General features: G+C 64.3%; 53 protein-coding genes. 32 read left to right on the forward strand and 21 right to left on the reverse strand.

What is annotated here, in order from left to right:
- Positions 1 to 424: 424 nt before the first annotated feature.
- Positions 425 to 931 (reverse strand): MarR family winged helix-turn-helix transcriptional regulator, encoded by a 507-nt coding sequence (locus AC0L21_RS33055; protein ID WP_473265855.1) that lies wholly within the window; start codon positions 929 to 931, stop codon positions 425 to 427.
- A gap of 83 nt (positions 932 to 1,014) precedes the next feature.
- Here AC0L21_RS33055 and AC0L21_RS33060 point away from each other — a divergent pair, with 83 nt between their 5' ends.
- Genes AC0L21_RS33060 through AC0L21_RS33070 form a run of 3 tightly spaced genes read left to right on the forward strand, consistent with a single transcriptional unit; the run spans position 1,015 to position 3,839 of the window.
- The gene (locus AC0L21_RS33060; RefSeq protein ID WP_473265856.1) at positions 1,015 to 2,235 is read left to right on the forward strand and encodes a cytochrome P450; all 1,221 of its coding nucleotides are present in this window, start codon (positions 1,015 to 1,017) and stop codon (positions 2,233 to 2,235) included.
- A gap of 11 nt (positions 2,236 to 2,246) precedes the next feature.
- On the forward strand, positions 2,247 to 2,570 hold the full coding sequence (locus AC0L21_RS33065) for a 2Fe-2S iron-sulfur cluster-binding protein (RefSeq protein WP_473265857.1): 324 nt from the start codon (positions 2,247 to 2,249) through the stop codon (positions 2,568 to 2,570).
- 57 nt (positions 2,571 to 2,627) lie between these two features.
- Positions 2,628 to 3,839 (forward strand): ABC transporter substrate-binding protein, encoded by a 1,212-nt coding sequence (locus AC0L21_RS33070; protein ID WP_473265858.1) that lies wholly within the window; start codon positions 2,628 to 2,630, stop codon positions 3,837 to 3,839.
- A 167-nt stretch (positions 3,840 to 4,006) separates the two neighbouring features.
- Here AC0L21_RS33070 and AC0L21_RS33075 read toward each other — a convergent pair whose 3' ends face one another.
- Positions 4,007 to 5,269 (reverse strand): NAD(P)/FAD-dependent oxidoreductase, encoded by a 1,263-nt coding sequence (locus AC0L21_RS33075; RefSeq protein ID WP_473265859.1) that lies wholly within the window; start codon positions 5,267 to 5,269, stop codon positions 4,007 to 4,009.
- 307 nt (positions 5,270 to 5,576) lie between these two features.
- Here AC0L21_RS33075 and AC0L21_RS33080 point away from each other — a divergent pair, with 307 nt between their 5' ends.
- Positions 5,577 to 6,749, forward strand: a complete 1,173-nt coding sequence (locus AC0L21_RS33080) for an ABC transporter substrate-binding protein (protein WP_473265860.1) — start codon at positions 5,577 to 5,579, stop codon at positions 6,747 to 6,749.
- A gap of 199 nt (positions 6,750 to 6,948) precedes the next feature.
- On the opposite strand, the gene AC0L21_RS33085 is transcribed toward AC0L21_RS33080, so the two are convergent.
- The 9 genes from AC0L21_RS33085 to AC0L21_RS33125 form a co-directional block, all read right to left on the reverse strand.
- On the reverse strand, positions 6,949 to 8,820 hold the full coding sequence (locus AC0L21_RS33085) for a bifunctional sugar phosphate isomerase/epimerase/4-hydroxyphenylpyruvate dioxygenase family protein (protein WP_473265861.1): 1,872 nt from the start codon (positions 8,818 to 8,820) through the stop codon (positions 6,949 to 6,951).
- Positions 8,817 to 9,554, reverse strand: coding sequence for an ABC transporter ATP-binding protein (locus AC0L21_RS33090; protein ID WP_473265862.1), 738 nt, complete (start codon positions 9,552 to 9,554; stop codon positions 8,817 to 8,819). The genes AC0L21_RS33085 and AC0L21_RS33090 overlap by 4 nt, the downstream gene beginning before the upstream one ends.
- Before the next feature lie 11 nt (positions 9,555 to 9,565).
- Positions 9,566 to 10,309 carry an ABC transporter ATP-binding protein gene (locus tag AC0L21_RS33095; RefSeq protein ID WP_473265863.1) on the reverse strand — a complete coding sequence of 248 codons (744 nt, stop codon included), beginning with the start codon at positions 10,307 to 10,309 and terminating at the stop codon, positions 9,566 to 9,568.
- Complete coding sequence (locus tag AC0L21_RS33100; protein ID WP_473265864.1) at positions 10,306 to 11,304, reverse strand: branched-chain amino acid ABC transporter permease; 999 nt, start codon at positions 11,302 to 11,304, stop codon at positions 10,306 to 10,308. Before AC0L21_RS33100 ends, AC0L21_RS33095 begins: the two co-directional genes overlap by 4 nt.
- Positions 11,301 to 12,176 (reverse strand): branched-chain amino acid ABC transporter permease, encoded by an 876-nt coding sequence (locus AC0L21_RS33105; protein WP_007615760.1) that lies wholly within the window; start codon positions 12,174 to 12,176, stop codon positions 11,301 to 11,303. The genes AC0L21_RS33100 and AC0L21_RS33105 overlap by 4 nt, the downstream gene beginning before the upstream one ends.
- Positions 12,177 to 12,345: 169 nt before the next feature.
- Positions 12,346 to 13,476, reverse strand: coding sequence for an ABC transporter substrate-binding protein (locus AC0L21_RS33110; protein ID WP_473265865.1), 1,131 nt, complete (start codon positions 13,474 to 13,476; stop codon positions 12,346 to 12,348).
- Between the two features lie 57 nt (positions 13,477 to 13,533).
- Positions 13,534 to 14,412, reverse strand: a complete 879-nt coding sequence (locus AC0L21_RS33115) for a shikimate dehydrogenase (RefSeq protein ID WP_473265866.1) — start codon at positions 14,410 to 14,412, stop codon at positions 13,534 to 13,536.
- 143 nt (positions 14,413 to 14,555) lie between these two features.
- On the reverse strand, positions 14,556 to 15,494 hold the full coding sequence (locus tag AC0L21_RS33120; protein ID WP_473265867.1) for a LysR family transcriptional regulator: 939 nt from the start codon (positions 15,492 to 15,494) through the stop codon (positions 14,556 to 14,558).
- Between the two features lie 325 nt (positions 15,495 to 15,819).
- Positions 15,820 to 15,996 (reverse strand): hypothetical protein, encoded by a 177-nt coding sequence (locus AC0L21_RS33125; RefSeq protein WP_007597932.1) that lies wholly within the window; start codon positions 15,994 to 15,996, stop codon positions 15,820 to 15,822.
- Positions 15,997 to 16,161: 165 nt separating this feature from the next.
- Between AC0L21_RS33125 and AC0L21_RS33130 the strand changes: the two genes are divergently transcribed.
- From AC0L21_RS33130 to AC0L21_RS33160, 7 genes are all read left to right on the forward strand, one after another.
- Complete coding sequence (locus AC0L21_RS33130) at positions 16,162 to 16,890, forward strand: helix-turn-helix transcriptional regulator (protein ID WP_473265868.1); 729 nt, start codon at positions 16,162 to 16,164, stop codon at positions 16,888 to 16,890.
- A gap of 86 nt (positions 16,891 to 16,976) precedes the next feature.
- Positions 16,977 to 17,636: an acyl-homoserine-lactone synthase gene (locus AC0L21_RS33135; protein ID WP_473265869.1), complete on the forward strand. Its 660-nt coding sequence runs from the start codon at positions 16,977 to 16,979 to the stop codon at positions 17,634 to 17,636.
- A gap of 1 nt (position 17,637) precedes the next feature.
- Complete coding sequence (locus AC0L21_RS33140) at positions 17,638 to 17,856, forward strand: hypothetical protein (RefSeq protein ID WP_027514447.1); 219 nt, start codon at positions 17,638 to 17,640, stop codon at positions 17,854 to 17,856.
- A gap of 312 nt (positions 17,857 to 18,168) precedes the next feature.
- Complete coding sequence (locus AC0L21_RS33145) at positions 18,169 to 19,086, forward strand: branched-chain amino acid ABC transporter permease (protein WP_473265870.1); 918 nt, start codon at positions 18,169 to 18,171, stop codon at positions 19,084 to 19,086.
- Complete coding sequence (locus AC0L21_RS33150; protein ID WP_473265871.1) at positions 19,083 to 20,027, forward strand: branched-chain amino acid ABC transporter permease; 945 nt, start codon at positions 19,083 to 19,085, stop codon at positions 20,025 to 20,027. The genes AC0L21_RS33145 and AC0L21_RS33150 overlap by 4 nt, the downstream gene beginning before the upstream one ends.
- Entirely contained in the window at positions 20,020 to 20,787 is a 768-nt protein-coding gene (locus tag AC0L21_RS33155) for an ABC transporter ATP-binding protein (protein WP_473265872.1), read from the forward strand. The genes AC0L21_RS33150 and AC0L21_RS33155 overlap by 8 nt, the downstream gene beginning before the upstream one ends.
- A gap of 7 nt (positions 20,788 to 20,794) precedes the next feature.
- Positions 20,795 to 21,508 carry an ABC transporter ATP-binding protein gene (locus AC0L21_RS33160; RefSeq protein WP_473265873.1) on the forward strand — a complete coding sequence of 238 codons (714 nt, stop codon included), beginning with the start codon at positions 20,795 to 20,797 and terminating at the stop codon, positions 21,506 to 21,508.
- 174 nt (positions 21,509 to 21,682) lie between these two features.
- Here AC0L21_RS33160 and AC0L21_RS33165 read toward each other — a convergent pair whose 3' ends face one another.
- The 4 genes from AC0L21_RS33165 to AC0L21_RS33180 all read right to left on the reverse strand — a co-directional run bounded on the left by AC0L21_RS33165 (position 21,683) and on the right by AC0L21_RS33180 (position 26,404).
- Positions 21,683 to 22,051 (reverse strand): hypothetical protein, encoded by a 369-nt coding sequence (locus AC0L21_RS33165; protein ID WP_473265874.1) that lies wholly within the window; start codon positions 22,049 to 22,051, stop codon positions 21,683 to 21,685.
- Between the two features lie 325 nt (positions 22,052 to 22,376).
- Entirely contained in the window at positions 22,377 to 23,360 is a 984-nt protein-coding gene (locus AC0L21_RS33170) for an FG-GAP repeat domain-containing protein (protein ID WP_473265875.1), read from the reverse strand.
- Positions 23,361 to 23,415: 55 nt separating this feature from the next.
- Positions 23,416 to 24,852, reverse strand: coding sequence for a glutamine synthetase family protein (locus AC0L21_RS33175; protein ID WP_473265876.1), 1,437 nt, complete (start codon positions 24,850 to 24,852; stop codon positions 23,416 to 23,418).
- Between the two features lie 193 nt (positions 24,853 to 25,045).
- Positions 25,046 to 26,404 carry an aromatic ring-hydroxylating dioxygenase subunit alpha gene (locus AC0L21_RS33180; protein WP_473265877.1) on the reverse strand — a complete coding sequence of 453 codons (1,359 nt, stop codon included), beginning with the start codon at positions 26,402 to 26,404 and terminating at the stop codon, positions 25,046 to 25,048.
- Between the two features lie 110 nt (positions 26,405 to 26,514).
- Between AC0L21_RS33180 and AC0L21_RS33185 the strand changes: the two genes are divergently transcribed.
- Positions 26,515 to 27,300, forward strand: coding sequence for an IclR family transcriptional regulator domain-containing protein (locus AC0L21_RS33185; protein WP_473265878.1), 786 nt, complete (start codon positions 26,515 to 26,517; stop codon positions 27,298 to 27,300).
- 89 nt (positions 27,301 to 27,389) lie between these two features.
- On the opposite strand, the gene AC0L21_RS33190 is transcribed toward AC0L21_RS33185, so the two are convergent.
- Both AC0L21_RS33190 and AC0L21_RS33195 read right to left on the reverse strand, forming a co-directional pair.
- Positions 27,390 to 27,782, reverse strand: coding sequence for a group II truncated hemoglobin (locus tag AC0L21_RS33190; protein ID WP_473265879.1), 393 nt, complete (start codon positions 27,780 to 27,782; stop codon positions 27,390 to 27,392).
- Positions 27,783 to 27,794: 12 nt separating this feature from the next.
- On the reverse strand, positions 27,795 to 28,703 hold the full coding sequence (locus AC0L21_RS33195) for a helix-turn-helix transcriptional regulator (RefSeq protein ID WP_473265880.1): 909 nt from the start codon (positions 28,701 to 28,703) through the stop codon (positions 27,795 to 27,797).
- Positions 28,704 to 28,838: 135 nt separating this feature from the next.
- On the opposite strand from AC0L21_RS33195, the gene AC0L21_RS33200 reads away from it, so the two are divergent.
- From AC0L21_RS33200 to boxB, 4 genes are all read left to right on the forward strand, one after another.
- A complete protein-coding gene (locus AC0L21_RS33200) occupies positions 28,839 to 30,380 on the forward strand; it encodes a benzoate-CoA ligase family protein (RefSeq protein ID WP_473265881.1) in 1,542 nt (513 codons plus the stop codon).
- A gap of 114 nt (positions 30,381 to 30,494) precedes the next feature.
- Positions 30,495 to 31,313 (forward strand): alpha/beta fold hydrolase, encoded by an 819-nt coding sequence (locus AC0L21_RS33205; protein WP_473265882.1) that lies wholly within the window; start codon positions 30,495 to 30,497, stop codon positions 31,311 to 31,313.
- Between the two features lie 81 nt (positions 31,314 to 31,394).
- Positions 31,395 to 33,083, forward strand: a complete 1,689-nt coding sequence (gene boxC, locus AC0L21_RS33210) for a 2,3-epoxybenzoyl-CoA dihydrolase (protein WP_473265883.1) — start codon at positions 31,395 to 31,397, stop codon at positions 33,081 to 33,083.
- Positions 33,084 to 33,207: 124 nt separating this feature from the next.
- Entirely contained in the window at positions 33,208 to 34,644 is a 1,437-nt protein-coding gene (boxB, locus tag AC0L21_RS33215; RefSeq protein ID WP_473265895.1) for a benzoyl-CoA 2,3-epoxidase subunit BoxB, read from the forward strand.
- 173 nt (positions 34,645 to 34,817) lie between these two features.
- On the opposite strand, the gene AC0L21_RS33220 is transcribed toward boxB, so the two are convergent.
- Together AC0L21_RS33220 and AC0L21_RS33225 are read right to left on the reverse strand one after the other, a co-directional pair.
- Entirely contained in the window at positions 34,818 to 35,627 is an 810-nt protein-coding gene (locus AC0L21_RS33220) for an SDR family oxidoreductase (RefSeq protein WP_473265884.1), read from the reverse strand.
- A gap of 224 nt (positions 35,628 to 35,851) precedes the next feature.
- On the reverse strand, positions 35,852 to 36,910 hold the full coding sequence (locus AC0L21_RS33225; protein ID WP_473265885.1) for a polysaccharide deacetylase family protein: 1,059 nt from the start codon (positions 36,908 to 36,910) through the stop codon (positions 35,852 to 35,854).
- Positions 36,911 to 37,074: 164 nt separating this feature from the next.
- Here AC0L21_RS33225 and AC0L21_RS33230 point away from each other — a divergent pair, with 164 nt between their 5' ends.
- The 10 genes from AC0L21_RS33230 to phoB all read left to right on the forward strand — a co-directional run bounded on the left by AC0L21_RS33230 (position 37,075) and on the right by phoB (position 46,976).
- The gene (locus AC0L21_RS33230) at positions 37,075 to 38,469 is read left to right on the forward strand and encodes an OmpA family protein (RefSeq protein ID WP_473265886.1); all 1,395 of its coding nucleotides are present in this window, start codon (positions 37,075 to 37,077) and stop codon (positions 38,467 to 38,469) included.
- Positions 38,470 to 38,471: 2 nt separating this feature from the next.
- Positions 38,472 to 38,774 (forward strand): hypothetical protein, encoded by a 303-nt coding sequence (locus AC0L21_RS33235; RefSeq protein ID WP_007615705.1) that lies wholly within the window; start codon positions 38,472 to 38,474, stop codon positions 38,772 to 38,774.
- Between the two features lie 451 nt (positions 38,775 to 39,225).
- Positions 39,226 to 40,281, forward strand: coding sequence for a lysylphosphatidylglycerol synthase domain-containing protein (locus AC0L21_RS33240; RefSeq protein WP_007615704.1), 1,056 nt, complete (start codon positions 39,226 to 39,228; stop codon positions 40,279 to 40,281).
- A 33-nt stretch (positions 40,282 to 40,314) separates the two neighbouring features.
- Complete coding sequence (locus AC0L21_RS33245) at positions 40,315 to 41,613, forward strand: ATP-binding protein (protein ID WP_473265887.1); 1,299 nt, start codon at positions 40,315 to 40,317, stop codon at positions 41,611 to 41,613.
- 143 nt (positions 41,614 to 41,756) lie between these two features.
- Positions 41,757 to 42,770, forward strand: a complete 1,014-nt coding sequence (gene pstS / locus AC0L21_RS33250) for a phosphate ABC transporter substrate-binding protein PstS (protein ID WP_473265888.1) — start codon at positions 41,757 to 41,759, stop codon at positions 42,768 to 42,770.
- Between the two features lie 99 nt (positions 42,771 to 42,869).
- Positions 42,870 to 43,859: a phosphate ABC transporter permease subunit PstC gene (pstC, locus tag AC0L21_RS33255; protein ID WP_007615692.1), complete on the forward strand. Its 990-nt coding sequence runs from the start codon at positions 42,870 to 42,872 to the stop codon at positions 43,857 to 43,859.
- Positions 43,860 to 43,863: 4 nt separating this feature from the next.
- Positions 43,864 to 44,709 carry a phosphate ABC transporter permease PstA gene (gene pstA / locus AC0L21_RS33260; RefSeq protein WP_007615690.1) on the forward strand — a complete coding sequence of 282 codons (846 nt, stop codon included), beginning with the start codon at positions 43,864 to 43,866 and terminating at the stop codon, positions 44,707 to 44,709.
- Entirely contained in the window at positions 44,706 to 45,527 is an 822-nt protein-coding gene (gene pstB, locus AC0L21_RS33265; protein WP_007597875.1) for a phosphate ABC transporter ATP-binding protein PstB, read from the forward strand. The genes pstA and pstB overlap by 4 nt, the downstream gene beginning before the upstream one ends.
- A gap of 10 nt (positions 45,528 to 45,537) precedes the next feature.
- The gene (gene phoU, locus AC0L21_RS33270; protein ID WP_018456067.1) at positions 45,538 to 46,254 is read left to right on the forward strand and encodes a phosphate signaling complex protein PhoU; all 717 of its coding nucleotides are present in this window, start codon (positions 45,538 to 45,540) and stop codon (positions 46,252 to 46,254) included.
- 14 nt (positions 46,255 to 46,268) lie between these two features.
- Positions 46,269 to 46,976, forward strand: coding sequence for a phosphate regulon transcriptional regulator PhoB (phoB, locus tag AC0L21_RS33275; protein WP_007597871.1), 708 nt, complete (start codon positions 46,269 to 46,271; stop codon positions 46,974 to 46,976).
- 228 nt (positions 46,977 to 47,204) lie between these two features.
- Here the strand turns inward: phoB and AC0L21_RS33280 are convergent, their stop codons facing one another.
- The gene (locus AC0L21_RS33280) at positions 47,205 to 47,717 is read right to left on the reverse strand and encodes a GcrA family cell cycle regulator (protein WP_007597869.1); all 513 of its coding nucleotides are present in this window, start codon (positions 47,715 to 47,717) and stop codon (positions 47,205 to 47,207) included.
- Positions 47,718 to 48,172: 455 nt separating this feature from the next.
- Here AC0L21_RS33280 and AC0L21_RS33285 point away from each other — a divergent pair, with 455 nt between their 5' ends.
- The 3 genes from AC0L21_RS33285 (at position 48,173) to AC0L21_RS33295 (ending at position 51,620) form a co-directional block, all read left to right on the forward strand.
- The gene (locus tag AC0L21_RS33285; RefSeq protein WP_473265889.1) at positions 48,173 to 49,375 is read left to right on the forward strand and encodes an acetylornithine transaminase; all 1,203 of its coding nucleotides are present in this window, start codon (positions 48,173 to 48,175) and stop codon (positions 49,373 to 49,375) included.
- Positions 49,375 to 50,322 carry an ornithine carbamoyltransferase gene (gene argF, locus AC0L21_RS33290; protein WP_473265890.1) on the forward strand — a complete coding sequence of 316 codons (948 nt, stop codon included), beginning with the start codon at positions 49,375 to 49,377 and terminating at the stop codon, positions 50,320 to 50,322. Before AC0L21_RS33285 ends, argF begins: the two co-directional genes overlap by 1 nt.
- Before the next feature lie 290 nt (positions 50,323 to 50,612).
- Positions 50,613 to 51,620, forward strand: coding sequence for an Hsp33 family molecular chaperone (locus AC0L21_RS33295; RefSeq protein WP_473265891.1), 1,008 nt, complete (start codon positions 50,613 to 50,615; stop codon positions 51,618 to 51,620).
- Between the two features lie 49 nt (positions 51,621 to 51,669).
- Here the strand turns inward: AC0L21_RS33295 and apaG are convergent, their stop codons facing one another.
- Positions 51,670 to 52,062 carry a Co2+/Mg2+ efflux protein ApaG gene (gene apaG, locus AC0L21_RS33300; RefSeq protein ID WP_027514422.1) on the reverse strand — a complete coding sequence of 131 codons (393 nt, stop codon included), beginning with the start codon at positions 52,060 to 52,062 and terminating at the stop codon, positions 51,670 to 51,672.
- A gap of 205 nt (positions 52,063 to 52,267) precedes the next feature.
- Between apaG and AC0L21_RS33305 the strand changes: the two genes are divergently transcribed.
- The 3 genes from AC0L21_RS33305 to AC0L21_RS33315 are packed head-to-tail and all read left to right on the forward strand — an operon-like array spanning position 52,268 to position 55,317.
- Entirely contained in the window at positions 52,268 to 53,533 is a 1,266-nt protein-coding gene (locus tag AC0L21_RS33305; RefSeq protein WP_473265892.1) for an OpgC domain-containing protein, read from the forward strand.
- Positions 53,533 to 54,312: an SGNH/GDSL hydrolase family protein gene (locus AC0L21_RS33310; RefSeq protein ID WP_473265893.1), complete on the forward strand. Its 780-nt coding sequence runs from the start codon at positions 53,533 to 53,535 to the stop codon at positions 54,310 to 54,312. Before AC0L21_RS33305 ends, AC0L21_RS33310 begins: the two co-directional genes overlap by 1 nt.
- A 12-nt stretch (positions 54,313 to 54,324) precedes the next feature.
- Complete coding sequence (locus AC0L21_RS33315) at positions 54,325 to 55,317, forward strand: SGNH/GDSL hydrolase family protein (protein ID WP_473265894.1); 993 nt, start codon at positions 54,325 to 54,327, stop codon at positions 55,315 to 55,317.
- The last annotated feature ends 97 nt before the right edge of the window (positions 55,318 to 55,414 follow it).

Raw genomic sequence — 55,414 nt, forward strand, 5'->3', positions numbered from 1 at the left:
GGGCGCTGTTCTGGTGCCAGTGCCTCGCGCCCCCGCCCCCCGCCCCCCCCCGCGGGCGGGGGGGGGGGGGGCCCCCCCCCCCGCCCCCCCCCGCCCCGCGGGGCGCCCCCCCCCGGGGGGAGGGGGTACAGGTCTCCCGATCATCTCATCTGCGGAAACAGCCCCTCACCCCACCCTCTCCCCGTGAAGGACGGGGACAGGGAGAGAGACAGCTCGCGATATGCCAGCTGCCCTGCCGCATTATCCTGCATGATTCTTTTGTTGCCTAAGCAACTAATTTGTGCGAACCGTTCCAGACTATGATGACGGCGGGAGGAACCGCCGCGTCGGATCGGAGGGAATAATGCTCGGCAGAGAGGGTGCCGCGGGCGAACGCCGGCGCATGCCTGGACGTGACAGAGGTCGGCGTCCGGTGCGGGGTCCGTCAGGTCTCGGTGCCGCCGGTCACCGCGCCGAGATTCTCGTGCAGGCGGCGCAACAGGTCGATCAGCACCTCGCGCTCGTCCTTGTCCAGGCAGGACAACAGGCGCCGTTCGCGCTCGAATGCCGCGACGATCACCTTGTCATGGATGGCGCGGCCCTTCGCGGTCAGCGCGATCGAATGGGTGCGCCCGTCGTTGGGATCGGTGCGGATCGAGATCAGCGCCCGCTTTTCCAGGCCGGCCAGCGTCCGGCTCACCGGGCCCTTGTCGAAACCGATGACGTGGCAGATGCGCGAGGCGGGGATGCCGGGCTCGATCGCCAGCAACGACATGATCCGCCATTCCGTGACGTTGACGCCGAACTGCCGCTGATAGAACGCGGTGGCGCTGTTGGAGAGCTTGTTGGCGATGAAGGTGATGAACGCCGGGACGTAGCGGTCGAGATCGAGCGTCGGTCCCGTTTCGGCGGGCGCAGGTTTTTGGCGGGCTCTGGTCGAAGACGGCGGCATGTCGGGATTCTGTCTCGCGGCGTGTCTGGAGACCTAAGAGTAAGCGCCGCCCTTTCACAAGTTCAAAATGAGGGAGGACTTCCATGAGCACTTCCAGCTCCCCGGAAATCACCGGTTCGTCGCCTGTCCCGCATCTCGACGTCGATCCTTTCGCAATGGAGTTTTTCGCCGATCCCTATCCCACGCATGAGCTGTTGCGGGAGGCCGGACCTGTCGTCTATCTCGACAAGTGGAGCGTCTATGGCGTGGCGCGCTATGCCGAAGTTCATGCCGTGCTGAATGATCCCGCGACCTTCTGCTCCAGCCGCGGCGTCGGCCTCTCCGACTTCAAGAAGGAGACGCCGTGGCGGCCGCCGAGCCTGATCCTCGAAGCCGATCCGCCCGCGCACACCCGCACCCGCGCGGTGCTGTCGAAAGTGCTGTCGCCGACCGTGATGAAGCAGGTGCGCGACCGCTTTGCGGCGGCGGCGGAGCAACGTGTTGATGCTCTGCTGGAGAAGCGCAGCTTCGATGCGATCACCGATCTCGCCGAGGCCTATCCGCTCTCGATCTTCCCGGATGCGTTGGGCTTGAAGCCCGAAGGCCGCGAGCATCTCATCCCCTATGCGAGCCTCGTCTTCAACGCGTTCGGCCCGCCGAACCAGCTGCGGCAGGACGCGATCGCGCGCTCGGCGCCGCACCAGGCCTATGTCACCGAGCAGTGCCAGCGCGACAATCTCGCGCCCGGCGGCTTCGGCGCCTGCATTCACGCCCGTGTCGACGACGGCGAGATCACGGCGACCGAGGCGCCGCTGCTGGTGCGCTCGCTGCTGTCCGCCGGCCTCGACACCACCGTGAACGGCATCGGCGCCGCCGTCTATTGCCTCGCGCGCTTCCCCGACCAGTGGCAACGCTTGCGCGACGATCTCACGCTGGCGCGCAACGCTTTCGAGGAAGCCGTCCGCTTCGAGAGCCCGGTGCAGACGTTTTTCCGCACCACCACGCGCGAGGTCGACATGTCCGGCGCAACGATCGGCGAGGGCGAGAAGGTGCTGATGTTCCTCGCCGCCGCCAATCGCGATCCGCGGCGCTGGGACAAGCCCGACAGTTACGACATCACGCGTCGCAGCTCCGGCCATGTTGGCTTCGGCTCCGGCATCCACATGTGCGTCGGCCAGCTCGTCGCGCGCCTCGAGGGCGAGGTGATGCTGACCGCACTGGCGAAGCGCATCGCTGCGATCGAAATCACCGGCGAGCCGAAGCGCCGCTTCAACAACACGCTGCGTGGGCTCGACAGCCTGCCTGTGACCATCACTCCGGCCTGACGAGGAGTTCTATGCCCGCCATCACCTTCATTCATCCCGACGGCAAGTCCGAACGTATCGAAATCAGCGTCGGCGAGAGCGCCATGCAGGCTGCCACCCGTCACGGCCTCGACGGCATTCTGGCCGAATGCGGCGGCAACGCCATGTGCGCGACTTGCCACGTCTATGTCGGCGACACCTGGCTCGCGCGTCTGCCGGCAGTGGCCGATGACGAGGACGCGCTGCTCGACGGCACCGCGACCGAGCGGCTGCCGAACAGCCGCCTGTCGTGTCAGATCCACATCACGCCCGCGCTGGACGGGCTCGTGCTGAGACTGCCGGAGCGGCAAGTCTGAGTCTTCAACGTGCCGGCAACGACCGGCGCGGCATCACATCGAACAGGGGAGGGAACCATGAGACATCTGAAGTGGACGCTTGCGTTGGCGGCGAGCCTGATTGGCGGCGCGGCAAATGCCGAGATCTCGGACAACGTCGTGCGCGTCGGCGTGCTCAACGACATCTCCGGCATCTTCCAGGACACCAACGGCATGGGCTCGGTCGAGGCCGCGCGCATGGCCGCTGAGGATTTCAACGGCGGCGGCAAAGGCATCAAGGTCGATATCGTCTATGCCGATCACCAGAACAAGGCCGACGTCGGCAACGCCATCGCGCGCAAATGGCTCGATGTCGAGGGCGTCGACGCCATCGTCGACGTGCCGAACTCGGCCGTTGGCCTCTCCATCAACACGCTGCTGCGCGACAGCCGCATGACGTTTCTCGCATCGTCCACCGCGAGCTCCGATCTCACCGGCAAGGCCTGCTCGCCCAACACCATCCAATGGGTCAACGACACCTGGGCGACCGGCAACACCACGGCGGCCGCCATGGTGTCGCGCGGCGGCAAGGAGTGGTATTTCCTCACGGTCGATTTTGCGCTCGGCAAGGGCATCGAGACGGAAGCCCAGAAATACATCGAGGCGCATGGCGGCAAGGTGATCGGATCCAGCAAGCATCCGCTCGGCACGTCCGACTTCGCGTCGTTCCTGTTGCAGGCGCAGGGCTCGAAGGCGCAGGTGATCGGGCTCGCCAATGCCGGCGGCGACACCATCAACGCGGTGAAGCAAGCGGCCGAGTTCGGGATCCAGCAGGGCGGACAAAAGCTCGTCGCCTTCCTGCTCTTCATCAACGACGTCCACGGCATGGGCATCAAGGTCGCGCAAGGCCTCCAGCTCATGGAGGCCTTCTATTGGGACATGAACGACGACACCCGTGCCTTCGCCAAGCGGTTCGCCGCGCGGCCCGGCATGAACGGCAAGATGCCGAGCGGCAACCAGGCCGGAGTTTATGCCTCCACGCTGGCTTATCTCAACGCGGTCGCCGCAACCGGCAGCGACAATGCCAAGGATGCCGTGCCCGAGATGAAGAAGTTCAAGGGCAAGGACAAGCTGTTCGGCGACACCACGATCCGCCAGGATGGCCGCGTCGTGCATCCGATGTATCTGTTCGAAGTGAAGAAGCCGGAGGAGTCGAAATATCCGTACGACTATTACAAGCTGGTCTCGACGATCTCCGCGGAGCAGGCGTTTCGACCGCTGGCGGAGGGTGGCTGCGGGTTGGTGAAGTGATCGTAGCCAAGAGCGTAGCTGCACCCTCTCCCCTTGCGGGAGAGGGTGGCTTCGCGTGAGCGAAGGCGGGTCAGGGGTTCTATCCTCACGAATGGTCTTGCGACTGGAGAGAACCCCTTATCCGGCGCTTCGCGCCACCTTCTCCCGCAAGGGGAGAAGGAAACAACCTACACCACCTTGCTGCTTCCCTGCGTGATCAGCCGCGCGGCGCGCTGGTCGCGGGCGTAGATCCAAAGCCAGCTCAACGCGACGCTGAGGCGGTGGCGCAAGCCGATCAGGAAGTAGATGTGGGCGATGCCCCAGATCCACCACGCGATGGTGCCGCGCAATTTGATGCGCCCGAAGTCGATCACCGCGAGCCGCTTGCCGATCTGCGCGAGGCTGCCGGAGTGCTTGTAGCGGAACGGGCCGGTCGGCTCCTGGCGCAGCCGCGCCTTGATGGTCTCGGCCACGTGGCGGCCCTGCTGCTTGGCGGCCGGCGCGATGCCGGGCACAGGCTTGCCGTCCCAGGCGTTGATCAAGACGGTATCGCCGATCGCAAAGATTTCGGGATGACCGGGGATGGTAAGATCGTCTTCGACCTGCACGCGCCCGGCACGATCGGCCGGTGCGCCCAGCCACTCGGCCGCGGGCGAGGCGCGCACACCGGCGGCCCAGATTCGTGTCTTGGCTTCGAGCAGCTTGCCGCCGAACACTACGCCCTCGCGATTGATCTCGGTGACGGCCTGTCCGAGCACGACCTCGACACCGATTTTTTCCAGCGAGGCCTGCGCATAGGCCGAGAGATCATCGGGAAAGCCTGCGAGCACGCGCGGGCCGGCCTCGATCAGCACCACCCGCGCCTTGTTGGTGTCGATGTTGCGGAAGTCGGCGGGCAATGTGTGGTGCGCCATTTCGGCGATGGTGCCAGCGAGCTCCACGCCGGTGGGGCCGGCGCCGACGATGACGAAAGTCAGTCGCGCCGCGCGCTTTTCGGGATCGGTCTCGCGCTCGGCGCGCTCGAACGCCACCAGGATGTGACGGCGCAGCGTCGTCGCGTCCTCCAGCGTCTTCAGGCCTGGCGCGAACTGTTCCCATTCGTCGTGGCCGAAATAGGCATGCCGCGCGCCGGTGGCGAGCACCAGCGTGTCGTAAGGCACCTCGCTGCCGTCGTCGATCAGTACGCAGCGCCTGCCGGCGTCGATGCCGCTGACGGTCGCAAACAGCGTCGTCACATCGCGCCGGTCGCGCATCAGGTGCCGGACCGGCCATGCGATCTCGCTGGTGGCGAGCGAGGCGGTGGCGACCTGGTAGAGCAGCGGCTGGAACAAATGATGGTTGCGACGGTCGATCAGCGTGATCTCGACCGGGCTGCCGGCAAGCCGGTAGGTCGTCTCCAGCCCGCCGAAACCGGCTCCGACGATGACGACGCGATGCGGTGTCGTGGTCATGATGCGCCCTCGAATCTCGCTGCTCTATTCTCTCATTTAAGTGCGGATTGGGCGTGGCGGTCCAATAGCCGTCATCAATGGACGGATAGGCTAAGGATATCGAGTGTATCGCTATCCCGCGAAAAAGCGCCGCAGCCTCATCCGAAGTAAGTAGAATTATATTTCTTGCTATCGCCGATCGCGGCGAAATATGGTGCAGGGGCGGGCGCTGAGCCATTGGCGGCGCGACAGATTTTGCGTTCAATAGAGATGACCCGGGGCGGCAATCACCCCGCTTCCGGGCATAATAATATGGAGGGGAGTGGTTATGAGGACGGCATTCTGGCTGGCGGGCGCAGCGGCGCTGGTGCTGGCAGGCCCGGCATTCGCCGGCGACACCATCAAGATCGGGTTCGTTTCGACCTTCAGCGGCCCGACCGCCGTGATCGGCAACGACATGCGCAACTCCTTCGAGCTCGCGCTCGATCACCTCGGCCGCAAGATGGACGGCAAGCCGGTCGAGGTGATCTACGAGGACGACGGGCAGAAGCCCGACGTCGGCAAGCAGAAGACCGAGAAGCTGGTGCAGTCCGACAAGGTCGATTTCATCGTCGGCTACATCTGGTCGAACGTGCTGCTGGCCTCGCTGAAGACCGCGGTGGACTCGCAGACCTTCCTGATCTCGGCCAATGCCGGCCCGTCCCAGCTCGCCGGCGAGCTCTGCTCGCCCTATGTGTTCTCGACCTCCTGGCAGAACGACCAGACGCCGGCGGCCATGGGCCTCTACATGAACGCGAACGGCGTCAAGAGCGTGTTCCTGATCGGCCCGAACTATGCTGCGGGCAAGGACATGCTCTCGGGCGTGAAGAGCACCTTCAAAGGCGAGATCAAGGGCGAGGAGTATACGGTCTGGCCGAGCCAGCTCGACTTCTCCGCCGAACTGGCGAAAGCCCGTGCCTCCGGCGCCGAATCGATCTTCGTGTTCTATCCCGGTGCGGCCGGCGCGCAGTTCCTCAATCAATATGTCCAGGCCGGCCTCAAGAGCACCATGCCGCTCTACACCGCCTTCACTGTCGACGAGACGACGTTGCCGTTGCAGAAGGAGAATGCGTTCGGGGTGTCTGGTGCGCAGGAGTGGGTGAACGACCTCCCGAACGAGCAGAACAAGAAGTTCGTCGCCGACTACCGCAAGAAATATCCGGGCGCCCGGCCGAGCTATTACGGTGCGCAGGCCTATGACGCGGCGCAGCTCATCAATAGCGCGGTGGTCGCCGTCGGCGGCGACACCAGCAAGAAGGATGCGATGAAAGCCGAGATGGAGAAGGCCAACTTCAAGTCGCTGCGCGGCCCTTTCAAATACGGCAACAACCACATCCCAATCCAGAACTTCTATTTGCAGGACGTGGTGAAGGGCGCCGGGGGCGAGCTTACGCTGAAGACCGCCGCCACCATCGTCACGGCCGACCAGGACCGCTTCCACGACAAGTGCCCGATGAAGTGAGCTGATTGCTTCTCCCTCTCCCCGTTCTTAAGGGGAGAGGATAGGGGTGAGGGGCCGTCTCTACGAGCTGCCCAGTCGCCGAACTCTCACGTTCTCACCACGTCATTGCGAGCGCCGCGAAGCAATCCAGAATCTTTCCGCGGAGGAATTCTGGATTGCTTCATCGCAAGGCTCCTCGCAATGACGGCGTGGAGAGATTCTACACCCGCGGCATGCTCACAGGCCGCACCTCTCGGGCCTGCGCCGCAAGCCTGATGCCGGCATTGGCCGCGCCGAATCCCTGATAGTCCCTTCGCTCCACGATCTCGAAAAAGAAGCGCTCGTCGAAGATGTGGGTATAGACCTGGAAGAACTCCCCGTCGCCTTCGCGATCGTAGAGAATGTGGTTGGCGCGCAGCTGGGCCATCAGCTCGGGTGCGAGGTCGTATTTGGCTTCGATGTCGTCGTAGTAATTGTCGGGGATATCCAGGAAATCCGCGCCGCGCTTGCGCATCTCCGCGACCGCCGCAAAGATGTCCCGGCATGTGAACGCGACGTGCTGCACGCCCGAGCCGAAAAACTCCGAGATGAAGCGGGCCGGCAGCGTGCGGTTAGCGGATGAGCCGTTGAGCACGAAGCGCAGGCTTTGGTCGCCGTTGATGACGGCCTGGCTTTGCACGAGGCCCCTGGGATCGGCGATCTCCATCTGCGGCAGCCGCTCGAGGTCGAGGATGCCGGTGTAGAACAGCAGCCACGACAGCATCTCGTCATAGGGCATCGACTGCGCGATGTGATCGACGGCGAGCAGGGCGTCGGCGCCGGCGTCGCTCGGTACCTGTTCGAAATCCGTGTCCCAGTTCTTGCCGGCCTGGTCCAGGAAGTAAAGCAGGCTGCCGCCGACGCCGTGGATCGCGGGGATCTCCAACTCGCCCGGTCCGACCGGCTGGTAGAAGGTGCGCGCTTTCAGTGTCTCGGCGCGCTGCATAACAAGGCCGGCATTGTCGACATCGAGCGCGATGGCGCAGACGCCGGGGCCATGCGTCACGTAGTGCGAATGCGCAAAGCCGTCGGTCTCGGAGTTGACGACGAGCTCGACCTTGCCCTGCGACCAGCGCTCTACCGCCTTGCTGCGATGCTTGCCGGTCTTTCGGAAACCGAGCTGCGAAAGCAGGCGGGCGAGTTCGCCGGCCTTGGTCTCGTTGACGGCAAACTCGATGAATCCCGTGCCTCCACTTTTGGGCTTGGGCGCCAAGGGTTCGCTGATGAGCTTTGGCCAATCCGGTGCAAGCTGGTCCTCCAGCAGGATCAGCGAACGCAGGCCGTCGACCGCGGTCTGCACGGCCGAGCCGGCGCGGAACTGGTCGTTGAAGATCTCCAGCGACAGTGGCCCGGCGTAGCCGGTCGCCGCGATCGCCGCCATGAACTCGCCGACCGGGAGATCGCCCTGGCCGGGGAAGGAGCGGAAGTGCCGGCTCCACGACAAGATGTCGAGCTCGAGCTTCGGCGCATCCGCAAGCTGGACCAGGAAGATCTTGTCACCGGGGATCGAGGCCATCGCGCGGACCGGAAAGCCGGGGGCCAGTGCGTGAAAGCTGTCGAGGATGATTCCGATCGCGGGGTGATCGGCACGGCGCACGATCTCCCAGGCGTCGCGGTAGTCGTTGACGTGGCGTCCCCAGGCCAATGCCTCGTAGCCGACGCGCAAAGATCGTTTGGCCGCGCGCTCGCCGAGCTCGCGAAAATCATCCGCGGCGCGGTCGATGCCGCCGAGCGAGGCCGGCGACACGTTGGAGCAGATCAGCAGCAGGTCGGTGCCGAGCTCCTGCATCAGGTCGAACTTGCGTTCGGCGCGGGCAAAGTTGCGCGACCGCTGCGGCTCCGGCATGCCCTCGAAATCGCGGAACGGCTGAAACGCACAGATCTCGAGATTGAGGCCCCGGCAGAGCTTTGCGATGTCACGCGGGCCGGCGCCGAACGACAGCAGATCGTTCTCGAAAATCTCGACGGCGTCGAAGCCGGCGGCTGCAATGGCGCGGAGCTTCTCGTCGAGGGCGCCGGAGAGAGAGACCGTTGCGATCGAGCGTTTGGTCATGCTGCGTTGTCCTCCATCGCTCCGCCCAGGAACAATTGTCCGATGCGGGGATCATTCAAAATGCGCTTCGCGCCGTCGATCATGCGGGTCTGGCCGAGTTCGAGCACGATGCCGATGTCGGAAATCTCCAGCGCCGAGCGTGCGTTCTGCTCGATCATCAGAATGGTGACGCCGCGGTCGCGCAGGGATTTCAGGATATCGAAAGTCTGCTGCACCATCAGCGGTGACAGGCCGATCGAGGGTTCGTCGATCAGCACGAGCTTCGGCTCGAGCAGCAGCGAGCGGGCGATTTCGAGCTGTTTCTGCTCGCCGCCGGACAGCGTGGAGGCCTGCTGCGTCGATTTCCGCCGCAGCGCCGGGAACAGGTCGAGAGCGGCCTCGATCCGGCTCCGCAGGTCGATGCCCTTGCCCGCCGAAACGCCGCCAAGCTCGATGTTGTGGCGCACCGACAGCTCCGGAAAGATGTTGCGGCCCTGCGGCACGTAGCAGATGCCGGCATTGAGCAGCGCGCGCTGGCTCAAATGGGTGACGTCGCGGCCGGCGAAGTTGATCTTGCCCTCGCGCAGCTTGAGCAGGCCGAAGATCGCCTTGAACACGGTGGATTTGCCGGCGCCGTTCGGGCCGATGATGGTGGTGATGGTGGCCTGCGGCACGGCGAAGGTGGTGCCGTTCAGGATCGTCATCTTGCCGTAACCGCCGACGAGATTGTGAACCGAAAGGATCGGATCGCTCATGATGGCTCTCCCTAGTGTCCGAGATAGGCTTCGATCACGGCAGGGTCCTTGCGGACCTCGTCGGGCCGTCCCATCGCCAGCACCTTGCCTTCCGCCATCACCATCACGCGCGAGCACAGCGACATCACGAATTCCATGTTGTGCTCGATCACGACGAAGGTGGCGTTCTTCTCGCAGTTGATCGCCACCAGCCGCTCCTTCAAATCCGTCAACATCGACGGGTTGACGCCGCCGGCGGGCTCGTCGAGCAGCACCAACCGCGGTCCGCCCATGAAGGCCATGGCGGCGTCGAGCAGTTTTTGCTGGCCATAGGACAAACCGCCGGCCGGCTCGTCGGCGAGATGATCGAGCTTGAAAAAGCCGATCATCTGGTTGGCGGCTTCCGTCAGTCCGGCATCGGAGCGGCCGACCAGCCGCGAGGCCATGCTGCCCTGGTGCTCCTGGCCTGCGAGGATCAGGTTCTCGCGCACCGAGAGTTTTGGGAACACCTGCAGAAGCTGGAAGGTGCGGCTGACCCCGAGCTTGTTGAGCTCGGCGGGGCGCAAGCCCGTGACGACCTTGCCGTCGAGCTTGACCTCGCCGCCGCTCGGCGTGAGCTGGCCGAGGATGCAGTTGAACAGGGTCGACTTGCCGCAGCCGTTCGGTCCGATCAGGCCGAGGATCTCGCCCTCGCGGACGTCGAAAGAGACGCCGCCGACGGCGCTGATGCCGCCAAAATTCTTCTTGATGTCGGTGACTTCGAGGACAGCGCTCATTGCACCGTCTCCAGCCGGGACTTTGCGACGGCGCGCTGAGCCGAGGCCGCTTTGGTTCGGCGCTCGGCGAGATAGCGGTCGAGGATTCCCAAAATGCCGGTCGGTGACCAGATCAGCAGCCCCATCACCGCGATCGCGTAGAGCATCAGATAATAGCCCTCGGTGAAGCGTAGCCATTCCGGCAGCAGCACCGCGATCATCGCGCCGAGGAACGGACCCAGGAAGAATCCGGCGCCGCCGACGATCACCATCATCAGGAGGTCGAGCGAGAGCGACAGGTTGAACGGCACGGGATCGATATATTGCGTCAGCGGCGCGTAGAGCGCGCCGGCGACCCCGCCGAGCGCGGAGCCGATCGCGAACGCCATCAGCGTATAGCGTCGCGTGTCAACGCCTAGCGACTGCGCCCGTAGCGGGTTTTCGCGCAGCGCCATGAAGGCGCGGCCCCAGGGCGAGCGGATCAGCCACCACACTGCGAGCGACACGATCGCGAGCGAGCCGAGACAGACATAGTAGAACGGCAGCGGCTTGTTGGTCGCGATGCCGAAAATATGGGGCCGCGGAATGTTGGAGATGCCGTAGATGCCGCCGGTGAGCCAGCTCTCGTTGCGAAACACCAGGAAGGCCAGCGTAGAGAAGGCGAGCGTGACGAAGGCGAGGTAGTGGTGCTGGACCCGCAGCGCCGGATAGCCGAGCACCCAGCCGACCGCGAAGCTCAAGGCCATCGCGACGACGATCGCCGCCGGCAGCGGCCAGCCATGGGTGGTCATGATCGCCGCGGCGTAAGCGCCGATGCCGACGAAGGCGCCCTGTGCCAGCGACACCTGGCCGGCATAACCGAGCGTGAGGTTGAGGCCCATTGCGGCGATGGCCATCACCGCCCACTGGCTCAGGATGAACAGGCCGTAGCGGTTGAAGTTCATGGGGGCAACGATCAGCGCAGCGATGACGACGAGGCCGAACGCGATCTTGAGAGGTTTGGCGAAGCCGCTCATACGGTGCGTTCCTCGGCGCGGCCGAGCAAGCCCTGCGGCCGGAACAGGATGACGGCGATCAGGAAGATCATCGGCACGGCGGCGCGGTACTGCGTCGAGACATAGGCGGCCGCGAGATTGTCGAGCACGCCGATCAGGAGACCGCCTGCGATCGCGCCGCGTACCTGGTTGAACCCGCCGACGATCGCGGCGATGAAGGCGGCCTGGCCCAGCACCTCGCCGGACGTGAATTTCGCGAGGTAGATCGGCGTGATCAACAGCGAGGCGAGAGCGACCAGGAATGCGTTGATCAGGAAAGTCAGGAGAATCATCCGTTCGACGGGGACGCCGATGATGCGCGCCACCGTCGGGTTCTGCGCCGCCGCCTGCATCTGGTGGCCGAGCGAGGTGCGGTTGAGAAGCGCAGTCAGGCCGAAGACGGCAAGGATGGCGAGGACGAGGACGCCGATGCTTTGCAGCGAGACGGCATGGCCGAGGATGGAGACGTCGCCGGTCGGCACGATCGAGGGGAAGGGTGAGGCTTCGGCGCTGAAGAACTGCTTTACGGCCTCCTTGAGGCCGATCGCGAGCGCCATGGTCGCGATCGCGAGCGGCAGCACGCCGTGGCGCATCATCGGATCCACCAGCAGCATCTTGAAGGCGAGGCCGAGCAAAAGCATCGAGAGCAGGATGCCGAGGATGATCGCGAGCCAGAACGGCGCGCCGGCATGCATCGCCGCCAGCATCAGGAACGCCGGCAGCATCACGAACTCGCCCTGCGCGAAATTGATGGTCTGCGATGTCTGCCACAGCAGCGTGAAGCCGACCGCGACCAGCGCATAGATCGCTCCGGTGGCAAGTCCCGCGACCAGAAGATCGAACAGATTGGACATTTTCCCCTCTCTCTCTCCTGCCTCTCCCCGCTTGCGGGGAGAGGGTCGGGGTGAGGGGGAGCCTCCGCGAGGTCGCTGAGAGTTGGACTCGTGGAGGCTCCCCCTCACCCGGAATTTGCTTGCGCAAATTCCGACCTCTCCCCGCACGCGGGGAGAGGCGAAGAACACCTCACTTCACCTTCGGCAGCACCTGCTTCACGATCTGCTTGCCTTCGACCACCTCGACCAGAAAGCTCTGGCGGTCGATGTCGCCGGTGTCGCTGAAGGTGACGTCCATCAGGATGCCCGGCTCGTCGGCGGCCTTGATAGTCAGGCCGTGCAGGGTGTCGGCGAACGCCTTGGAATCGACCTTGCCCATCTTGTCGGTGGTGGCCTTCACCATGTAGACGGCGAGATAGCCTTTCAGCCCATTATGGTCGGGCACGTAATTGTACTTCTTCGCGAACTTGTCGCGAAACGCCTTGATCAGGTCGACCGGCGCATCGGTGGTGAGACCGACATGGCCGCGCGTGCCGTTGGCGGCATCGCCCGCGAGCTCGATCACCTTCTGCCCGATCAGCGTGGTTTCGCCCATCAGCGGCGCGGTGACGCTCTGGCGCTTCAGCTCCTTGAGGATGCGCGCGCTCTCTTCCTCGTTCAAATAGACGAACACGGCGTCGGGATTGGCGGCCTTGATCTTGCCGACGTCGGCGGCGAAATCGACTTGACCCGCTTCGGTGGAGAGATCGGCGACGACCTTGGAGCCGAGACGGTCGAGCTCCTTGACGACGACATCGCGACCGCCGCGGCCAAAATCATTGTTGACCCAGACCACCGCGACCGACTTCGCCTTCATGTCGTCGTGAATGTATTTGGCGACCTTCGGCATCGACGATTGCTGGCCGAACGAGGTGCGGAACAGGAATTTGTTTCCGCCTTGCGTCAGCTCGGCGGCTTCGCCGCCCATGATCTGCGCGATGCCGGCCTCGGCCGCCAGCGGCGCGGTCACCTTCACGGACCCGGAATAGCCGGGTCCGAGCAGCAGATAGGGCTCGGCGTCGAGCGCCTTCTGCACCTGCGCGCGCGCGACGCCCGGGTTGGATTGCGAATCCGCATGAGTGACTTCCAGCTTGCGGCCGAGCACGCCGCCCTTGGCGTTGATCTCCTCGATCGCGAGATCGATGCCGTTCTTCCAGTTGGTGCCGACGGTAGCGCCGCCGCCGGACAGCTCGGCGACGTCGGCAAGCTTGATCGCCTGGGCGTGGACGCTGGATGCAGTCGCGAAGGCAAGCAGGGCGCCCGCCAGAATGGTCGATTTCATGGTCTCTCCTCCGATTTCTTTTGATGTTACGTGCGGCCTTGTGTCCGGCCGCTTCGGTTACGCTGCGTGATAGGCCGGGCTTCGTGCCGCCATCACCTCGTCGAATGCCTCTCCCATGATCTCGGTGGATGGGGCAAGGCCAGTGAACAGTTCGAAAGCGTCGGCGGCCTGGTAGATCGCAAGCTCCCGGCCGGTCATGATCCGCGCGCCCTTGGCTTGGGCAGCCGCCAGCAGCGGCGTGATCAGCGGCGAATAGACGGCGTCGGCGACCCACAGGTTTTGACGCAACAGCGTCGGCGCGACCGGCGTTTCCCGGTTCGGCAGCATGCCGACCGGCGTGCCGTTGACGAGGCCGGTTGCGCCGTCGAGCGCGTCCTCGACGCTTGCGGCGACCCTGGCGCCACCCTGCTTGACGAGCAGCGCGGCGAGTTTTTCGGCGCGTGCCGGCTCGCTGTCGAAGATGCGGATGTCGGTCACGTCAAGGCTCGCCAGCGCAAAGGCGATTGCCTTGCCGACGCCGCCGGTGCCGATCACGGCGACCGCGTTTCCAGAGGCCGCCAGCAGCGGCGCGACGGCGCGCGCAAAGCCCGTCGTGTCGGTGTTGTGGCCGATCAGCCGGCCGTTGCTGACGACGACGGTGTTGACCGCCCCCATCGCGGCCGCGCCCGGTGCCAGTTCATCGAGCAGCGGGACCACCGCCTCCTTGTACGGAAACGTGACGTTGACGCCGGCAAAGCCGAGGCGCCGCACGCCTTCCAGCATCATGGCGAGCTCGGCCGAGCCGGCGCCGGCCACTTCGATGAGCTGATAATGTCCGCGCAGGCCAAGCCCCTCCGCGGCGCGCTCATGCATGGCGGGGGAGGCGGAATGCGCGATGGGTGCGCCGATCAGGCCGGTCAGGAGCTTTTTGGATGCGGCAGGTCCGCGCTTTGACATGGTTCGCTATCGTCTCGTTGGGAGCGTTTGGTCCCGGCCACTAGCGGGGAAATCCGCTCAATTCCAAGGGGCTTCCCCTGGCAACGATAGCCTTTCCTCGGCCTAACACAATTACCCTTTTGTCCTGCAAACCTAACATAATGTTATCTCTTCCGCCCCCGTGGCGGCGCGGCCCTGCCTTTGCCCCGCGACGGCTCGACCGCGCGCATCTCCGCGCGCAGGGACTCGATGAAATACTCGACATGAAGCGACAGCGGCGCGCCGCGCTTCACCGCGATATAGGTCTCGAATCGCGTCGGCTCGGTGATCTTGATCAGTTCGATGCCGGGATAGCCCCCATGGGCCACCGTGAACTGGTCGATGATGGCGATGCCGAGCCCCGCCTTCACCAGCGCGCAGACCGTGGTGCCGAAGCGGGCGCGGATGGTGATGTTGTACTCGAGGCGGTGGCGCGCGAAGATCTCGGCCATGATCCGCCCGTAGGGATCGTTGGGATCGATGCCGATCAGCGGATAGCGGGTGATCTCGGCGGCGGAGACCTGCTTGCGGCCGGCGAGCTCGTGGCCCGGCGGCACGATGCAATAGAGCTCGCCCGAGGCGAGCGGCATGAAGTCGAGCCCGGAATGCTCCAGGCGGTAGCTCATCGCCACGCACTCGCCGCGGCCGAGCATGAGGTAGTCGATGGCTTCCTCGAGCTTTAGAATGTTGATATCGATGCCCAAATCCGGATAGCGCCGCCGGACCCGCTCGATTGCGCGCGGCACCATGACTTGCGAAATGCTCGGCACCGAGCCGATGCGCAGCTCCGACAATCCGCCGCGTCCGATCTTGGAGATAATCTCGGAGAGGTCGTCGACCTTCTTGTAGACGCCATTGATCTGCTCGAAGATGTTCTCGGCTTCCGGCGTCGGGAAATAGCGGCCGTTCTGGCGCTGGAAGAAGCGGATGCCGAGCGAGCGCTCGGTGTATTTGACGAGGCGGCTGATGCCCGGCGCCGAAACGTTCAGCAGCTTCGCCGCGCCGCCGATAGTGCCCGTCACCATCACGGCACGGATCACTTCAACCTGGCGCAGCGTCATCATTTTCTGGGTATCCGAATGATCATCGTTGGCGGCGCTGCGTTTCCCTCTCCCCTTGTGAGGGAGGGTGGACCGCCGCGATAGGGCGAGACGGGTGAGGGGTTCTCTCCCCGTGCGAGCCTCGCGCATTTGAACGCGTGGAAACAACCCCTCATCCGGCGCCATGGCCGATCCGAAGCATCGGCGTTTTGTTTTAAGAACGGCGGTCGAAGGCCGCCTACGCCACTTCTCCCACAAGGGGAGAAGGAAGGAAACATTCGCGTTCGGTTCAGATCAGAGCAAGGCATGGCACCGAACGGACCGTTCGTGCGCTCACGGCAATTGCGTGCTAGCTCGCCGGTCCGTCCGGCGAGGCGCTCTCGGCCGGCTTGCTGCGCTCGCTTTGCAGCACCCCGCGTGCGAACTCGATGATCTTTTGCTTGTTTGCCGTTTCGCGGACGGCGAAAAATACGCGGTTGAGTTCCAGGCCGAGCACGCTGTTGAGGGCGATGTCCTCGTCTTCCATCGTGGTTTCCCCGCTTCAGACATTGTAGGTGTAACTTGACGTCACTTCTTCCACAAGTAGATTAAGCCTTCGGGGTCAATGAGATACCGGGAAACTACGGAAGCGGTGAATTGAGGCAGTCGCCAGGACGTGCTATACCAATAGCAAGGGTCAGGAAACGCACCGATGTCCGCCGTGGATTATGGCCGGGAAGCGCTCGACTTCATTGAGGGGCTTGGAGCCTATACCAAGGTTCCGGACGTCATGGATGCGCTTGCGACCGCGTTCGGGCGCTATGGCTTCGAGCACATCATCGTAACCGGCTTGCCGAATCCCGATCAGCGTTTTTCCCAGATGGTGCTCGCCAAGAAGTGGCCGGCAGAGTGGTTCAGCCTCTATACCCAAAAAGGCTACGACCGCGTCGATCCCGTGATCCGCAAATGCCGGCAGACGGTGAACCCTTTCGAGTGGTCCGAGGCGCCGTACGATCCAGAGCTGGAGCCGGGCGCGGTAGAGGTGATGCGGCGCGCTGCCGATTTCCGTATGTCGCGCGGCTTCGTCGTGCCGATCCACGGATTGACCGGCTACGAGGCCGGCGTCTCGCTCGGTGGCGTTCACCTCGATCTCAATGCGCGCAGCAAGCCGGCGCTGCACCTGATCGGCATGTACGGCTTCGATCACATTCGCCGCTTGCTCGATCCGGCGCCGCATCGATCGATGCGCCTTACCCCGCGCGAGCGCGAGGTGCTCGCCTGGGCTTCGCAGGGCAAGTCGGCTTGGGAAATCGGTGAGATCCTGCACATCACGCAGCGCACCGCCGAAGAGCATCTCGCAACTGCCGCGCGCAAACTTGGTGCCGTCAACCGGACGCATGCGGTTGCGATCGCAATCCGCCACAGAATCATCACCCCCTGAAATCCGCGCCTACTGGGAAATTTCCCAGTAGTCGCTTTGGCCGCTTTCCGTGAGTGTTCCCCTTATTTCGAACAACGGGGGAATAAATGATTCATGTGATTTCTGCCGCCAACCGGCACCTCTACGAGGACGTTCTCGAGCAACATTTCAGGGTGCGTCACGAGATTTTTGTCGAGGAGCGGAAATGGGAGGCGCTGCGCAAGCCCGATCGCCGCGAGGTCGATACCTACGACAATGAGGACGCGGTTTACCTGCTGGCGCTCGAAAATCGCCGGGTGCTCGGCGGCTCCCGCCTGTATCCTACCACCAAGCCGACGATGATGAGCGAGGTCTTCCCGCATCTCGCTGCAGTGCGCGGTTGCCCCTCGAACCCGTTGGTATGGGAGTGGTCACGTTTCTTCGTTTCGCGCGAGCGCCGCGACGGCGCGTTCAATTGGCAATTGATGGCAGCGGCACAGGAGTTCTGTCTCGATCAGGGCATCGAGCGTCTCTGTCTTGTCATGGAGACCTGGTGGCTGCCGCGCTTCCACGAGATCGGATTCATCGTCACGCCGCTGGGATTGCCGGCGCTGGTCGAGAATTCCTGGACGATGGCGGCCACGATCGAGATCCGTCAAGAGTCGCTGGATGCCGTGTGTGACCGTATCGGGATGACAAACGTCGTGCATCAGGACGGTCCGCGTATCGATTGCATAGCCCTTGCCAACCTCTGCGGCCTCGCTGCCGCGCAACGAAAGAGCGCCTGAGATGTCGAACATGATGCGGGACAGCCAGATCATGGCTCAGATCAAGGACGAAAATCTCGGCTACATGTCCGACATGGCGCTTGAGCTCGCGCAGATGGCGGAAGACACCGGACTGGCGACGCTCGCCTATCTGTTCCGGATGGCGGCGCTGGAGGCCTCGACCGCCAATAGCGTGCTTGCCGAGCCGGATGACCTTCCCCGGCAGATGACGTCGCACTAGGCGTCTCCATCCCATACGTTGCGACGAATTTCACACCCTCTCTCCGGCAACGGAGGGAGGGTGATCCGCTTTGGGTGCGGCAGGTTGACCCATCCTGCGCGGCAGTCTTCTTGCAGGGCAAATTACAGGGCCAGGATCGATCGCATGCATCGGCATGCAACAAAGTGCATGTTGGGTGTCGAATCGCTCTTGCCTCGGAACGATACTGCCATTACCCATTTTTCCGCCTTGTAGAGGCAGGGGGAGCTCTTTCACTGATGGCGACCGTGTTCGAACATCGGCGCGAACCTGCGTGCGCCTGAAAGAGTTTTGATGCTGCTCGTCGTCGAACAGTTCTTGAACGGATTGCAGTTTGGCCTGCTGCTGTTCCTACTCGCCGCCGGCCTGACGCTGGTGTTCGGGATCATGGATCTCGTCAACCTAGCGCACGGCTCGCTCTACATGATGGGCGCCTATTTCGCCGCGACCTTCGCAGCCTGGACCGGCAGCTTCCTGCTCGGCGCGCTGCTGGCGCTCGGCGCGACGCTCGTGCTCGGCATCGTGCTCGAGATGACCGCACTGCGGCATCTCTATGGACGCGACCATCTCGACCATGTGCTCGCGACCTTCGGCCTGATCCTGTTCTTCAATGAAGCCGTGCGGCTGATCTGGGGCCCGGCCGGGCTTGCGCTGGCGCTCCCGGCATGGCTCACCGTGCCGGTGCCGATCCTGCCGGGCATTCACTATCCCGCTTATCGCCTCGCCATCATCGTCGTGGCGCTGCTGGTTGCGCTGCTGCTCTATCTCGGCGTGATGCGCACCCGCATCGGCATGCTGATCCGGGCCGGTGCTTCCAATCGCGAGATGATCGGTGCGCTCGGCATCAACATCAAGCTGCTCTACACCCTGGTCTTCGGCCTCGGTGCCGCGCTCGCCGGTCTTGCCGGATTGATGCAGGCGCCGATCCTCACCGTGCAGATCGGCATGGGCGAGAACATCCTGATCCTCGCCTTCGTCATCATCGTGATCGGCGGCATCGGTTCGATCCGCGGCGCGTTCCTGGCCGCGATCTTCGTCGGCATGATCGACACGCTCGGCCGCGCCTTCCTGCCCAATTTGTTGCGGCAGGTGCTGAGCGGCGCCGCCGCCTCCACCGCCGCGCCCGCGCTGTCGTCCATGCTGATCTATCTGCTGATGGCGATCGTGCTGGTGGTACGTCCGGAGGGGCTGTTTCCGGCCAACCGCCGATGAAGGCTTTCACTGTGAGCAAGGCCGTCACGGCCCTGATGCTGGCGGGCCTCGTGCTGCTCCCGCTCTATTCGCAAGCTTCCGGCAACGTCTTCATCCTGACGCTGTTCACGCGCATCGTCATCCTGGCGCTGGCGGCCGCGAGCCTTAACCTCATCATGGGTTTTGGTGGCATGATGAGTTTTGGCCATGCCGCCTATCTCGGCATCGGCGGTTACGCGGTCGGGATGCTGGCGCAGGAAGGCGTGGGAAGCGGCTTCATCCAGTTTCCCGTCGCGCTCGCGGCGTCCGCGACTTACGCGCTGGTGATCGGCGCGCTCTCGCTTCGCACGCGTGGCGTTTACTTCATCATGATCACGCTCGCCTTCGCGCAGATGGCCTATTACGTCGCCTCGGGGCTGGCGCGTTACGGCGGCGATGACGGCCTCACCGTGTACAAGCGCAGCGACTTCTCCGGGCTGATCAATCTGTCGAACCGCACGCAGTTCTATTATCTCTGCCTCGCCTGCCTGTTCGGCGTGGTCTTCCTGATCTGGCGCATCGCCAATTCGCGCTTCGGTCTCGTCCTGCAGGGCCTGCGCTCCAACGAGCAGCGCATGCAGGCGATCGGCTTTCCCTCGAAACGCTACCAGCTGGTCTGCTTCGTCATCTCGGGCATGATGTGCGGCCTTGCCGGCGCGCTGCTCGCCAACAACACCGATTTCGTCAGCCCGGCCGTGATGTACTGGACGCGTTCCGGCGACCTCATGGTGATGGTGATCCTCGGGGGCATGGGCACGCTGTTCGGTCCGGTCATCGGCGCGGTGGTGTATTTGCTGCTGGAAGAGTTCTTGTCGCAGCTCACCGAATACTGGGCGCTGATCATGGGCCCGCTGCTGCTCCTGATCGTGCTGTTCGGCCGCGGCGGCATCATGGGCCTGCTCGGGAGGCTCAACCGTGGCTGAACCGCTGCTCCGCGTCGACAAGCTGGTGCGCCGCTTCGGCGGCATCATTGCGACCGACAACGTCTCGCTCGACGTCGCGGCGGGTGAGCTGCACGCCATCATCGGCCCGAACGGCGCCGGCAAGACCACGCTGATCAGCCAGCTCACCGGGCATCTGGAGCCGCATTCCGGCAGCGTCTTGCTGGCGGGGCGCGACATCACCTATCTGCCGGCCTATCGCCGCTGCGCGCTGGGCCTGGCACGTTCGTTCCAGATCACCTCCCTGCTGCTCGATTTCACCGCCGCCGACAATGTCGCGCTCGCGGCGCAAGCGCATGCCGGCACCTCGTTCCGCTTCTTCGCCAATGCACGCAAGGAGAAGGGCCTGCGCGATGCCGCGCATGCCGCGCTCGACCGCGTCGGTCTCGCTCATCGTGCCGATGTGCTGGTGTCCAGGCTCAGTCATGGCGAGCGTCGCCAGATCGAGCTGGCGGTTGCGCTGGCAAGCAAGCCGAAGCTTTTGCTGCTCGACGAGCCGATGGCGGGCCTCGGAGTCACCGAATCTCAGCGCATGGTGCAGCTGCTGCAGGAGCTGCGCAAAGAGGTATCGATCGTGCTGGTCGAGCACGACATGCCGGCGGTGTTTGCGCTCGCCGACCGCATCTCGGTGCTGGTCTATGGTCGCGTCATCGCCTCCGGCGATCCGGCCGCGATCCGGGCGAACGAGGATGTCAAGCGCGCCTATCTCGGCGAGGCGCATGTGGTGACGCACCATGTCTGAAAAAGGGATGAGTGACACGCTGCTCGAGGTCGACGGCATCGAGACCTGCTACGGCCTGTCCCAGGTGCTGTTCGGCCTGTCGCTGTCGGTCAAATCAGGCGAGATGGTCTCGCTGATGGGCCGCAACGGCATGGGCAAGACCACAACCATCCGCTCCATCATGGGCCTGACGCCGGCGCGCGCGGGCAGCATCCGCTTTGCGGGCTCCGAAGTGCGGACGCAACCGTCCTACCGGATCGCAAAGCTCGGTGTCGGCCTCGTCCCCGAGGGGCGGCAGATCTTCCCGAACCTCACCGTGCGCGAAAACCTGGTCGCGGCCGCCGCCGATCGTTTCGACAGCAGCAATCCCTGGACGCTGGCGGCGATCTACGTGATGTTTCCACGCCTCGCCGAGCGCGCCTCCAACATGGGCAACCAGCTCTCCGGCGGCGAGCAGCAGATGCTCGCAATCGGCCGCGCACTGATGACCAACCCGAAGCTCCTCATCCTGGATGAAGCGACCGAAGGCCTGGCACCCCTGATCCGCGAAGAGATCTGGAGCTGCCTGTCGCTGCTCAAGAGCCGGGGACAGTCGATCCTGGTCGTTGACAAGAACGTCGACCACCTCGCCCGCATCTGCGACCGCCACACCATCATCGAGCGCGGCAAGACGGTGTGGAGCGGCACCTCGGACGAGCTGTTGGCTGAGCCGGATCTGCAGCACAAATATCTGGGGATTTGAGGCTGGGCGGTGAGGTGAGTTACGCCGTGGCCGCTTCCCTTGGTGTGGTCCTGGCGAAAGCCAGGACCCATACCGCGAGGTCTATTGTGGGCAGTATAAGTACCGAACGGCAGTCTTCGCCAAACGCCTTGTTGGGGTGATGGGTCCTGGCTTTCGCCAGGACGACGTTGGCAATCACCAATAAATCCCGTGCCGATGCAGTTCGCGGATCACGCGTGCCTCGGTGGATGGCTGGCGACGTTTCGGCTTGGCCGTTTCCCTCGCGCTGGCAACCGGCGCGGCACTGGACTGGGTTGCGGCCGGAGCGATCGCGGTGGTCGTCGCAGTCGCTGCCGGGGGCGTTGAAGTTGGGGCTGTGGTCGCCGTCTGGACATTCGTGGGCGCTGCCGCCGGAGCTTGTGGCGGCGTGGCTGCTGTCGTTGCCGGCTGCTCGGCGGTCTGCGGGCTCGCATTTGTCGCCGCAAGGCTAAGGCTTCGTGGTCCGCCGGCATAGGCCTGGCTCGCCAGCAGCGACATTGCCGCGATCAGGATCAGCTTTCGCATGACGCCCTCCGTTACCTGGTCAACCCGTCTTGCCTAATTCGCCGGGCCTCTATCGCGACGAGCGGCCCATCCCGATTTCGATCAGGGTGGCACGGCAGGACAGGCGATAAATCAAGCTGAACAGATGATCCCACATGATCGAACTCCGTTGTTGATCAATCCCGGCATCCTAACCCTCCATCGTTTCCGGCGATCTTCGCGGGGGCGGAAAAATGACTTCGTCGGCAAAGTCAAAGGTTTCGTCGGAAGCACCGGCGCGAAACTGGCTCACGCCGGCGTGAGGGCCTGTCGGAGTGGCGGTCGTTGGCTCGGCGCCCCGGCGATCCTAATCGTGGACCAACATCAGCCGGCCATCCTCGAGGCCGAACACGAGTGCGGGACGATCGCGGTATTTCACGCCGCCGATATTCGTCGCGATCCTTGCCGGAAGCCTGATGCGCGCGATGTCATGCGGGCCTGCGACGAACCCGATGAGCCGCAGCGTTCGCCGTTCGAGGTCCGGTACCGCGAGATCTGGATGGCCGTCGCCATCAAAATCGGCCGTAAAGCTCATGTGCAGCGATCGCGAGCCGATGAAATGGTTCGATACGTCGGAAGTTTCCGCCGATTTTTCCAAACGATCATGCCGCCACGACCACATTTCGAGAATCCCGACCACATGAGGCTGGCGGACAAGCACGATATCCGTGGTGCCATCGCCGTCGAAATCGGCGATGCCGGCCGGGTTGAGCCAAGCATGGGCGTGGCCGATCGGAGGCGTCTCCGCAACGATGGCCGTCGAGACGGGATCGATGACAGCCAGCGCGGAGCCGCGCTTCAGATAGGATTTGACCAACACAATTCTTTCGCGGCCACCGATCGCAGCGACGCGCGGCTCCAAGTCTTCGAACACGGCGTCACCATCCAGGCGTAGCGTGCGTTGTCCGCCCTCGCGCGGCTCGATCACCAGGCTACCGGCCTCGATGGCATGGCCGAGGACGCCGTGGCGATAGCGTTCGGTCGGCTCGGCGAGCCAAGCACGCACGACGGTGTCGCGGCCTGTCGCGATACGCCCATCCGCAAGCGCCCCGGTCGGCGGCGCCGGATGTTCGAGCGCTGCGGCGGGCACCATGCGCATCGCTTTCGCGTCGAACTGGTACCAATTCGTGCCAATTGCAATTCGGACGTCGCTATCCGCCAAATCAATTTCGCTGACGCGGCCGGGGGTGCGTACGGTGCTCGCCTGCCAGTCGGCCAGGGCTGGCGCGGACAAGGCTGGCGCGGACAGGATCAGGGAAAATAGCAGGGCCGCCGGGCGCAACCGCATCATGGTACTCCTGGAAAATCCGGCTGCGTTGCAGGGACCGGCGGCGGTTGGCGGCGGCTCAAAATATCTCGAAATATTCGCGGTGCTCCCAGTCGGTCACCTCGGACAGGAAGCGGTCGATCTCGGCGTTCTTGATGTGGGTGTAATAATCGACGAACTCAGGCCCGAGCTTTTCGCGGAAGAACGGATCGTCCTTCAGGGCGGCGACCGCATCGCGCAGCGACTTCGGCAACAGCGGCGCCTTGGTTTCGTAGGGCGTGTCGGCTGACGGGCCGGGATCGAGCTTGCGGTCGACGCCGTCGAGGCCGGAGAGGATCTGCGAGGCCATGTAGAGATAGGGATTGGCGGCGGGCTCGCCGATGCGGTTTTCCAGGCGCGTGGCGGCGTCGCCGGCCGCGCCGAGCACGCGGATCATCACGCCGCGATTGTCGCGGCCCCAGATCGCGCGGTCCGGCGCCAGCGAATAGGAGCGGTAGCGCTTGTAGCCATTGATGGTCGGGGTAGTGAACACCGTCGACGCGCGGGCGTGGTCGAGCAGGCCGGCAAGCCAGGCGCGGCCGAACGCGCTGAGCGGCTCGCCGCCGTCTTTGGCCATGAACTGATTCTCGCCGCTCGTGCGTGAGACGACCGATTGGTGCAGATGCCAGCCGCTCGCGAACAGGTTCGGCAGCTTCGGCCGGCACATGAAGGTGGCGTGATAGCCGTGGCGATGCGCGATCTGCTTCACGGCGCTCCGAAACAGCACCATGTTGTCCGCGGGCTCCAGCCCTTTCTTCGGCGCGAAGGTGAACTCGCACTGGCTCGGCCCAAACTCGACCTCGACCGAGCGCAAGGGCAATCCGAGCGCGACGATGTCACGCCGCAAAATCTCCAGCACCGGCTCCATCTGATCGAAGCGCTGCTCGGTGAGGTATTGATAGCCGTGGCTGAGCAGGCTCACCGAAGGCGGCGTGCCGGGCTGGCCGGCATCTTCCGGGCGCATATGCGGATCGTCGAGCTTGAAGATGTGGAATTCGACCTCGAGCCCCGCCACGAAATCGTGGCCGCGGCGTCCGAGCTCATCGAGCGCCTTGCGATAGAGCCCGCGCGTCGCGAACGGCACCGGCCGGCCGTCGTTGAAATAGAGGTCGCAGAGAACCCAGCCGGTGGTCGGTGCCCACGGCAAAACGCGAAAACTAGTGGGATCGGCAACCATCAGCGCGTCGGCCGCGCCCTCCATCTCCTTCATGCCGAAGCCGCCGCCTGATGTGAACACCGGAAACACCGTGCGGTGCGAGGTGTCCTTGGCGAGCATGGTGGTGGTGATGGAGCAGCCGCTCTCCAGCGAAGCGATCGCCTCGGCGGCGATGATGGTCTTGCCGCGCAAGATGCCGTGCTGGTCGGGGAAAGCGAGGCGGATGACCTCGAGGTTCTTCTCCTCGACGATACGGCGCATACGCGCCGCCGCGTCCTTCTGCTCATCCGACCACAGCGCATGACGCGCAACGAAAGTCACTTTGGCAGTTCCTTCTTGCTCGGCGAGAGTATAGCGCACACTGTCATCGTCCGCGAAGGCGGACGATCCAGTATTCCAGAGACGTCCGTGTATCCACGAGAGGCCGCGGCGTACTGGATGCCCCGCCTTCGCGGAGCATGACAGCGGAGAATGTGGAGCCGCCGTCTCGCCCCGCCAGCGGCGAACTGCATTATCACTCCGCCGCCGTCAGCCGATGCACGTTGTCCGAGATCTCCTTCGGCACCGGCGCCGTCCACGGCGCGCTGCGGCGGCGCTTGACGTCGACTTCCATCCAGTAGATCTCCCAGCCTCGTGTCGGCCCGATGCCGTCCATGGTCGCCGGGCCCTGGATCGAACGTGCGCTGGCCTCGTCGAGATGCAGCATCGGCTTCTCGCCGCCTGCGACCTTCTCGATCTCCTGCCGCAGCAGGCGGCGGTATTGCACGATTGCCTTGTCGCTCGTGCCGAGGTGCTCCCGGGTGCGGTCCTGGATCGCGCCCATCGACTCCACCGCCCATTGGTCGTGCACGTTGATGTCGGTGCCCATGCCGGTATAGGTCGCCGTCTGCTGCTCGTGCGGATCAAAACCGTAATCGTTGGTCCTGTTCTTGCGAGATTTGTAATCCGGCAGCTCATAGAGCTCGAGCCGCTGGTCGCGCATCTTCTTCTTGTCCACGGGGTTCGAATAGCTGGTGAAGATCGCGTACCAATAGCAGTTCTCGTCGTCGATCGGCACGTGCCACTGCGTGATCGTCATCTCCGTGCTCATGGGGATGACGAAACCGTGTGGGAAGAGCTGGTTGGTGACGCGCACATGGGTGCGCTCCTCGTCGATCTCGCGCAGCGCGATCAGCCGCAGGCCGTATTCGGTATGCTCGACATTGATGATCGGGCGGTCGTACTCGCGCAAAATCTTCGTCATCGGCAAGTCGGAGCCTGCCGATGCGCCGCGGAACTGCTTGCCGTAGGCCGTCGAGGTGTCCTCGTCCTCGAAGAAGCGATGCAGATAGGAGGCGTGCGCGGGATCGATGCCGACTTCGAGCGCCTGGAGCCAGTTGCAGGCCATGTGGCCCTTGAATGCAAAGGTGTGGGTGTTGGGCGCGACGAAACAGTCGAGTTCCGGAAAGGCCGGCGGCTCACCCTCGCCGAGCCAGGCCCAGAGAATGCCGCTCTTCTCCACCACGGGATAAGAGCGCTGGCGGATGTTCTGGCAGAGCTTTGAGTCCTTCGGCTCCGCCGGCGTCTCGATGCATTGGCCGGTGGCGTCGAACAGCCAGCCGTGAAAGGCGCAGCGCAGGCCGCCATGCTCGAGCCGTCCGAAGGCGAGATCGGCGCCGCGATGCGCGCAGTGCCGATCGATCAGGCCGTAACGGCCGGTCTCGTCGCGGAACAGCACCAGGTTTTCGCCGAGCAATCTGAAGGGACGGATCGGGCGATCGCCGTCGAGCTCGTCCACCAGCGCCGCCGGCTGCCAATAGCTCCGCATCAGCTTGCCGCAGGGGTCCTTCGCACCGGTGCGGGTGATCAGGTCGTTCTGCTCCTGGCTCATCATGGCAGTCGCATCCTTTGTGGAGTGGCGATTGTTCGCTTATTGAACGAATGGGCGAATTATGACATGCCTTGATCCGTCAGCAAGCACTATTTTGCAGGATCCAGACGCCCATGCCCAAGCTGAAGCGAAGCGACAGCGACGAACGCGCGACGGATTTCGTCGAGAGCCTCGATCGCGGCCTGCGCCTGCTGCAATGTTTCGGCACCACGACTGGCCCGATGACCCTGAGCGATCTCGCCCGTGCCGCCGAGCTTCCACGCGCCACCGCGCGGCGCATGCTGTTCACGCTCCAGCGCGGCGGCTTCGTCAGCGGCGACGGCAAGCTGTTCTCGCTGACGCCACATGTGCTGACGCTGGCCGCGTCGTATCTGCGCTCCAGCCAGCTCGTCACGGTCCTGCAACCGGTGCTCGACCGCGTCGCGACAGCGGCCAACGAAATCGCCTCGCTCGCGGTGCTCGACGGCGACGAGGTCGTGTTCGTCGCGCGCAGCAGTCCGGCGCGCATGTTTTCAGGTGGGCTGGACATCGGCTACCGTCTGCCGGCCTTCTGTACCTCGGTCGGCCGCGCCATGCTCGGTCAACTCGACGATGCCGAGCTTGCTGCGCGTCTGAAAGCGATGAAGTGCGAGGCGCTGACGCCACAGACGGAGACCGATCCCAAGCTCTTGCTTGCGCGCATCGTCGCCGACCGCGCGCAGGGTTACGCGCTGGTCGATCGCGAGGCCGAGCCGCATTTCCGCTCGATCTCAGTCCCGGTGCGTCGCTATGACGATGTCATCGTCGCCGCCATCAACATGGGCGCCCATGTCGACCGGGTGCCGGCTCAGGAGTTGATCGAGCGATTTTTGCCGCTGCTGCATCAGGGCGCGGAGGCGGTGCGGTCGCAACTCTTGTAGCCCAGGTGAGCGAAGCGATACCCGGGAAAGTCATCGTGAAGCCCCGGATGTCGCTTCGCTCATCCGGGCTGCGCGCCTGTGCAAAATCGCTACCGGTTGCGCATCCAGTCGGCGAGACCGGACAGCGCCTTGTCGAGATCCTGCCGTGCGGCAACGTCCACAACCGTTTCCTCAAGCGCGCCGCGCATGCAGAGCATCCACGCGTCGCGCTCGGCATCGCCAATGGCAAAGCCGATGTGGCGTTGGCGCAGCCGTGGGTGGCCCTTCTCGACCGAATAGAGTTTTGGGCCGCCGGTCCACTCAGTGAGATAGCGCTTGAGCACATCCCTGATGAGGCCAAGGTCGTCCGCATGCATCGCGCGGATGATCTTCGCCTCCGGCAGCGTATCCATCCGCTCATAGAAGCGATCGACCAACAGGTCGATCGCGGTGCTGCCGCCGATCCGCTCGAACATGGAGATCGCAAGGTCGCTGTCGGTCATGGGAGTTCGGACCTACAGCGCGACGCTACGCAGCCCAAAGCTGCGCGCATCGTTCTGCAGCACCGGCCGCACCGCATCAACCAGGCGCGCCGCGGCGGCATCGACGGACAGTCCCGCCGTGTCCACCACCGCCGTCGCGCGCGCATACAGCGGCTCGCGGCTCAAGAGGATGTTGCGCAGCTCCGCCATGGCGGAGCGGTCGTCGGCCATCGGGCGCAAATCGCCCTGGCGACGGACGCGGGCCATGTGCTCCTCCGGCTCGGCCTTCAGCCAGATCGTGTAGAACGACGACAGGATCTGGTCGAACGTCAGGGGCTCCGAGACGATGCCGCCGCCGGTCGCCAGCACCATCAGCTCGTTGCGCGCGAGCAGCTGTTGCAGCGCCGCCTGCTCCATGCGGCGAAAGCCTTCCTGGCCGTAGAGCGCGATGATCTCGGCGACCGAGAGGCCGTTCTGCTGCTCGACCTCCTTGTTGAGCTCGACAAAACTCCAGCCGACCTTCTTCGCCAGCATCCGTCCAAGCGTCGATTTGCCGGCGCCGCGCAGGCCGATCAGCGCGATGCCGCAGAACGGCGCGCGCCGCGGCGCGGAGGCGCTGCCGCCCGCGAGCAGATCCTTGGCTTGCGCGATCTGCGCCGGCGTCGCCTTGCGCAGGAGATCGCGAAACATCTGCCAGTCCGGGGTCGGATCGGCCGAGGGAAGCAGGTCTTCGAGATGCGCGCCCATCGCGTCGGAGACGCGGCGTAGCAGCACGATCGAGACATTGCCCTTGCCGCTTTCGAGCTGCGCGATGTAGCGCTCCGATATTCCTGATACCTTGGCGAGCACCTTGCGCGACATGCCGCGCAGCGCGCGCATGGTGCGCACGCGCTGGCCGAGCTGTTCGAGAAATCGGGATTCGGCGTCGGGACTGTCGGTCATGGACTACGGATCACGGGCTTCTTGTGCGGAGGTCCTGCGGCGCGTATTAATGAAACATAGTGCCTGCTGGCATTGACAGCAAGCCAATGCGGTGTCTTTCTATGAATTATAATTCTAAATTCAGGGGAGAAGTCCGTGAGCGAGGGATCCTATAACGCGGTGACCTGGCTGCTCGACCGGAACGTCGAGGAGGGACGCGGCAACAAGCTCGCCTTCGACGACACCGTCTCACGGCTCACCTATGGCGAGCTCCAGCGCGAAACGCGGCGCGCCGCCAACATGCTGCGCCGGCTCGGTGTCCGCCGCGAAGAGCGCGTGGCGATGATCATGCTGGATACGGTCGACTTCCCCCTTCTGTTCCTGGGCGCGATCCGCGCCGGCATTGTGCCGGTGCCGCTCAACACGCTGCTGACATCAGATCAATACGCCTACATCCTCGCCGATTGCCGCGCACGCGTGCTGTTCGTCTCGGAAGCGCTCTATCCCGTCATCAAGGACGTCGTCGGCCGCATGCCGGATCTCGAGCATGTCGTGGTGTCCGGCGCCAAGCAGAACGGTCACAAGCAGCTCGCCGAGGAGATTGCGGACGAGAGCGACCGGTTCACCACTGCTGCGACGCATCCGGATGAGCCGGCATTCTGGCTGTACTCGTCAGGCTCGACCGGCATGCCCAAGGGCGTACGCCACATCCATTCGAACATGCAGGCGACCGCGGACACTTATGCGAAGCAGGTGCTCGGCATTCGCGAGAACGACGTTTGTCTTTCCGCGGCAAAGCTGTTCTTCGCCTACGGCCTCGGCAACGCGTTGACCTTTCCAATGTCGGTCGGCGCCACCGTGGTGCTCAACAGCGAACGGCCGACGCCGGCGCGCATGTTCGACCTGATGAACCGCTATAATCCCTCGATCTTCTACGGCGTGCCGACCCTGTTCGCGGCGATGCTCAATGACGAGGCGATGAAGAGCGAGCGCGGCGGCGGCGCCCTGCGCATCTGCACCTCCGCCGGCGAGGCATTGCCGGAATCCGTCGGCAAGAGCTGGAAGGCGCGCTTCGGCGTCGACATTCTCGACGGCGTCGGCTCGACCGAGCTGTTGCACATCTTCCTGTCGAATGCTCCCGGCGATATCAAGTACGGCTCCTCCGGCAAGCCAGTGCCGGGCTATGCGGTCCGGCTGGTCAATGAGGGCGGACAGGATGTCGCCGACGGCGAGGTCGGCGAGCTCCTGGTCGATGCGCCCTCCGCCGGCGAAGGCTACTGGAACCAGCGCCACAAGAGCCGCCGCACTTTCGAGGGACCCTGGACCCGCACCGGCGACAAATATGTTCGCGACGCCGAGGGACGCTACACCTTCTGCGGTCGTGCCGACGACATGTTCAAGGTTTCCGGCATCTGGGTCTCGCCGTTCGAGGTCGAGAGTGCGCTGATCACGCATCCCGCCGTGCTGGAAGCTGCCGTCGTGCCCGAAGCCGATCCGGAAGGTCTGCTGAAGCCGAAGGCCTTCGTCGTGCTGCGCCCCGGCGCGACGACGACCGGCCTGCAGGAGATGCTCAAGGACCACGTCAAGCAGAAGATCGGCCCGTGGAAATATCCGCGCTGGATCGACGTGGTGGACTCGCTGCCGAAGACGGCGACGGGCAAGGTCCAGCGGTTCAAGCTGCGGGACGGGACGAATTGACAACAGGTCGTTATGGCCGGGCCTGTCCCGGCCATCCACGCGCGACCGCGACTGAGGAACGACGTGGATGCCCGGGCCAATCCCGGCATGACGACGGAGAAGGCGGACGAACAAATGACTCTCACTCCCACCGGCTTCCTCACCATCGGCAACGCCAGCCTCGAATACAAATGGCTAGCGCCGCAATCCGCCGATGCACCCACGATCGTCATGCTGCACGAAGGCCTCGGCTCGGTCGGCTTGTGGGGCGACCTTCCGGAAAAAATCCAGGCTGCGACCGGCGCCGGCATCTTCGCCTATTCGCGTGCAGGCTACGGCCAATCCAGCCCGGTGAAGTTGCCGCGGCCGCTCGACTACATGCACCGCGAGGCCCTGGACGTGCTGCCGAAGATCCTCGATGCGATCGGCTTCAAGCGCGGCCTGCTGCTCGGCCATTCCGACGGCGCCTCGATCGCGACGATCTATGCCGGCGCCCATCAGGATCATCGCCTGAACGGCCTCGTGCTGATCGCGCCGCATTTCATCGTCGAGGACATCTCGGTGAAGTCGATTGCGGACATCAAGACAGCATTCGAGACCACCGACCTGAAGTCAAAGCTCGCGCGCTGGCACAAGGACGTCGACAACGCCTTCTACGGCTGGAACGCCGCCTGGCTCGATCCGAAATTCCGCGACTGGGATATCTCGGAATATCTCGCCTATATCCGCGTTCCTGTCCTGATCCTTCAAGGCGTGGACGACCAATACGGGACGCTGCGTCAGGCCGAGATCGCGCAGCAAGAATGCTATTGCCCGGTCGATTTGAAAGTCATGTCAGGCGCGGCGCATTCTCCCCACCGCGAAGCTCCGGGAGCGACGCTTGATGCGATTGAGCAATTTGCAGCAGCGGCGTTGCGCGAAGACATGAAACAAAATGCATGTTCTCTCGTTTGAGGGGTAGACGCGCCCGAAAATGTGCACTATTGTGCATCTAACACGGCAGCTAAAACGCGTAATCAAGCTCAAGGGTGGCCCATGGCCGGGGAAGATCGGCGCCTCGCAGGCGGCGCGACATTCATCGATTTCCAGACCGAGCCGTCTCGCTACCGGCACTGGAAGCTCGCGGTCGACGGTGACGTCGCCACCCTGACCATGGACGTCGACGAGAATGGCGGCCTGTTCGAGGGCTATCTGCTCAAGCTCAATTCCTACGATCTCGGCGTCGACATCGAGCTTGCCGACGCGGTCCAGCGCCTGCGCTTCGAGCACCCCGAGGTGAAGGTCGTGGTGATGCGCTCGGCCAAGAACCGCGTGTTCTGCGCCGGCGCCAACATCCGCATGCTCGCGGGCTCGACGCATGCCCACAAGGTGAACTTCTGCAAGTTCACCAACGAGACCCGCAACGGCATGGAAGACTCGTCGGAGAATTCCGGCCAGCGCTTCATCACCGTCGTGAATGGCTCGGCCGCCGGCGGCGGCTATGAGCTTGCGCTCGCCACCGACTACATCATGCTCGCCGATGACGGCGCGTCCGCCGTTGCCTTGCCCGAAGTGCCGCTGCTCGCGGTGCTTCCGGGCACCGGCGGCCTCACCCGTGTGGTCGACAAGCGCAAGGTGCGCCGTGATCACGCAGATTTCTTCTGCACCATCGAAGAAGGCGTGAAGGGCAAGCGCGCCGTGCAATGGCGGCTGGTCGACGAGATCGCGCCGAACAGCAAGCTCGAAGGCAAGGTCGCCGAGCGCGCGAGGGAATTCGCCGACGGCTCGAAGCGCAAGGGCAGCGGCAAGGGCATCGCGCTGACGCCGCTCAAGCGCATCATCGATGAGACCAGCATCCGCTATGGCTTTGTCACCGTCGACATCGATCGCGCCGCGCGCATCGCCACGATCTCGATCAAGGCGCCTGAAGCCGCGCCGCCCGCCGACATCGACGGCATGATGGCGCAGGGTGTCGCGTTCTGGCCGCTTCAGGTCGCGCGCGAACTCGACGACGCCATCCTGCATCTGCGCATCAACGAGCTCGAGATCGCGATGCTGGTGTTCAAAAGCCATGGCGACCGCGCCCAGGTGCTCGCCTGCGACGCCTTCCTCGAAGCCAACAAGGCGCACTGGCTGGTCAACGAAATCAGGCATTACTGGAAGCGTGTCTTGAAGCGCATCGACGTCACCTCGCGCACGCTGGTGACGCTGGTCGAGCCCGGCTCCTGCTTCGCCGGCACGCTCGCCGAACTCGTCTTCGCCGCCGACCGCTCCTACATGCTGATCGGCACGCGCCAGGGCGACAACCGTCCGCCGCCGTCGATCGAACTGTCAGCGATGAATTTTGGCCCGTATCCGATGAGCCATGGCCTGACGCGGCTTCAGTCGCGCTTCCAGGCAGATCCGGCCGATGTGGAACGCGCGGAAGCCACCAGGGGCACAGCGCTGGACGCCGAGCAGGCCGAAGAGCTCGGTCTCGTCACCTTCGCACTCGACGACATCGACTGGGACGACGAGGTTCGCGTGTTTCTGGAGGAACGCGCCAGCTTCTCGCCCGACAGCCTCACCGGCATGGAAGCGAGCCTGCGCTTCGTCGGCCCCGAGACGATGGAGTCGAAGATCTTCTCGCGCCTCACCGCGTGGCAGAACTGGATCTTCCAGCGCCCGAACGCGGTCGGCGAGGAAGGCGCGCTGCGCCGCTACGGCAGCGGCCAGAAGCCGAAATTCGATATGACGCGGGTGTAGAGGCGAATGGGGAGTGGCGAATAGCGAATAGAGACACCATTCGCCACTCGCTATTCGCGATCCCAGAATTCGATGCCCGCGATTTAATGAACTAGTCCCACACGGGAGGTCCTCCATGAACATCATGAACGTCGACTACTCGACCAAGATTCCGAACAACGTCAATCTGGCCGAAGACCGCCAGGTGCTCAAAGCGCTGGAAGGCTGGCATCCAGGCTACATGGACTGGTGGAAAGACATGGGGCCGGAAGGCTTCCAGGAATCGCTGGTGTACTTGCGCACCGCCTATTCGGTCGATCCGCGCGGCTGGGCCAAGTTCGACTACGTGCGGATGCCCGAGTATCGCTGGGGCATTCTCCTTGCTCCCCAGGAAGAGAATCGCGTCGTGCCGTTCGGCGAGCATCTTGGCGAGCCGGCCTGGCAGGAGGTCCCGGGCGAGTATCGCGCCATGCTGCGCCGTCTGATCGTGATCCAGGGCGACACCGAGCCTGCCTCGGTCGAGCAGCAGCGCCATCTCGGCAAGACCGCGCCCTCGCTGTACGACATGCGCAATCTGTTCCAGGTCAATGTCGAGGAAGGCCGTCACCTCTGGGCGATGGTGTACCTGCTGCAAAAGTACTTTGGTCGCGACGGACGTGAAGAGGCTGACGATTTGTTGCGCCGCCGCTCGGGTGACGCCGACTCGCCACGCATGCTGGGCGCCTTCAACGAGGCGACGCCGGACTGGCTGTCCTTCTTCATGTTCACCTATTTCACCGACCGCGACGGCAAGATGCAGCTGCACTCGCTGGCGCAGTCCGGCTTCGATCCCCTGTCGCGCACCTGCCGCTTCATGCTGACGGAAGAAGCGCACCACATGTTCGTCGGCGAGACCGGCATCACCCGCGTCGTGCAGCGCACCTGCGACGCGATGCGCGAAGCCGGCATCACCGATCCCACCGATATCGCGAAGGTCCGCGCGCTCGGTGTGATCGACCTGCCGACGATCCAGAAGAAGCTGAACCTGCACTATACGCTGTCGCTCGATCTCTTTGGCTCGGAAGTCTCCACCAACGCGGCGAACGCCTTCAACACCGGCATCAAGGGCCGCTATCACGAGACCCAGATCGACGACGATCATCAGCTCAAGAACGCGACTTATCCGGTGCTGAAGTTCATCGACGGCGAGATCAAGTTGGTGGACGAGCCGGCGCTGACCGCGCTCAACATGCGCCTGCGCGACGATTACAGTCAGGATTGCGTCAAGGGCATGCTGCGCTGGAACAAGGTGATCTCGACCTCCGGCTACCAGTTTCAGCTCAAGCTGCCCAACGTCGCCTTCCACCGCCATATCGGCGAGTTCAAGAGCATCCACGCGACGCCGGATGGTCTGTTGATCGACGACGCAACCTGGGCGAAGCGCAAGGACGAATGGTTGCCATCGACCGCGGACGGCGACTTCATCACCTCGCTGATGCAGCCCGTCACCGAGACCGGCCAGTTCGCCTCCTGGATCTCGCCGCCGAAAGTCGGCATCGACAACAAGCCCGGCGATTTCGAGTATGTGAGGATCGAGTCGTAACTTCTTTACCTCTCCCCGTTTGCGGGGAGAGGTCGGATCGCTCTTGCGATCCGGTGAGGGGGTACAGGTGCGGCGACAATCTCACGTGTGGAGAGAAGCCCCTCACCCCAACCCTCTCCCCGCAAGAGCGGGGCGAGGGAGCGCTCCGTTCGCGCCGCGAGCAGCGCGATGCCTCAACTATCCCAGCCGCTCCCCTTGATCCCCGGGTTCGCATAGACAATGCCGCCGTCCACCGCGATGGTCGCGCCCACCACATAATCTCCCGCGCGCGAGGCGAGATAGATCGCAGCGCCCGCCATGTCCTCATCGGTACCGATGCGGCCCGCGGGCACGCGCGTCGAAACCTCGTCGGCATGATCGCGTGCGGCCCGGTTCATGTCGGATTTGAACGGGCCCGGCGCGATCGCGGTGACCACGACGTGGTCGCCGATCAGCTTCACGGCCATGCGCCGCGTCAAATGGATCAGCCCGGCCTTGCTCGCCGCGTAAGAATAGGTCTCTCCCGGATTGACGAAGATGCCGTCGATCGAGGCGATGTTGATCACTTTCGCCGGCCGCTCTGCGGAGGCCGCCGCGCGCAGCGTGGGCGCCAGCGCCTTGGTCAGGAAGAACGGCGCCTTGACGTTGAGGTTCATCACCTTGTCCCAGCCGCTCTCCGGAAACTCGTCGAACTCCGCGCCCCAGGCCGCGCCCGCATTGTTGACGAGGATGTCGAGTCTTGGCTCGCGCTTGGCGAATTCGCTCGCGAGCAGCTCGGCGCCGGCCAGCGTCGAGATGTCGATCGGCAGCGCGATGCATTCGCCGTCATATTGCGCGGAGAGCTCGTTCGCAGTCGCTTCGCAAGGCCCGGCCTTGCGCGCGGTGATGTAGACCTTCGCGGCCCCTGCACTGAGAAATCCCGCCGCGATCATCTTGCCGATGCCGCGCGAACCGCCGGTCACCAGCGCGACGCGGCCTTTGAGCGAGAACAGATCGTTGAACATGGTGCCTCCCCTTGGTGTTTGGCGACGTTTTGAGCGGGGTAGGGAGGGGAGTCAAGGAAGGTGCCGCCTCGTCGTCCTGGCGAAAGCCAGGACCCTTTACCCCAAGACGGAATTGCCTGAATGAGCTATGGCCTCAGCGCGTCGCAAAGTGGACAGCGGTGGCAATGGGTCCTGGCTTTCGCCAGGACGACGTCTGAATTTGGGACGACAGCGGAGATTTGAAACTACGCCGCCGCGATCCTGCGGAAGCCGTTCCACATCGCGGTCGCGGCGCCCGAGGTCAGCACCGGCAGAATCCGCGTGTCCTGGTAATTGCCGTTGAGCGAGACGCGTGGCAGCGCGGTCATGTGGCCGGCGTTTTCGGCGAACAGCATGCCGGGCCGCGTCGTCACCGCGGTCTTGAAGCCGGCGGATGCAGCGAGCACGAATTCACGCTCGCCCGCCGCCTCCCGATCACCATAGGGATAGGCAAGATGCTGGACATTGCGGCCGAGCGCCTGCTCGATCCGGGCGCGGCTCCCGGCCATCTCCTGCGTGGCGATCGCTTCGCTTTGCTTGGCGAGATTGCAATGGCTGACGGAATGCGCGCCGATCGTGACCAGGGGATCGGCGGCAAACGTCTTCACCTCGTCCCAGGACAGGCAGAGGCTGCGGCACAGCGCGGCCATGTCGACACCGTACTTCGTGCAGAGCGCCTCGATCTCGCGCTTGAGATCGTGCTCGCCGGGCAATGCGCGCAACCAGTCGTGCAGGCGGTCGAACGCCGCCTGCTTGGCGGTTGGCGTCGTCGCATCGAGCCGCAGCGCGGCATTGCCGATTGTCACCTCGATCTGCTCGGCCTTGGCGATTACGGCCTCCAGCGCCTCCCACCACAGCCGACCGGTGCCCTCCGCGAAGTCGCTGGCGACATAGACCGTCAGAGGCGCGTCAAATTCGCGCAGAACCGGCAGCGCGAAATCGAGATTGTCGCGATAGCCATCGTCGAGGGTGAAGGCGGCGAAGCGGCGGTCGAACCGGCGCCGCACCAGCCGCTCATGCAGCTCGTCCATGCTGACGATGTCGATCTCGCGCGAGCGCAGATGGCGCAGGGTCGCGCGCAGGAATTCGGGGGTGACTTCGAGATGCCGGTTCGGCTGGAACGTCGCGGCGCGTGCCGGCCGCACGTGATGCAGCATGAAAATGGCGCCGACGCCCGACAAAAGCGGGCGCAACAGGTGGTGGGCGCCGCTGAAATAGAGTGCTTCCAGCCCGGCGCGGATGACGTTGTTACGAAGTTGTTTCATGACCCGCTGGCGGACTTTGGCATTCCGCCTTCAACTTACGGAAGAACCCTTGAAGAAAAAGTTATTCCAATTGTCCAGGCCCGGCCTTCGGAAGGGCGTCATTTCCGGTTTGACAGCCTGCCAAGGGTTTGTTTTGTCTCCGGTTCCAGAGTTCGGGTCGTCGAATGCACAAGCTTTTCAGGTGGGCCAGCAAATGGTGGCCGGGGCTCATCCCCCTGGCCGTCATGTGGGGATTTGCGGCCTGGAATAATACTTTGCCGGTCGAGGCCGACCTTTCCGCCCGCAGCTCGGCGGCTCTAAAGGATACCGTTCTGGACAAGACCCGGATCGCGGTGGACGGCCGCGACGTCAGCCTGGCTGCGGACGCCTTTTCCGAGGAGGGGCGCCGCGACGCTGTTGTGGCGGTCGAGTCTGTGCCCGGCGTGCGCTTGGTCGACGACCGGACCCGCCTCGTTCCCGAGGCAAAGCCCTTCGTCTGGAACGCCGAACGCGACGTGGTGCGGGTCACGCTGTCGGGCTCCGCGCCCCTGCCGTCGATGAAGGGCCGCCTGACCGAGGCGGCCCGCAAGGAAGTCGCCGGTACCGAGGTGGCCGATCAGATGGGTTTGGCGCGCGGCGCACCGCCGCGGTTCGAGGCGGCTGCGATGCTGCTGCTCGACCAGATCGGCAAGCTCAAGGACGGCAAGATCACGATCACAGACACCAAAGTCACTCTGTCGGGCATGGCGCGCGATCTCGGCGGCCGCGAAGCCGTCGCGGCGGCGCTGAAAAACCTGCCCGAGGGCTTTTCGATCGCCGCCAACGACGTCAAGGCGCCGCCTTACGTGTTCCAGGCTTACAAGGATCCGGTGGCTGCGACGGTGACGCTGACCGGCTATGTTCCCGACAACAATGTCCACGCGGCCATCGCCACCAGCGCGTCGCGCAAATTCTTCAACGAAAAGGTCGTCGACAATCTCAAGGCCAGCGTCGGCGCGCCCGGTTCCTTCAGCCTCGCCGTGGTCGCAGCGCTCGGCGCGCTGTCGCGACTGTCGACCGGCACGCTGGTCGTGTCCGACCGCGAGGTGAAGCTGTCGGGCGATGCGCTCTATGAAGGTGCCGCCAACGACATCCGCACAGGCCTTGGCAAGGATTTTCCGAAAAACTGGCAATACAAGCCGGAAATCACGGTGAAACCCGCGGCCGGCCCGGTCGACGGCACCGTGTGCCAGCAATTGTTCTCCGAGCTCTTGGCCAAGGCCAAGATTCGCTTCGCGGCGAAGCGCGCCGACATCGATCCGGATTCCGCCGGCATTCTCGATCATCTGATCGAGACGGCATTGCGATGTCCCACCACCAATATCGAGGTCGCCGGGCATACCGATGCCGACGGCGAGGATTCCTTCAACCAGGCACTCTCGGAGAAGCGCGCGCAGGCGGTGATCGACTATCTGGTCAAGGCCGGCCTGCCTGCCAGCCGCTTCACCGCGGTCGGCTACGGCAGCACGCAGCCGGTCGCCGGCAACGACAGCGAAGACGCCAAGGCGCAGAACCGCCGCATCGAATTTCTGGTGAGGTGACGATGCCCTATCTCGTCTCGTTTCATCTGGGCTGGCTGATCGGCTCGCTGCTGCTCGGCTTCTGCATGGGCTGGATCTCGGTGGTCCAGCGCGGCAACGGCACCTCGAAGGTGACCGCGCGCTGGCTCGCCGTGCTTGCTGCCGGCCTGGTCGCGGCCTCGTTCGCGCGTGTGGTCCCCGGCCGCTTCGGCTACTGGCTCGACCTCGGCCTGATCATGTTCGCCTGCTACCTCGTCGGCGGCGCCATCGGCGCCTGGCTGCGCGACCGGGTGGTCGCGCGCACCGCGCCTCCTGCCGCTCTGTGATGTTGCCCTGCACCCTGACTGCGGAAGTCAGGAGCGCCGCTGCGCGGCCTTCCCCGCACATCGAAAACCGTGAACAAACGCTCCGGCCTCCCCTCTTTCAACAGGCGAGGGTACCCCATAGATTGACGTCGGCTTAAGCCGTGACGGAACATTGTGCGGTGGAAATCATCAAAACTTCATGGCCACTGCGCAGGATTGCCATGGAGATTCGCGTCAGTCTTGCCGCCGAAAGCGCCAAACCGTGCATCAGGAGCCCGCAACCCTGCCTAAAATATTGAACGCACGAGTTTTTCTTCGAATTGCCGAATTCCACTCCGCCCGGAAACGCGCTAGTGGAGGGATAGCGGGTATGCGCGATGCCGGGACCGGCAGAGAGGGTTCGTCGGGTGCCTGCGTGTCATCCGCCTGTTCGCCGGCCAGCCCGGCCGCTGAAGCGTTGTTCGAGGTCTAGATGCTGGAAGCCATACGCAGGGCGATGTCGTTTCTGCGCCAGAAGCAAATCCTGCATAAGCTTGGAGTTGTGATCAGCGTCGCGGTCATCGGCATCGCTTGCTATGTGCTCTACCACATGCTGCGCGGCATCGATGTCAACGAAGTCCTCGAGGCGATCAAGAGCACCGAGCCGAGCCAGATTGCACTGGCGGCTTTGTTCGTCGCCGCGGGCTATTTCACGCTGACCTTCTACGACCTGTTCGCCGTGCGCGCGATCGGCCACGCCCACGTGCCCTATCGGATCAACGCGCTCGCCGCTTTCACCAGCTATTCGATCGGTCACAATGTCGGCGCCAGCGTCTTCACCGGCGGCGCGGTGCGCTACCGCATCTATTCCGCCCACGGCCTGAACGCGATCGACGTCGCAAAGATCTGCTTCCTCGCCGGCCTGACCTTCTGGCTCGGCAATGCCGCGGTGCTGGGCCTCGGCATCTCCTATCATCCGGAGGCCGCGGCCTCGATCGACCAGCTTCCGCCTTGGCTGAACCGGACTCTGGCGATGATGATCATCGTCGGGCTGGTCGCTTACGTGGTCTGGGTCTGGACCCAGCCGCGGATGGTCGGCCGCGGGCCCTGGACCGTGATGCTGCCGGGCGGCCCGCTGACGTTGCTCCAGATCGCGATCGGCATCATCGATCTCGGCTTCTGCGCGCTGGCGATGTACGTGCTGGTCCCGGACGAGCCCAATCTCGGCTTCGTGGTGGTCGCGGTGATCTTTGTCTCGGCCACGCTGCTCGGCTTTGCCAGCCATTCGCCCGGAGGCCTTGGCGTGTTCGACGCGGCCATGCTGGTCGGGCTCTGGCAGATGGACCGCGAGGAGCTGCTGGGCGGCATGCTGCTGTTCCGCGTCCTCTACTATCTGTCCCCTTTCGTCATATCTGTAATCTTGCTGACGTTTCGCGAAGTTATCATCGGCGCACGATCGAAACGCCTGCAGCAGGCTGCGCTCAAGCTCGACCCTGGCCCCGCGCCTGAAGCCGCATACGTGAGAAAGCGCAGCGACAGCGGCGCCTGACCGGCGCAAGGTCCTTTGGAGAAGCCCGCCCCGATGGCGATCGACGCCCCATCTTCTCCCTCCTCCCAGCCCTGGTCCGACCGGCTGCGGCACTCGACCGTCATCTTGATCGCTGCGGCGCTGGCGCTGTCGGTGGTGGTCTCGCTGGGGGAATTATCGGCGCTGCATGCGATTGCGGTGTTCCTCTGCGTCGCGGCCGCAGCCCTGATCCCGTGGCGCCTGCACGATACCGCCGCCTCCCGCGAAGAGACCCGCCGGGTCAATCCGGTCGAGAGCGCGGCGGTGGCTGCGGTGGTCGCCGGCATGCCCGATCCCGCGGTGCTGCTCGACCGCGCCGGCCGCGTCATCCATCTCAACGCCGCGGCCGCCCAGCTCGCGCCGGCGCTGCGCCGGAATGAGCTCGCCCAGTTCGCGCTGCGCTCGCCCGAGATCATCACGGCGCTGCGCGAGTCGATCGCAACCACCGAGCCGCGGCGCGCGACCTATCTCGACCATGTCCCGGTCGATCGCTGGATGGAGCTGACCATCACGCCGGTGCCGGTGCCGACCACCTTTGGCGGCGCCGACAAATGCATGCTGATGACCTTCCACGACCAGACGCCGCTTCGTCGGGTCGAGGAGATGCGGGCCGATTTCGTCGCCAATGCCAGCCACGAGCTGCGCACGCCGCTGGCCGCGCTGTCCGGCTTCATCGACACGCTCCAGGGCCAGGCCAAGGACGATCCCAAGGCGCGCGAGCGCTTCCTCGGCATCATGCACAACCAGGCCACCCGCATGGCCCGCCTGATCGACGATCTCTTGTCGCTGTCGCGGGTGGAGCTGTCGGCCCATGTGCGGCCCGACACCCTGATCGACCTGCTGCCGATCATCTTGCAGGTCGCCGATGGGCTCGAGCCGCTGGCGCGGGAGCGCCAGGTCGAGGTCGAGACCCAGCTCCCCGAGAGCCCGGTGCTGATCGCGGGGGACCGCGAGGAGCTGCTCCGCCTGTTCGAGAATTTGATCGAGAACGCGCTCAAATACGGCGCCTCGGGCGGTCGCGTCATCGTGTCGCTGATTTCAGGCGCCGCGCCTGATGGAACTCAGGAAATCCGGGTCCTGGTCCGGGATTTCGGCCCCGGCATCGCGCCGGAGCATCTGCCGCGCCTGACCGAGCGCTTCTACCGGGTCGATGTCGGCGACAGCCGCTCGCAGGGCGGCACGGGCCTCGGATTATCGCTGGTGAAACATATTCTTAACCGCCACCGCGGCCGGCTTCTGATCGAAAGCGTGCCCAAACAGGGCGCCACTTTCACGGCCTGTTTTCCCCAGGGCAGGCCCGCGGCTCTGAGCTAAATTCCAGCGATTTCAGCTGCTTAACACTGTCATCCGACTGTCACCAAACCTTCGTAAAAGCTCAGCTGTCCGCTCCTAAAGGGGCGGCACGGGGAGCGCGATCGGGCGCGGATGGCGCTTCGCTCCCCTGTATGGAGACCAGCATGAATTTCCTCAAAACGATCGTTGCTGCTGGCTTGGTTGCCGCATCGACGACGGCGGCCTTTGCTGCCGACATCACCGGAGCCGGCGCGACGTTTCCGTTCCCGATCTATTCCAAATGGGCTGACGCCTACAAGAAGGAGACCGGCAACGGTCTGAACTACCAGTCGATCGGCTCCGGCGGCGGCATCAAGCAGATCCAGGCCAAGACCGTGACCTTCGGCGCCAGCGACGCGCCGCTCAAGGCCGAGCAGCTTGAGAAGGACGGCCTCGTCCAGTGGCCGATGGTGATGGGCGCCATCGTTCCCGTCGTCAACATCGAGGGCGTGAAGCCCGGTGAGATGGTGTTCGACGGCGAGACGCTGGCCAGCATCTACCTCGGCAAGATCACCAAATGGGACGACGCCGCGATCAAGAAGCTCAACCCCAACGTGAAGCTGCCCTCGGAGGCCATCACCGTGGTCCGCCGTTCGGACGGCTCGGGCACCACCTTCAACTTCACCAACTACCTCGCCAAGGCCAGCGCGGACTGGAAGAGCAAGGTCGGTGAGGGTACCGCGGTCGAATGGCCGGTCGGCGTCGGCGCCAAGGGCAACGAAGGCGTGTCCGGCAACATCAGCCAGACCAAGAACTCGATCGGCTACGTCGAGTACGCCTATGCCAAGCAGAACAAGCTGACCTACACCGGTCTCGTCAACAAGGCCGGCAAGCCGGTGCAGCCCACCGTCGAAGCGTTCCAGGCGGCCGCGTCCAACGCCGACTGGGCCAAGGCTCCCGGCTACTACGTCATCCTGACCGACCAGCCCGGCGAGAAGTCCTGGCCGATCACGGCGGCGACCTTCATCCTCATGCACAAGGATGCCACCGACAAGGCGTCCTCGCAGGAAGCCATCAAGTTCTTCCGCTGGGCCTTCAAGAACGGCGGCAAGGCAGCCGAAGAGCTCGATTACATCCCGATGCCGGATCCGGTCGTTCAGCTGATCGAGAAGACTTGGGCTGCCGAGATCAAGAGCTAGGTACGCGACGCCCGTGCCCCGGATGCGCTGCGCCGCATCCGGGGCACGGACCAACAAAAAACGTATACTATTTTAGTACAGGGGATCGGCGTGGCAGAGATGGCCGTTCAGAGCGATGTAATCGACGACGCCGGACCGTATGATCGCGCCAAGGCCTTGAGCGCGTTCAAGCTCGGCGACGTCACCTTCTATTGGATCACGCGGCTCTCCGCGATCTCGGTGCTTCTGATCCTCGGCGGCATCATCATTTCGCTGATCGTCGGCGCCTTCCCGGCGATGAAGGAATTCGGGGTCTCGTTCCTGTGGACGCAGCGCTGGGCGCCGTCCGCCGATCCGCCGGTGCTCGGCGCGCTCGGGCCGATGTACGGCACGCTCGTCACCTCCTTCATCGCGATGCTGATCGCCATTCCCGTGGGTCTCGGCATTGCCATCTTCCTCACCGAGCTCTGCCCGCAATGGCTGCGCCGCCCGATCGGCATGGCGATCGAGCTGCTCGCCGGCATCCCCTCGATCATCTACGGCATGTGGGGCTTCTTCGTGTTGGGTCCGTTCCTCGCCAACACGTTCCAGCCCTTCATGATCAAGATATTCGACGGCGTGCCCGTGCTGGGCGCGATCTTCGCGGGACCGCCGTCCTATCTCAGCCTGTTCAATGCCGCGCTGATCCTCGCGATCATGGTGCTGCCATTCATCACCTCGATCTCGGTCGATGTGTTCAAGACGGTGCCTCCGGTCCTGAAGGAAGCCGCCTACGGCGTCGGCTGTACCACCTGGGAAGTCGTCCGCAGCGTGGTGATCCCCTACACCCGCGTCGGCGTCATCGGCGGGGTCATGCTGGCGCTGGGCCGCGCGCTCGGCGAGACCATGGCGGTGACCTTCATCATCGGCAACTCGTTCCGGATATCGTCGTCGATCTTCGCCCCCGGCACCACGATTTCGGCGGCGATCGCATCCGAGTTCGCCGAGAGCGACGGCCTGCACCAGTCCGGCCTGATCCTGCTCGGCCTCCTGCTGTTCGTGCTGACTTTCTTCGTGCTCGCAGCGGCGCGGCTGATGCTGATGCGGCTGGAAAAGAAGGCTGGGAACTAGCGCCATGAACCCGATCTATTCACGCCGCCGCCGCAAGGACATCGTCGTCCGCGGGCTCTGCATCGCCGCAACCGCCTTCGGCGTCACCTGGCTCGCGCTGATCCTGATCACGCTGCTCTACAACGGCTTGGCGGGACTCAATGTCCAGCTGTTCACCGAGAACACGCCGCCACCCGGATCGAACGAGGGCGGCCTGCTCAACGCCATCGTCGGCTCGCTGATCATGACCGTGATCGGCGTCGGCATCGGTGCGCCGCTCGGCATGTTTGCCGGCACCTACCTCGCCGAATACGGCCGCAACGACAAGCTGACCTCGGTGATCCGCTTCATCAACGACATCCTGCTCTCGGCGCCCTCGATCATCATCGGCCTGTTCATCTACGGCGCGGTGGTGGTGCCGATGCGCGGCTTCTCGGCGATCGCGGGCTCGCTCGCGCTCGCGGTCATCGTGATCCCGGTGGTGCTGCGCACGACCGAGGACATGCTGCTGCTGGTTCCGAACGCGCTGCGCGAGGCGGCCTCGGCGCTCGGCCTGCCGCGTTCGCTGGTGATCAAGCGGATCGCTTATCGCGCCGCGCGCTCCGGCCTCATCACCGGCGTGCTGCTCGCGACCGCTCGTGTCGCCGGCGAAACCGCGCCACTGCTGTTCACCGCATTGTCGAACCAGTTCTTCAGCCTCGGCCTGAACAAGACGATGGCGAACCTGCCTGTCACCATCAACAACTTCGTGCAGAGCCCCTATGCCTACTGGAAGCAGCTGGCCTGGAGCGGGGCGCTGCTCATCACGCTGACCGTTCTTGCCCTGAATATTGGCGCGCGCATCCTTGGCGCCGAGAGGACCGCAAAATGAGTGATCTTTCCGTATCGATGAGCGCGGCCGGTGGGCTGCCCCACGCGCCGGTGCTGCCGGAGGCGCCCCCCAAGGTGACCGTGCGCAACCTGAACTTCTATTACGGCGAGCACCACGCTCTGAAGAACATCAACCTGACGCTCGGCGCCAACCGCGTCACGGCGTTCATCGGTCCGTCGGGCTGCGGCAAGTCGACCCTGCTGCGCATCTTCAACCGGATGTACGACCTCTATCCCGGCCAGCGCGCCACCGGTCAGCTCATGCTCGATCAGACCAACATCCTGGACGGCAAGCTGGACCTCAATCTGCTGCGCGCCCGCGTCGGCATGGTGTTCCAGAAGCCGACGCCGTTCCCGATGACGATCTACGAGAACATCGCGTTCGGCATCCGTCTCTATGAGAAGATCTCGAAGTCCGAGATGGACGGCCGCGTCGAAAAGGCACTCCGCGGCGGCGCGCTGTGGAACGAGGTCAAGGACAAGCTCAACGCCTCCGGCCTGTCGCTCTCGGGCGGCCAGCAGCAGCGCCTCTGCATCGCCCGCACCGTCGCGGTGCGGCCCGAGGTGATCCTGTTCGACGAACCCTGTTCGGCGCTCGACCCGATCTCGACCGCCAAGGTCGAGGAGCTGATCCAGGAGCTGTCCGAGGATTACACGATCGCGATCGTCACTCACAACATGCAGCAGGCGGCGCGCGTCTCCGACAAGACCGCCTTCATGTATCTCGGCGAGCTGATCGAATTCGACGACACCAGCAAGATCTTCACGTCGCCGACTGACCGGCGCACGCAGGATTACATCACCGGCCGGTTCGGCTAGGAGACGCGACATGGGTTCTGAACATACCGCAAAGGCCTTCGATACCGACCTCCAGGAACTCACCCGCCTGGTCGCCGAGATGGGTGGCATCGCCGAGCGCATGATCGTCGAGTCCGTCGACGCGCTGATCCGCCGCGACGTCCCGCTCGGCCAGCGCGTCGTCGCCATCGACACCGAACTCGACGCGCTGCAGAAGCGCATCGAGGAGCGTGCGGTGCTCACCATCGCCCGCCGCCAGCCGATGGCGGTCGACCTGCGCGAGATCGTCGGCGCCATGCGCGTCGCGACCGATCTCGAGCGCATCGGCGACCTCGCCAAGAACATGGGCAAACGCGTCGCGGCGCTGGAGACGGACTTCCATCCGCTCAAGCTGTTTCGCGGCCTCGAGCACATGACCGACCTCGTGCAGCAGCAGGTCAAGTCGGTGCTGGACGCCTATGCCGCGCATGATCTGCCGGCGGCGATGGCGGTGTGGAAGGGCGACGAGGAGGTCGACGCCATCTGCACCTCGCTGTTCCGCGAGCTCCTTACCTACATGATGGAGGATCCGCGCAACATCTCGTTCTGTATCCATTTGATGTTCTGCGCCAAGAACATCGAGCGGATCGGCGACCACGCCACCAACATCGCCGAGACCGTGTTCTACATGATCGAGGGACAGGCGATCACCGACAAGCGGCCGAAGGGCGACATGACGACCTTCGCCAACACGGTACCGAACACTTAAGGAGCGACGACCCGATGGGCGCACGCATTATGGTGGTTGAGGACGAGGAAGCTCTGACGGAGCTTCTCCGCTACAACCTCGAAGGCGACGGCTATGACGTCGAGACGGTGATGCGCGGCGACGACGCCGACACTCGCCTCAAGGAGCACATCCCCGATCTGATCGTGCTCGACTGGATGCTGCCGGGCCTGTCAGGCATCGAATTGTGCCGGCGGCTTCGCACCCGTCCCGAGACCAAGCAGCTCCCGATCATCATGCTCACCGCGCGCGGCGAGGAGAGCGAACGGGTGCGGGGTCTTGCGACCGGCGCCGACGATTACATCGTCAAGCCGTTCTCGGTGCCGGAGCTGCTCGCGCGCGTGAAAGGCCTGCTGCGGCGCGCGAGCCCCGAGCGGCTCGCCACCGTGCTTGCTTTTGGCGACATCGAGCTCGACCGCGACAAGCGCCGCGTGGCGCGCTCGGGCCGGCCGATCGATCTCGGTCCGACCGAATATCGCCTGCTGGAGTTCTTCCTGGAGCATCCGGGCCGGGTGTTCTCGCGCGAGCAACTGCTCGACAGCGTTTGGGGCCGCGACATCTACATCGATGAGCGTACCGTCGACGTGCATATCGGCCGCCTGCGCAAGCTGCTCAATCTCGGCCGCGAGCAGGACCCGATCCGCACCGTCCGCGGCGCCGGCTACGCGCTGGATGATCGTTTTGCCAAGGCGGAGCAGGTGTAGGGTTGCAGGCTTGTTTGCTGGCGAGCTGTCCCCGAATTCTCCGACGTCGTCCCGGACAAGCGAGCGAAGCGAGCGCTGATCCGGGACCCATAACCACCGAACGTGGTTTGGCGAAGACTCGGAGCGACCCCTTCCGCACGACTACTGCGTGCTCGGAGTATGGGTCCTGGCTTTCGCCAGGACGACACTGAAATTGTTGAACTGTCTTCGCGCGACGACTTGCCGTGATTACCGCGGACCCGGCTTCACCGGTGCGCGGCGCCGATCCGACGCCGGCTGGTACGCGACGCGCGAGTGCTGGGCGCAATAGGGCAGGCCGGACAGCGCACGGCCACCACAGAAGAAGAAGTCCGGGCTCGAGGGATCGCCGACCGGCCAGTGGCAGGTCGCCTCGTTCAATTCCAGCAGCGACAGCCGCTGGCTCATCGGCACCACGTTGTCGTATGTGACCGGATCCGGCTCAGCCTCGACCTCAAAGGCCTGCGCCAGTGCGGTGTTGCCGCGCGAGATCGGGCGGCTCACCCGCATCATGTGCTGCGCGGGGCGCGCCTTGCGCGGCCGGGGCGCTGCCGACGAAGGGCTCTTGGCGCGGCCCGAAAGGCCGAGCCTGTGCACTTTGCCGATCACGGCATTGCGGGTCACATTGCCGAGCTCCGCCGCGATCTGGCTGGCCGAAAGTCCGGCCTCCCAGAGCTTTTTCAGCTGCTCGACGCGATCATCGGACCAGGTCAAAACCGTCATTGCACCCTTTCCCTCGCTGCGCGCCAGCCATCCTGGGGCCTCGCAGCGAATGCCTAAGCCTTCAAAAACCCGTGCCGCCAGAATCCCTTAAGGCTCGCCGGGCGCGTCTTGAACGCCCGAACGTTTACGCCGGTACATAAGGACTTAAAGATCAGAACCACTGCACGAGATGTCGTATCTGACAATCCAAACGCTACAATATGGCGTGACTCCCGCGCAAGAGTCCGCCGACTCGCTTCCACATGTTCCGTGGCTAAATCCCGCAAAATCGGCACCGCAAGACTACGGATTCAGCGTTTCGCGAGGCTTTCCGGGCGGCATTGACACCCGTTTCACCAGGCCTAAGATAGTCGCGCGTGCCGCCCTCAAGAGGCGGCACGTTTCGTTTTCCGGGCCGGTCGATGGTGCGTTGCGCAATGCACGCTCACACCGTCCGCAACATTCAAGTGACCGCCATGACTAACAGCGCAGCGCCGCATTTGCTCCCCGTTTTCGCCAGATCCGACCTCGGTTTCGAGCGTGGCGAAGGCTGCTGGCTGATCGCGACTAATGGCGAGCGCTATCTCGATTTCACCTCGGGGGTGGCGGTGAACGCGCTCGGCCATGCCCATCCGGCGCTGGTCGCGGCGTTGCAGGAGCAGGCGACCAAGCTCTGGCACATGTCGAACCTGTTCCAGAGCCCGGACGGCGAAAAGCTCGCCGCGCGCCTGTGCAATGAAAGTTTCGCGGACTTCGTGTTCTTCTGCAATTCCGGCGCCGAAGCGCTGGAATGCGTGATCAAGGTCGTGCGCCGTTATCACGCCGCGAAGGGCCATCCCGACCGCTATCGCATGATCACCTTCGAAGGCGCCTTCCATGGCCGCACGCTGGCGACGCTGGCGGCGACGGGTTCGGCGAAATATCTCGAAGGTTTCGGCCCGCCGATGGAGGGCTTCGACCAGGTTGCGCATGGCGATCTCGAGGCGGTGAAAAAGGCGATCGGTCCGCAGACCGCCGGCATCCTGATCGAGCCGATCCAGGGCGAGGGCGGTGTGCGTTCGGCAACGCCCGCCTTCCTGAGGGCGTTGCGTCAGCTCTGCGACGAGAAGGGTCTGTTGCTCGCCTTCGACGAGGTGCAGACCGGCATGGGCCGCACCGGCGATCTGTTCGCGTACCGCCGCCTCGGCGTCGAACCCGACGTGATGTCGCTGGCCAAGGCGCTCGGCGGCGGCTTTCCGATCGGCGCCTGCCTTGCGACCGCGGAAGCGGCATCCGGCATGACGCCGGGCTCGCACGGCTCGACCTTCGGCGGCAATCCGCTCGCGATCGCGGCTGCGAACGCCGTGCTCGACGTCATGCTCAAGCCCGGCTTCTTCGATCACGTGCAGAGGATGTCGCTGCTGCTCAAGCAGAAGCTCGCCTCCGTGATCGACCGTCACTCTGATGTCGTCAGCGAAGTGCGCGGCGAGGGCCTCCTGATCGGCATCAAGGCCGTGGTACCTTCGGGCGATCTCGTTGCCGCCTTGCGCGCAGAGAAGCTGCTCACCGTCGGCGCCGGCGACAATGTCGTGCGTTTCCTGCCGCCTTTGATCGTCACCGAAGCCGAGATCGAGGACAGCGTCATGCGGCTCGAGCGCGCCTGCACTGCGTTGTCCGGCAACAAGCGGGCGGCAAGCTGATGAGCAAGTCGCCCGATAAAGCACCCAAGAAAACACCGAAGCACTTCCTCGATATCAACGAGCTGCCGCTGTCGGAGCTCAAGCGCATGCTGGCCGCGTCCTCCGCGATGAAGGCGAAGCAGAAGGCGCATCAGCCGGTCAGGCCGCTCGAAGGCAAGACGCTGGCGATGATCTTCGAGCGCCCCTCGACGCGGACGCGGGTGTCTTTCGACGTCGCCATGCGCCAGCTCGGCGGCGAGCCCATCATGCTCACGGGCGCCGAGATGCAGCTCGGCCGCGGCGAGACCATCGCCGACACCGCGCGCGTGCTGTCGCGCTATGTCGACGCCATCATGATCCGCATCCTCAACCACGATGCCCTGCTTGAGCTTGCGGCGAACGCCACCGTTCCGGTCATCAACGGCCTGACGCGGCGCTCGCATCCCTGCCAGGTGATGGCCGACCTCATGACGTACGAGGAACATCGCGGCCCGATCGAGGGCAAGACGGTGGCCTGGACCGGCGACGACAACAACGTGCTGGCGTCCTGGGCGCACGCCGCCGAGCGCTTCAAGTTCCAGCTCAATGTCGCGACGCCTCCAGAGCTCGCGCCGAAAAAGGCGATGCGCGACTTCATCAAGGCGACCGGCGCGCCGATCATGCTCGGCACGGATGCCGAAGCCGCCGTGCGCGGCGCCGATTGTGTCGTGACCGACACCTGGGTGTCGATGGGCGACAAGGAAGGCGAGCACCGCCATAACGTGCTCAAGCCTTATCAGGTCAATGCCCAGCTGATGTCGCTGGCCAAGCCCGATGCGCTGTTCATGCACTGCCTGCCCGCCCATCGCGGCGAGGAGGTTACCGACGAGGTGATCGACGGTCCGCAATCCGTCGTGTTCGACGAGGCCGAAAACCGCCTGCACGCGCAGAAGGGCATTCTGGCCTGGTGCTTCGACGCGGTGAAGTGATCTCGCTGGAATCCCGGCGGCCACCTCACATATGATCGTCGTCCCGGACAAGCGCAGCTTCTGGCAACGCGCAGCGTTGTCCAGAACGGAGCGCCGATCCGGGACCCATAACCACAGGAAGTCGTTTGGCGAGGATTCGGAGTTGTCATCTCGCGGAGTAGCGTAATCCTGTGGTTATGGGTCCCGGATCTGCGCTAGCGCTTGTCCGGGACGACACGGAGGTTGAGGTTGCTTCGTACAGTTCCCCAACCCCCCTTCCAATTCCGCCTTCCGACCCCAGATAAAGCGCCATGGTTTCCCAATCCCCTGACATGAAAACCGGGCCCGAAGGCCCGGTTCGCGCGCCATCCGCGGTTCCCGTCGATGACGCCGTGCTGCCCTACGAGGTTGACGCGCTCGACGTGCGCGGTCGGCTGGTGCGGCTTGGTCCGGCGCTCGACGAGATCCTGACCAAGCACGATTATCCGGCGCCGGTCGGCAAGCTGCTCGGCGAGGCCATCGTGCTGACCACGCTGCTCGGCTCGTCGCTGAAGTTCGAAGGCCGCTTCATCCTGCAGGCCCAGACCGATGGTCCGGTGTCATTCCTGGTCGTGGACTATCAGGCGCCGGATCGCCTGCGCGCCTATGCGCGCTACGACGCCGCGCGCCTCGGGGATGCAAAAGATTCCGGCGCGCTGCTGGGTCACGGTCATCTCGCCATGACCATCGACCAGGGCCCCGACATGAGCCGCTACCAGGGCCTGGTCGCGCTCGACGGCGGCAGCCTGGAAGACGCCGCTCACGAATATTTCCTGCGCTCCGAGCAGATCCCGACGCGCGTGCGCCTCGCCGTGGGCGAGGAATGGCGATCGAACGACGGAGGCAAGCATCGCTGGCGTGCCGGTGGCATGCTGATGCAGTTTTTACCGAAGGCGCCCGAGCGGGCGCGGCAGGCCGATCTGCATCCCGGCGATGCGCCCGAAGGCGTCGAGGTTCATGCCGTCGCTGAAGACGATGCCTGGGTCGAGGCGCGCTCGCTGATCGAAACCGTCGAAGATGTCGAGCTGATCGATCCCGAGCTCTCCGGCGAGCGGCTGCTCTACCGTCTCTTCCACGAGCGCGGTGTGCGCGTGTTCAATCCGCTGCCCTTGAAAGCGCAATGCTCCTGCTCGCGCGATGTGGTCACATCGATGCTGAAGAGCTTTTCGTCCGACGACCGTGCCGCGATGGTCAAGGACGACAAGGTCGTTGTGACCTGCGAGTTCTGCAGCTCGGTGTACGAGTTCACACCGGACGAGGCGGGCGTCCAGGACGCGTAGCGCGGTGCCGTAGGGTGGGCAAAGCGAAGCGCGCCCACCATTTCCAGCGCTAATTCAGCACCCTCTTGTTATCCGGGCTGTCCAGCGAGAACGTCGGCACGTCGATCTCGAAGCGCTCGCCGGTGGCACTGACCATCTGGTAGCGGCCGGTCATGAAGCCCGAGGCGGTCGTGAGCGGTACGCCGGAGGTATATTCGAAGCGTTCGCCGGGGGCGAGCGTCGGCTGCTCGCCGACGACACCCTCGCCCTTCACCTCCTGCTGCCGGCCGGTGGCGTCGGTGATGATCCAGTGCCGCGTCTTGAGCTGCACGGTCTCGTCGCCGGAATTGGTGATGACGATGGTGTAGGCCCAGAAATAACGGGAGCGGTCAGCCGACGACTGCTCCGGAACAAAGTTCGGCTCGACGGTCACTTCGATCTGGCGGGTCACGGCGCGGTACATGATTGCCATCATACCGAAAACCGCCCGGGAACCAAACGCCGGAGGCGGCCTTGGCGACATCGTCCCGCCAGATTTCGCAGGGAAGTACACGTCCAAATGGACTTGCAAATGTACTTGCATGTGATCCGGCCGCTTTGCGAGATGACGGCCGAACCGGTACACTCCCTGCCACGTCGCGATTTGCGGAAGGGTTTTTAGGCCCCCGATGACCATTGCCGACCAAGTGACGGGATCGACGATCGCGGGAACCGCCAAACCTGTGGAGGTCAAGTCCGCGGGGGCAAAGCGGCGCGCGGCCGCGCCGGCCATTTCGCTGCCCGCCATCGGCGAGCGCGAGCTCCGGCTCGACCTGTTCCGCGGCCTCGCGCTGTGGCTGATCTTCATCGACCATTTGCCGCCGAGCCTTCTGACCTGGTTCACGATCCGCAATTACGGCTTCAGCGACGCCACCGAGATCTTCATCTTCATCTCCGGCTATACCGCGGCCTTCGTCTACGGTCGGGCGATGCTGGAGTCCGGCATCGTCGTCGCCACCGCGCGCATCCTGCGGCGCGTCTGGCAGATCTATGTCGCCCACGTCTTCCTGTTCACGATCTTCCTTGCCGAAATCTCCTACGTCGCGACCCGGTTCGAGAACCCGCTCTACACCGAAGAGATGGGCATCATGGATTTCCTCAAGCAGCCCGACGTCACGATCGTGCAGGCGCTGCTGCTGCGCTTCCGTCCGGTCAACATGGACGTGCTGCCGCTCTACATCGTGCTGATGCTGGCGCTGCCCTTGATCCTGTGGCTGATGAAATGGCGCCCCGACGTGACGCTCGGCCTCTCGGTCGCGCTCTACGCGGTGACCTGGGAATACGACCTCTATCTGTCGGCCTATCCGAACGGCTTCTGGGCCTTCAATCCCTTCGCCTGGCAATTGCTGTTCGTGTTCGGGGCATGGTGCGCGCTCGGGGGTGCGCGGCGCATGTCGCACATTCTGGCTTCGCGGGTGACGATGTGGATCGCGATCGTCTATCTGGTCGCCGCATTCTACGTGACGCTGACCTGGTATGTGCCGCAGCTCTCCCACTTCATGCCGAAGCGGCTCGAGCAGTGGATGTATCCGATCGACAAGGCCGACCTTGACGTGCTGCGCTTCACGCATTTCCTGGCGCTGGCCGCGCTCACCGTGCGCGTCCTGCCGCGTGACTGGCCGGGCCTGAAATCGCCCTGGCTGCGGCCGCTGATCCTGTGCGGCTCGCATTCCCTGGAGATATTCTGTCTCGGCGTCTTCCTCGCCTTTGCCGGCCATTTCATCCTGGCCGAGGTCTCGGGCGGCCCGGTCATGCATGCGCTAATTAGTCTCTCCGGAATCCTGATCATGTGGGCCATGGCTTGGCTGATTTCGTGGTACAAGCGGGTGGCTGACAAGAGCGGTTCGAAAACCAAAAGCGCCGTCGGCAGCGCCGATATGGCGGGAGGGGGCTGATGAAGGCGAAGGTTTTCCTGAGCCTGATCCTGCTGTGCGGTGGTCTCGCCGCGCCTCCGGCGCGCGCGGACGATGCTGCGCCGGCTGCTTCAGCCGCGCCCGCAGCCTGTGAAGTGCCCTCCTATCTGCTCACCAGCGAAAGCCAGCTTCCCAAGGTCGCCGATGCCGTGAAGGCCGGCAAACCGCTCGAAATCCTGGTCATCGGCAGTCGCTCGACCACGATTCCGGCTTCCGAGGACGCCTCTTATCCGGCGCGGATGCAGGCCATCCTGAAGGACAAGCTGCCGCCGACCGAGACGGTGCATGTCTCCGTAGAAATACAGAGCAAGAAGACGGCCGAGGAGGCGGCCGCCAGCTTCGTTAAGCTGATGGAAGCAAAGACGCCTACTTTGGTCATCTGGCAGACCGGGACCGTCGATGCTATCCGAGCCATCGATCCCGATGATTTTCGTGGCGCGGTGACCGAAGGGGTTGTTGCGTTGCAAAAGGCAGGGGCTGACGTCGTCTTGATGAACTTGCAGTACAGTCCGCGTACCGAAACCATGATCTCGGTGCCGCCATACCTCGACAATATGCGGGTGGTGGCGCAGGAGCACGATATTCCGCTGTTCGATCGGTTCGCGATCATGCGGCAGTGGAATGATCAGGGGCAGTTCGACCTGTTCAGCCCGTCGCGCGGGCCTGAGCTGGCGAAACAGGTCCATGATTGCCTCGGCCGGGCGTTGGCACAGTTCGTGATCGACGCTGCGCATCTGGAGCCGGCCCAGCAGCAAAATTGAGGTCTAGCGTTGATGAGTTCTCTCCGCCCTTTTTGCCTGACGGCATGGCTGGCTGTGCCCGCAGCAGCGCTGCTGCTGGTGCTGAGTCCGGCCTCGCAGTCGCACGCGCAGACGCAGGCCGCACAGGCAACGCCGGCCCCGCAGCAGTCGGCTGATCCGGCTCTCGCTTCACCGTCCCAGACCACCATCGCCGCGACGTCCCCCGAGCAGCGCGGCATCACGGCGCGCGCGATCGACAAGGTGAAGCAGGTTGCGAAATCCGCCGGCGACGTCTTCAGCCGCGTGCCCTGCCTGTCGCCGAAGGGCGGCTCGAAGGCGATGGGCTCGCTGCCGCATGTCGCGGGCAAGCTCGTCGCCGGCCAGCCCGTCGTCATCGTCGCCTTCGGCTCGTCCTCGACCGCGGGATTCGGCGCGAGCTCGCCGGAGTTCAACTATCCCAATCGCCTTGCCGCGCAGCTGCACCGGCACTATCCGACCGCCGACATCACCGTCGTCAATGCCGGCGTCGGCGGCGAGGACGCGCCCGAGATGATGAAGCGCCTCCAGAAAGAGGTGATTGACGTGCATCCGGATCTGGTGATCTGGCAGGTCGGCACCAATGCCGTGCTACGCAATCTCGATCCCGGCGATACCGCCAAACTGGTCGAGGACGGCATCAGCCGCATCCAGGCTGCCGGCGGCACCGACGTCGTGCTGGTCGATCCGCAATATTCGCCGGCCGTCAACCAGCGCGCCGACAGCGCCGGCAAGATGGTGAAGCTGCTCGGCAAGGTCGCCGAGCTCCGTCACGTCGGCATCTTCCCGCGCTTCGAGGTGATGCGCGACTGGCACGAGAAGCAATCGCTTCCGGTCGAGAGTTTCGTGATCGCCGACGGACTGCACATGAACGATTGGGGCTATGCCTGCTTCGCCCAGCTCCTCGGCGACGACATCATCCGTTCCGTCGGCCAGATCAAACTCGGCGTCAACGTGCCCGCGGACGTGCGGACCTATCGACCGATGTGACCTGTCGTGGGGGGCGGGGGGGGCAGATGGGGCCGGGCGGGGGGCGCCCAAAAAACCCCCAAAACACCCCCCCCCCCGCCCCCCCCGCACAAAACGA

The organism is Bradyrhizobium sp. WSM4873 (assembly GCF_055811355.1).

Coding starts and splice junctions, on each gene's coding strand:
- AC0L21_RS33280 (WP_007597869.1), bottom strand. CDS start 47,717: ATGACGGTTTTGACCTGGTCCGATGATCGCGTCGAGCAGCTGAAAAAG.
- AC0L21_RS33110 (WP_473265865.1), bottom strand. CDS start 13,476: ATGAAATCGACCATTCTGGCGGGCGCCCTGCTTGCCTTCGCGACTGCA.
- pstS (WP_473265888.1), top strand. CDS start 41,757: ATGAATTTCCTCAAAACGATCGTTGCTGCTGGCTTGGTTGCCGCATCG.
- AC0L21_RS33055 (WP_473265855.1), bottom strand. CDS start 931: ATGCCGCCGTCTTCGACCAGAGCCCGCCAAAAACCTGCGCCCGCCGAA.
- AC0L21_RS33235 (WP_007615705.1), top strand. CDS start 38,472: ATGCCCTATCTCGTCTCGTTTCATCTGGGCTGGCTGATCGGCTCGCTG.
- AC0L21_RS33195 (WP_473265880.1), bottom strand. CDS start 28,703: ATGACCGACAGTCCCGACGCCGAATCCCGATTTCTCGAACAGCTCGGC.
- boxC (WP_473265883.1), top strand. CDS start 31,395: ATGGCCGGGGAAGATCGGCGCCTCGCAGGCGGCGCGACATTCATCGAT.
- apaG (WP_027514422.1), bottom strand. CDS start 52,062: ATGTACCGCGCCGTGACCCGCCAGATCGAAGTGACCGTCGAGCCGAAC.
- AC0L21_RS33165 (WP_473265874.1), bottom strand. CDS start 22,051: ATGCGAAAGCTGATCCTGATCGCGGCAATGTCGCTGCTGGCGAGCCAG.
- AC0L21_RS33100 (WP_473265864.1), bottom strand. CDS start 11,304: ATGAGCGGCTTCGCCAAACCTCTCAAGATCGCGTTCGGCCTCGTCGTC.
- AC0L21_RS33070 (WP_473265858.1), top strand. CDS start 2,628: ATGAGACATCTGAAGTGGACGCTTGCGTTGGCGGCGAGCCTGATTGGC.
- phoB (WP_007597871.1), top strand. CDS start 46,269: ATGGGCGCACGCATTATGGTGGTTGAGGACGAGGAAGCTCTGACGGAG.
- AC0L21_RS33225 (WP_473265885.1), bottom strand. CDS start 36,910: ATGAAACAACTTCGTAACAACGTCATCCGCGCCGGGCTGGAAGCACTC.
- AC0L21_RS33135 (WP_473265869.1), top strand. CDS start 16,977: ATGATTCATGTGATTTCTGCCGCCAACCGGCACCTCTACGAGGACGTT.
- AC0L21_RS33230 (WP_473265886.1), top strand. CDS start 37,075: ATGCACAAGCTTTTCAGGTGGGCCAGCAAATGGTGGCCGGGGCTCATC.
- argF (WP_473265890.1), top strand. CDS start 49,375: ATGAGCAAGTCGCCCGATAAAGCACCCAAGAAAACACCGAAGCACTTC.
- AC0L21_RS33220 (WP_473265884.1), bottom strand. CDS start 35,627: ATGTTCAACGATCTGTTCTCGCTCAAAGGCCGCGTCGCGCTGGTGACC.
- AC0L21_RS33145 (WP_473265870.1), top strand. CDS start 18,169: ATGCTGCTCGTCGTCGAACAGTTCTTGAACGGATTGCAGTTTGGCCTG.
- AC0L21_RS33090 (WP_473265862.1), bottom strand. CDS start 9,554: ATGAGCGATCCGATCCTTTCGGTTCACAATCTCGTCGGCGGTTACGGC.
- AC0L21_RS33185 (WP_473265878.1), top strand. CDS start 26,515: ATGCCCAAGCTGAAGCGAAGCGACAGCGACGAACGCGCGACGGATTTC.
- AC0L21_RS33120 (WP_473265867.1), bottom strand. CDS start 15,494: ATGATGACGCTGCGCCAGGTTGAAGTGATCCGTGCCGTGATGGTGACG.
- AC0L21_RS33060 (WP_473265856.1), top strand. CDS start 1,015: ATGAGCACTTCCAGCTCCCCGGAAATCACCGGTTCGTCGCCTGTCCCG.
- AC0L21_RS33180 (WP_473265877.1), bottom strand. CDS start 26,404: ATGATGAGCCAGGAGCAGAACGACCTGATCACCCGCACCGGTGCGAAG.
- AC0L21_RS33240 (WP_007615704.1), top strand. CDS start 39,226: ATGCTGGAAGCCATACGCAGGGCGATGTCGTTTCTGCGCCAGAAGCAA.
- AC0L21_RS33130 (WP_473265868.1), top strand. CDS start 16,162: ATGTCCGCCGTGGATTATGGCCGGGAAGCGCTCGACTTCATTGAGGGG.
- AC0L21_RS33075 (WP_473265859.1), bottom strand. CDS start 5,269: ATGACCACGACACCGCATCGCGTCGTCATCGTCGGAGCCGGTTTCGGC.
- AC0L21_RS33150 (WP_473265871.1), top strand. CDS start 19,083: ATGAAGGCTTTCACTGTGAGCAAGGCCGTCACGGCCCTGATGCTGGCG.
- AC0L21_RS33170 (WP_473265875.1), bottom strand. CDS start 23,360: ATGATGCGGTTGCGCCCGGCGGCCCTGCTATTTTCCCTGATCCTGTCC.
- AC0L21_RS33140 (WP_027514447.1), top strand. CDS start 17,638: ATGTCGAACATGATGCGGGACAGCCAGATCATGGCTCAGATCAAGGAC.
- AC0L21_RS33125 (WP_007597932.1), bottom strand. CDS start 15,996: ATGGAAGACGAGGACATCGCCCTCAACAGCGTGCTCGGCCTGGAACTC.
- AC0L21_RS33245 (WP_473265887.1), top strand. CDS start 40,315: ATGGCGATCGACGCCCCATCTTCTCCCTCCTCCCAGCCCTGGTCCGAC.
- AC0L21_RS33310 (WP_473265893.1), top strand. CDS start 53,533: ATGAAGGCGAAGGTTTTCCTGAGCCTGATCCTGCTGTGCGGTGGTCTC.
- AC0L21_RS33095 (WP_473265863.1), bottom strand. CDS start 10,309: ATGAGCGCTGTCCTCGAAGTCACCGACATCAAGAAGAATTTTGGCGGC.
- AC0L21_RS33160 (WP_473265873.1), top strand. CDS start 20,795: ATGAGTGACACGCTGCTCGAGGTCGACGGCATCGAGACCTGCTACGGC.
- AC0L21_RS33285 (WP_473265889.1), top strand. CDS start 48,173: ATGACTAACAGCGCAGCGCCGCATTTGCTCCCCGTTTTCGCCAGATCC.
- AC0L21_RS33105 (WP_007615760.1), bottom strand. CDS start 12,176: ATGTCCAATCTGTTCGATCTTCTGGTCGCGGGACTTGCCACCGGAGCG.
- phoU (WP_018456067.1), top strand. CDS start 45,538: ATGGGTTCTGAACATACCGCAAAGGCCTTCGATACCGACCTCCAGGAA.
- AC0L21_RS33085 (WP_473265861.1), bottom strand. CDS start 8,820: ATGACCAAACGCTCGATCGCAACGGTCTCTCTCTCCGGCGCCCTCGAC.
- AC0L21_RS33205 (WP_473265882.1), top strand. CDS start 30,495: ATGACTCTCACTCCCACCGGCTTCCTCACCATCGGCAACGCCAGCCTC.
- AC0L21_RS33315 (WP_473265894.1), top strand. CDS start 54,325: ATGAGTTCTCTCCGCCCTTTTTGCCTGACGGCATGGCTGGCTGTGCCC.
- pstA (WP_007615690.1), top strand. CDS start 43,864: ATGAACCCGATCTATTCACGCCGCCGCCGCAAGGACATCGTCGTCCGC.
- boxB (WP_473265895.1), top strand. CDS start 33,208: ATGAACGTCGACTACTCGACCAAGATTCCGAACAACGTCAATCTGGCC.
- AC0L21_RS33080 (WP_473265860.1), top strand. CDS start 5,577: ATGAGGACGGCATTCTGGCTGGCGGGCGCAGCGGCGCTGGTGCTGGCA.
- AC0L21_RS33190 (WP_473265879.1), bottom strand. CDS start 27,782: ATGACCGACAGCGACCTTGCGATCTCCATGTTCGAGCGGATCGGCGGC.
- pstC (WP_007615692.1), top strand. CDS start 42,870: ATGGCCGTTCAGAGCGATGTAATCGACGACGCCGGACCGTATGATCGC.
- AC0L21_RS33305 (WP_473265892.1), top strand. CDS start 52,268: ATGACCATTGCCGACCAAGTGACGGGATCGACGATCGCGGGAACCGCC.
- AC0L21_RS33115 (WP_473265866.1), bottom strand. CDS start 14,412: ATGTCAAAGCGCGGACCTGCCGCATCCAAAAAGCTCCTGACCGGCCTG.
- pstB (WP_007597875.1), top strand. CDS start 44,706: ATGAGTGATCTTTCCGTATCGATGAGCGCGGCCGGTGGGCTGCCCCAC.
- AC0L21_RS33295 (WP_473265891.1), top strand. CDS start 50,613: ATGGTTTCCCAATCCCCTGACATGAAAACCGGGCCCGAAGGCCCGGTT.
- AC0L21_RS33065 (WP_473265857.1), top strand. CDS start 2,247: ATGCCCGCCATCACCTTCATTCATCCCGACGGCAAGTCCGAACGTATC.